The 57,671-nt window shown below is 49.4% G+C and carries 55 protein-coding genes, 1 tRNA gene and 1 pseudogene (1 of these 57 running past the window's edge); 21 read left to right on the top strand and 36 right to left on the bottom strand.

The window, feature by feature from the left end:
- The 9 genes from waaZ to rfaQ all read right to left on the bottom strand — a co-directional run.
- A partial coding sequence (gene waaZ, locus HEM79_RS14310) for a 3-deoxy-D-manno-oct-2-ulosonate III transferase WaaZ (RefSeq protein WP_183082704.1) occupies positions 1–773 on the bottom strand: 773 nt, incomplete at its 3' end.
- 73 nt (positions 774–846) lie between these two features.
- The gene (rfaY, locus tag HEM79_RS14315) at positions 847–1,545 is read right to left on the bottom strand and encodes a lipopolysaccharide core heptose(II) kinase RfaY (RefSeq protein WP_176241502.1); all 699 of its coding nucleotides are present in this window, start codon (positions 1,543–1,545) and stop codon (positions 847–849) included.
- Between the two features lie 17 nt (positions 1,546–1,562).
- Entirely contained in the window at positions 1,563–2,579 is a 1,017-nt protein-coding gene (gene rfaJ / locus HEM79_RS14320) for a lipopolysaccharide 1,2-glucosyltransferase RfaJ (RefSeq protein WP_176241501.1), read from the bottom strand.
- Positions 2,580–2,617: 38 nt separating this feature from the next.
- Positions 2,618–3,637, bottom strand: a complete 1,020-nt coding sequence (gene waaO, locus HEM79_RS14325) for a lipopolysaccharide 3-alpha-galactosyltransferase (protein WP_176241506.1) — start codon at positions 3,635–3,637, stop codon at positions 2,618–2,620.
- On the bottom strand, positions 3,637–4,716 hold the full coding sequence (gene waaB / locus HEM79_RS14330) for a lipopolysaccharide 1,6-galactosyltransferase (protein WP_176241500.1): 1,080 nt from the start codon (positions 4,714–4,716) through the stop codon (positions 3,637–3,639). Before waaB ends, waaO begins: the two co-directional genes overlap by 1 nt.
- A 19-nt stretch (positions 4,717–4,735) precedes the next feature.
- Positions 4,736–5,716: a glycosyltransferase family 8 protein gene (locus HEM79_RS14335; RefSeq protein ID WP_183082705.1), complete on the bottom strand. Its 981-nt coding sequence runs from the start codon at positions 5,714–5,716 to the stop codon at positions 4,736–4,738.
- A gap of 31 nt (positions 5,717–5,747) precedes the next feature.
- Positions 5,748–6,545, bottom strand: a complete 798-nt coding sequence (gene rfaP / locus HEM79_RS14340; protein ID WP_176241508.1) for a lipopolysaccharide core heptose(I) kinase RfaP — start codon at positions 6,543–6,545, stop codon at positions 5,748–5,750.
- Entirely contained in the window at positions 6,538–7,662 is a 1,125-nt protein-coding gene (gene rfaG, locus HEM79_RS14345) for a lipopolysaccharide glucosyltransferase I (RefSeq protein WP_176241509.1), read from the bottom strand. Before rfaG ends, rfaP begins: the two co-directional genes overlap by 8 nt.
- A 2-nt stretch (positions 7,663–7,664) precedes the next feature.
- Positions 7,665–8,729, bottom strand: a complete 1,065-nt coding sequence (gene rfaQ / locus HEM79_RS14350) for a lipopolysaccharide core heptosyltransferase RfaQ (protein ID WP_176241510.1) — start codon at positions 8,727–8,729, stop codon at positions 7,665–7,667.
- A 412-nt stretch (positions 8,730–9,141) separates the two neighbouring features.
- On the opposite strand from rfaQ, the gene waaA reads away from it, so the two are divergent.
- Entirely contained in the window at positions 9,142–10,419 is a 1,278-nt protein-coding gene (waaA, locus tag HEM79_RS14355; protein WP_000891555.1) for a lipid IV(A) 3-deoxy-D-manno-octulosonic acid transferase, read from the top strand.
- A gap of 7 nt (positions 10,420–10,426) precedes the next feature.
- Entirely contained in the window at positions 10,427–10,906 is a 480-nt protein-coding gene (coaD, locus tag HEM79_RS14360; protein ID WP_001171866.1) for a pantetheine-phosphate adenylyltransferase, read from the top strand.
- 38 nt (positions 10,907–10,944) lie between these two features.
- Here the strand turns inward: coaD and mutM are convergent, their stop codons facing one another.
- The 4 genes from mutM to radC all read right to left on the bottom strand — a co-directional run bounded on the left by mutM (position 10,945) and on the right by radC (position 13,161).
- Positions 10,945–11,754, bottom strand: coding sequence for a bifunctional DNA-formamidopyrimidine glycosylase/DNA-(apurinic or apyrimidinic site) lyase (gene mutM, locus HEM79_RS14365; protein ID WP_016159945.1), 810 nt, complete (start codon positions 11,752–11,754; stop codon positions 10,945–10,947).
- Positions 11,755–11,851: 97 nt separating this feature from the next.
- On the bottom strand, positions 11,852–12,019 hold the full coding sequence (rpmG, locus tag HEM79_RS14370; protein WP_001051798.1) for a 50S ribosomal protein L33: 168 nt from the start codon (positions 12,017–12,019) through the stop codon (positions 11,852–11,854).
- 20 nt (positions 12,020–12,039) lie between these two features.
- A complete protein-coding gene (rpmB, locus tag HEM79_RS14375) occupies positions 12,040–12,276 on the bottom strand; it encodes a 50S ribosomal protein L28 (protein WP_000091955.1) in 237 nt (78 codons plus the stop codon).
- A gap of 216 nt (positions 12,277–12,492) precedes the next feature.
- Positions 12,493–13,161: a RadC family protein gene (gene radC / locus HEM79_RS14380; protein ID WP_176241511.1), complete on the bottom strand. Its 669-nt coding sequence runs from the start codon at positions 13,159–13,161 to the stop codon at positions 12,493–12,495.
- Positions 13,162–13,332: 171 nt separating this feature from the next.
- On the opposite strand from radC, the gene coaBC reads away from it, so the two are divergent.
- The 3 genes from coaBC (at position 13,333) to slmA (ending at position 15,692) form a co-directional block, all read left to right on the top strand.
- Positions 13,333–14,553 carry a bifunctional phosphopantothenoylcysteine decarboxylase/phosphopantothenate--cysteine ligase CoaBC gene (gene coaBC, locus HEM79_RS14385; protein ID WP_176241512.1) on the top strand — a complete coding sequence of 407 codons (1,221 nt, stop codon included), beginning with the start codon at positions 13,333–13,335 and terminating at the stop codon, positions 14,551–14,553.
- Entirely contained in the window at positions 14,531–14,989 is a 459-nt protein-coding gene (gene dut, locus HEM79_RS14390; RefSeq protein WP_000976068.1) for a dUTP diphosphatase, read from the top strand. The genes coaBC and dut overlap by 23 nt, the downstream gene beginning before the upstream one ends.
- Positions 14,990–15,095: 106 nt before the next feature.
- Entirely contained in the window at positions 15,096–15,692 is a 597-nt protein-coding gene (slmA, locus tag HEM79_RS14395; RefSeq protein WP_135144778.1) for a nucleoid occlusion factor SlmA, read from the top strand.
- Positions 15,693–15,728: 36 nt separating this feature from the next.
- On the opposite strand, the gene pyrE is transcribed toward slmA, so the two are convergent.
- Together pyrE and rph are read right to left on the bottom strand one after the other, a co-directional pair.
- The gene (gene pyrE, locus HEM79_RS14400; RefSeq protein WP_000806178.1) at positions 15,729–16,370 is read right to left on the bottom strand and encodes an orotate phosphoribosyltransferase; all 642 of its coding nucleotides are present in this window, start codon (positions 16,368–16,370) and stop codon (positions 15,729–15,731) included.
- A gap of 65 nt (positions 16,371–16,435) precedes the next feature.
- Positions 16,436–17,152 carry a ribonuclease PH gene (rph, locus tag HEM79_RS14405; RefSeq protein WP_001247086.1) on the bottom strand — a complete coding sequence of 239 codons (717 nt, stop codon included), beginning with the start codon at positions 17,150–17,152 and terminating at the stop codon, positions 16,436–16,438.
- A gap of 126 nt (positions 17,153–17,278) precedes the next feature.
- On the opposite strand from rph, the gene HEM79_RS14410 reads away from it, so the two are divergent.
- Both HEM79_RS14410 and HEM79_RS14415 read left to right on the top strand, forming a co-directional pair.
- A complete protein-coding gene (locus tag HEM79_RS14410; RefSeq protein WP_000621334.1) occupies positions 17,279–18,142 on the top strand; it encodes a YicC/YloC family endoribonuclease in 864 nt (287 codons plus the stop codon).
- Between the two features lie 249 nt (positions 18,143–18,391).
- The gene (locus tag HEM79_RS14415) at positions 18,392–19,009 is read left to right on the top strand and encodes a trimeric intracellular cation channel family protein (RefSeq protein WP_000924289.1); all 618 of its coding nucleotides are present in this window, start codon (positions 18,392–18,394) and stop codon (positions 19,007–19,009) included.
- On the opposite strand, the gene ligB is transcribed toward HEM79_RS14415, so the two are convergent.
- Complete coding sequence (gene ligB, locus HEM79_RS14420; protein ID WP_176241539.1) at positions 19,006–20,688, bottom strand: NAD-dependent DNA ligase LigB; 1,683 nt, start codon at positions 20,686–20,688, stop codon at positions 19,006–19,008. The two genes, HEM79_RS14415 and ligB, sit on opposite strands and share 4 nt — an antisense overlap.
- Before the next feature lie 257 nt (positions 20,689–20,945).
- On the opposite strand from ligB, the gene gmk reads away from it, so the two are divergent.
- The 5 genes from gmk to recG are packed head-to-tail and all read left to right on the top strand — an operon-like array spanning position 20,946 to position 26,809.
- Entirely contained in the window at positions 20,946–21,569 is a 624-nt protein-coding gene (gene gmk, locus HEM79_RS14425) for a guanylate kinase (RefSeq protein ID WP_010356049.1), read from the top strand.
- Positions 21,570–21,623: 54 nt separating this feature from the next.
- Positions 21,624–21,899, top strand: coding sequence for a DNA-directed RNA polymerase subunit omega (rpoZ, locus tag HEM79_RS14430; protein ID WP_000135057.1), 276 nt, complete (start codon positions 21,624–21,626; stop codon positions 21,897–21,899).
- A gap of 18 nt (positions 21,900–21,917) precedes the next feature.
- Positions 21,918–24,026: a bifunctional GTP diphosphokinase/guanosine-3',5'-bis pyrophosphate 3'-pyrophosphohydrolase gene (spoT, locus tag HEM79_RS14435; protein WP_000280472.1), complete on the top strand. Its 2,109-nt coding sequence runs from the start codon at positions 21,918–21,920 to the stop codon at positions 24,024–24,026.
- 6 nt (positions 24,027–24,032) lie between these two features.
- A complete protein-coding gene (trmH, locus tag HEM79_RS14440) occupies positions 24,033–24,722 on the top strand; it encodes a tRNA (guanosine(18)-2'-O)-methyltransferase TrmH (protein ID WP_001070180.1) in 690 nt (229 codons plus the stop codon).
- A 5-nt stretch (positions 24,723–24,727) separates the two neighbouring features.
- Complete coding sequence (gene recG, locus HEM79_RS14445; protein ID WP_176241513.1) at positions 24,728–26,809, top strand: ATP-dependent DNA helicase RecG; 2,082 nt, start codon at positions 24,728–24,730, stop codon at positions 26,807–26,809.
- A 187-nt stretch (positions 26,810–26,996) separates the two neighbouring features.
- On the opposite strand, the gene gltS is transcribed toward recG, so the two are convergent.
- Positions 26,997–28,202, bottom strand: coding sequence for a sodium/glutamate symporter (gltS, locus tag HEM79_RS14450; RefSeq protein ID WP_000468835.1), 1,206 nt, complete (start codon positions 28,200–28,202; stop codon positions 26,997–26,999).
- A 279-nt stretch (positions 28,203–28,481) separates the two neighbouring features.
- On the opposite strand from gltS, the gene xanP reads away from it, so the two are divergent.
- Positions 28,482–29,873, top strand: a complete 1,392-nt coding sequence (xanP, locus tag HEM79_RS14455) for a xanthine/proton symporter XanP (RefSeq protein WP_010352595.1) — start codon at positions 28,482–28,484, stop codon at positions 29,871–29,873.
- A gap of 120 nt (positions 29,874–29,993) precedes the next feature.
- Positions 29,994–31,703, top strand: coding sequence for an AsmA family protein (locus HEM79_RS14460; protein WP_176241514.1), 1,710 nt, complete (start codon positions 29,994–29,996; stop codon positions 31,701–31,703).
- A 52-nt stretch (positions 31,704–31,755) separates the two neighbouring features.
- On the opposite strand, the gene yicI is transcribed toward HEM79_RS14460, so the two are convergent.
- On the bottom strand, positions 31,756–34,074 hold the full coding sequence (gene yicI / locus HEM79_RS14465) for an alpha-xylosidase (protein ID WP_176241515.1): 2,319 nt from the start codon (positions 34,072–34,074) through the stop codon (positions 31,756–31,758).
- Positions 34,075–34,379: 305 nt separating this feature from the next.
- On the opposite strand from yicI, the gene HEM79_RS14470 reads away from it, so the two are divergent.
- Positions 34,380–34,474 (top strand) — tRNA-Sec (locus HEM79_RS14470).
- 162 nt (positions 34,475–34,636) lie between these two features.
- On the opposite strand, the gene fliB is transcribed toward HEM79_RS14470, so the two are convergent.
- Entirely contained in the window at positions 34,637–35,854 is a 1,218-nt protein-coding gene (fliB, locus tag HEM79_RS14475) for a flagellin lysine-N-methylase (RefSeq protein WP_176241516.1), read from the bottom strand.
- A gap of 484 nt (positions 35,855–36,338) precedes the next feature.
- Here fliB and HEM79_RS14480 point away from each other — a divergent pair.
- Positions 36,339–37,263 (top strand): annotated as a pseudogene (locus HEM79_RS14480) (carboxylate/amino acid/amine transporter).
- 3 nt (positions 37,264–37,266) lie between these two features.
- Here HEM79_RS14480 and nlpA read toward each other — a convergent pair.
- A complete protein-coding gene (gene nlpA, locus HEM79_RS14485) occupies positions 37,267–38,085 on the bottom strand; it encodes a lipoprotein NlpA (RefSeq protein WP_000779442.1) in 819 nt (272 codons plus the stop codon).
- A gap of 219 nt (positions 38,086–38,304) precedes the next feature.
- Here nlpA and yicS point away from each other — a divergent pair, with 219 nt between their 5' ends.
- A complete protein-coding gene (gene yicS, locus HEM79_RS14490) occupies positions 38,305–38,598 on the top strand; it encodes a protein YicS (protein ID WP_010350505.1) in 294 nt (97 codons plus the stop codon).
- 41 nt (positions 38,599–38,639) lie between these two features.
- On the opposite strand, the gene nepI is transcribed toward yicS, so the two are convergent.
- The 3 genes from nepI to adeQ form a co-directional block, all read right to left on the bottom strand.
- Positions 38,640–39,830, bottom strand: a complete 1,191-nt coding sequence (gene nepI, locus HEM79_RS14495; RefSeq protein ID WP_176241517.1) for a purine ribonucleoside efflux pump NepI — start codon at positions 39,828–39,830, stop codon at positions 38,640–38,642.
- A 210-nt stretch (positions 39,831–40,040) separates the two neighbouring features.
- Positions 40,041–40,493 (bottom strand): DUF1198 domain-containing protein, encoded by a 453-nt coding sequence (locus tag HEM79_RS14500; protein WP_176241518.1) that lies wholly within the window; start codon positions 40,491–40,493, stop codon positions 40,041–40,043.
- 52 nt (positions 40,494–40,545) lie between these two features.
- Positions 40,546–41,880 (bottom strand): adenine permease AdeQ, encoded by a 1,335-nt coding sequence (gene adeQ / locus HEM79_RS14505; RefSeq protein ID WP_016159934.1) that lies wholly within the window; start codon positions 41,878–41,880, stop codon positions 40,546–40,548.
- A gap of 174 nt (positions 41,881–42,054) precedes the next feature.
- On the opposite strand from adeQ, the gene adeD reads away from it, so the two are divergent.
- Positions 42,055–43,821, top strand: coding sequence for an adenine deaminase (adeD, locus tag HEM79_RS14510; RefSeq protein WP_176241519.1), 1,767 nt, complete (start codon positions 42,055–42,057; stop codon positions 43,819–43,821).
- A gap of 43 nt (positions 43,822–43,864) precedes the next feature.
- Here the strand turns inward: adeD and uhpT are convergent, their stop codons facing one another.
- From uhpT to ivbL, 7 genes are all read right to left on the bottom strand, one after another.
- Positions 43,865–45,256: a hexose-6-phosphate:phosphate antiporter gene (uhpT, locus tag HEM79_RS14515; protein ID WP_000879190.1), complete on the bottom strand. Its 1,392-nt coding sequence runs from the start codon at positions 45,254–45,256 to the stop codon at positions 43,865–43,867.
- 202 nt (positions 45,257–45,458) lie between these two features.
- Positions 45,459–46,778, bottom strand: a complete 1,320-nt coding sequence (gene uhpC / locus HEM79_RS14520) for an MFS transporter family glucose-6-phosphate receptor UhpC (RefSeq protein ID WP_176241520.1) — start codon at positions 46,776–46,778, stop codon at positions 45,459–45,461.
- 9 nt (positions 46,779–46,787) lie between these two features.
- Positions 46,788–48,296, bottom strand: coding sequence for a signal transduction histidine-protein kinase/phosphatase UhpB (gene uhpB, locus HEM79_RS14525; RefSeq protein WP_010350494.1), 1,509 nt, complete (start codon positions 48,294–48,296; stop codon positions 46,788–46,790).
- Entirely contained in the window at positions 48,296–48,886 is a 591-nt protein-coding gene (gene uhpA / locus HEM79_RS14530) for a transcriptional regulator UhpA (RefSeq protein WP_000633666.1), read from the bottom strand. The genes uhpB and uhpA overlap by 1 nt, the downstream gene beginning before the upstream one ends.
- Before the next feature lie 73 nt (positions 48,887–48,959).
- On the bottom strand, positions 48,960–49,250 hold the full coding sequence (gene ilvN / locus HEM79_RS14535; RefSeq protein WP_001181709.1) for an acetolactate synthase small subunit: 291 nt from the start codon (positions 49,248–49,250) through the stop codon (positions 48,960–48,962).
- 3 nt (positions 49,251–49,253) lie between these two features.
- Positions 49,254–50,942, bottom strand: coding sequence for an acetolactate synthase large subunit (gene ilvB, locus HEM79_RS14540; RefSeq protein WP_000168415.1), 1,689 nt, complete (start codon positions 50,940–50,942; stop codon positions 49,254–49,256).
- 104 nt (positions 50,943–51,046) lie between these two features.
- A complete protein-coding gene (gene ivbL / locus HEM79_RS14545) occupies positions 51,047–51,145 on the bottom strand; it encodes an ilvB operon leader peptide IvbL (protein WP_016159932.1) in 99 nt (32 codons plus the stop codon).
- A 564-nt stretch (positions 51,146–51,709) separates the two neighbouring features.
- Between ivbL and tisB the strand changes: the two genes are divergently transcribed.
- Positions 51,710–51,799, top strand: a complete 90-nt coding sequence (gene tisB / locus HEM79_RS14550; RefSeq protein WP_000060506.1) for a type I toxin-antitoxin system toxin TisB — start codon at positions 51,710–51,712, stop codon at positions 51,797–51,799.
- A 297-nt stretch (positions 51,800–52,096) separates the two neighbouring features.
- Entirely contained in the window at positions 52,097–53,281 is a 1,185-nt protein-coding gene (emrD, locus tag HEM79_RS14555) for a multidrug efflux MFS transporter EmrD (RefSeq protein ID WP_176241521.1), read from the top strand.
- 6 nt (positions 53,282–53,287) lie between these two features.
- On the opposite strand, the gene HEM79_RS14560 is transcribed toward emrD, so the two are convergent.
- Genes HEM79_RS14560 through HEM79_RS14570 form a run of 3 tightly spaced genes read right to left on the bottom strand, consistent with a single transcriptional unit; the run spans position 53,288 to position 54,481 of the window.
- Positions 53,288–53,785, bottom strand: coding sequence for a radical SAM protein (locus tag HEM79_RS14560; protein ID WP_176241522.1), 498 nt, complete (start codon positions 53,783–53,785; stop codon positions 53,288–53,290).
- Positions 53,782–54,144 (bottom strand): DUF202 domain-containing protein, encoded by a 363-nt coding sequence (locus tag HEM79_RS14565; protein ID WP_001113439.1) that lies wholly within the window; start codon positions 54,142–54,144, stop codon positions 53,782–53,784. The genes HEM79_RS14560 and HEM79_RS14565 overlap by 4 nt, the downstream gene beginning before the upstream one ends.
- Entirely contained in the window at positions 54,134–54,481 is a 348-nt protein-coding gene (locus HEM79_RS14570; protein ID WP_000703955.1) for a YidH family protein, read from the bottom strand. Before HEM79_RS14570 ends, HEM79_RS14565 begins: the two co-directional genes overlap by 11 nt.
- A 107-nt stretch (positions 54,482–54,588) precedes the next feature.
- Here HEM79_RS14570 and yidI point away from each other — a divergent pair, with 107 nt between their 5' ends.
- Positions 54,589–55,038, top strand: coding sequence for a protein YidI (gene yidI, locus HEM79_RS14575; RefSeq protein ID WP_176241523.1), 450 nt, complete (start codon positions 54,589–54,591; stop codon positions 55,036–55,038).
- A gap of 66 nt (positions 55,039–55,104) precedes the next feature.
- Here yidI and HEM79_RS14580 read toward each other — a convergent pair whose 3' ends face one another.
- The 3 genes from HEM79_RS14580 to ibpA all read right to left on the bottom strand — a co-directional run.
- Complete coding sequence (locus tag HEM79_RS14580; protein ID WP_176241524.1) at positions 55,105–56,766, bottom strand: putative transporter; 1,662 nt, start codon at positions 56,764–56,766, stop codon at positions 55,105–55,107.
- A gap of 195 nt (positions 56,767–56,961) precedes the next feature.
- A complete protein-coding gene (ibpB, locus tag HEM79_RS14585; RefSeq protein WP_001243431.1) occupies positions 56,962–57,390 on the bottom strand; it encodes a small heat shock chaperone IbpB in 429 nt (142 codons plus the stop codon).
- 111 nt (positions 57,391–57,501) lie between these two features.
- Positions 57,502–57,671 carry the end of a small heat shock chaperone IbpA gene (ibpA, locus tag HEM79_RS14590; RefSeq protein WP_001243437.1) on the bottom strand. 244 nt of this gene lie beyond the right edge of the window, so only the last 170 of its 414 coding nucleotides appear in the window; the start codon falls outside the window, past its right edge — the gene reads right to left on this strand; the stop codon is at positions 57,502–57,504.

A 57,671-nucleotide genomic window follows, 5' to 3' on the forward strand; every position in this document is an offset into this window, starting at 1 on the left:
TCTTGAAGTTTAATAAATGGAATTACATCGTAAGAAATAGCCGTATCATCAGACAAATTATAAATATTAATATCTTTTACATTATCATGCATAAAACGGAAAAATGGCAAGATTTTAAATAAATCCCTACTCAATTCCGAGGGCATAGGATTCTTATTTTCATCATAGAAACGCGAACAGCTACCCGTCAAATCCAGACCTGAACAAATAATCCGCGCATACTTCAGGGAATACGCGATTTGGATTGCAGCAAAGGCAATAGTATGGCATGAGCAATAACCAAGACTAATGTCCTTGCAAAATCCAACCAGACGACCTTTTTTAGACAACGGTACAGAGATTAGCAGTTCTTTGTGAATTTGGCTCAAAATATTAAATTTAATCTTCTTTATAAAACCACCTTTTTCCCGGCGATAAAAAGACCGTAATATAAGACAGTTCTGGAGGATATAAAGTTTATCTGCTTCGGAGGCGTGTTCATAAACGTCAACGTTTACGATAGTATAACGGCTTCTTTGGCTAAAATTGTAAAAATCATCACGGCGCTGATGTAAAAAGCGAACATCTGTAAGTACATAAATAAAGGGGATAATATTATGACTTAACAGATATTGTGCTGAACCATTGACAGCAATAATATCCTGTGCCCGTAATACCGACAAAGGCGTCTTTTGCGATGTGGGACCAGATAGAAAAATAATAACATCATCAGATGTTTTATTTTCAATCAGGTTTTCAACATCCGTTTTGTCAATGTATCGAATATTCTTCATGATAAACCTGTGAAATAAATAACTCCGTATAAAAATGCCTAACGAAGACGCGTAATTGTGGGATATTTCTGCTTTAGCGTGCTGGTTTTCCTTTCAAACGCCGTATAATATTGCGCATTTTTTTACGATAAACTAAAAGATAATAACCAAGATCCTTAATCTCATTTTTAATACCGTAATGACGCTCTAAATCAAGACGGTCTTTCGCTTTCCGCTGCGCTGAAGCACGTTTCCCGGAGAGATCAATAATTCGAACTTCACCATTTTTTATAATGAAGTTACCACGATGAGGATCACCAGAAACCATGCCATGTTGATGCAAGGCATTAATTGATTGCTGAATTTTATTTTTTAGCACATCATCAATATCGGGCATATCACACAACTCTATGCCATCGATATACTCGATAAGCATGATATATGTATGGACAAATCGTAAGGTTTTTCTCTCTGCTAATAAATAAAAATCGTTGAGAGTATGTAAGCCTTCATTTCGCACTTTTTGGGTTTGTTCAAAAAGGCGTTCGTAATAATCACCTTTTAATAGAGATTTAAAAAACCGCTCGTTGCGTTTAATTTTTGGAGAAAATACCTTAAGCACCAACTTACCGTAATCGGTGTCAATAAGCATGACTTTTGTATCATCAATAGAACGAAACACTTTGATGATCTTAATATTATAAGATAAAAAGTCATTTAATACATTGAGGTACTTTGAATTGTTGTCATCAGTAAAAACAACAAAATCTTTAATCTTATTTTTCTGAATCATGATAAGCCAATTAAAGGTTATTTACTGTAATATTTTCGGTAAAGATAACGGACCCCTGCTATAACACCGGTTACGTAATGATGCTGGACTAACAAATGCTTATATCTTTTCTTAAATTCGATAACTGATTTTGCATCTCTGGGAGAATCATTTTTCCATGGCGAATTATCTAACGCTATTTTAAAATATTTTACCGATGGATAAATTGCCCATTTATGCCACGGTTTAGTTGCTCCTGTATAATGGATGAGAAGCGTGTTTTCTGTAATCAACTTTTTATAGTTTTGATGTGTTTTATCTTTTAATTCGCTTTTAATGGTATAAATAGTATTGAATTCACGAGGCAAAAATATTGTCATCCCTTTCAATAAAACATTCATAACATCTTGATCAGGATATTTATAAACATTATCTTTACTCATAAGAATAGATAATGCTTTCTCTGTTAGTTTTGCATTAGCCCATTTCTTTAAGTCTAAATAAACTACTCCTGAATTAAAGTAGTGTCCCCGTAGTTCAGGATCAGACAACCTGGATACCGCTTTTTCCTGCATTGGCTCAACATCTTTAACAACAGCAGCCACCGCTCCGTTTAAATCCAGATGCAGTAGTTGGCTAATATCACCCTTACAAACAACATCCGCATCAAGATAAAGTAAACGATCAAGCGTCAGGCCCAATAATTGAAACGCAAACAAACGAAAGTACATTGCTCTTGACCAGACCTGTGTACAAGGTAAGCACTGAAGCTTATCAGTATTAATTCTATAAAGCGAGATTCTTAATTGGTACTGCCTTGCAAGTTTTTCGACCTTTTGAAAAAAATCATCATTATAAACATCAGCAACAATATAAAAATCAAGATTAATATGTCGATTATTTAGGACAATTGATGTGATAGAAACACCTACACCATCAAGATAATTAGCATCGACACCATAGGCAACATTTAAACATTCAGAAGTATTTTTATTAGTTAGCCTAAAATCCCAGGCTTTAACTTTATCTATCTCTATGGCAGGAAATGAGTCCACAAGGCTACCCTTATATCATTACTTTATAGATTCCCAGTTTAATGCTTTATCTTTTTAATAAAATACAAAAGATAATTGCTAAATCCTTTTAGATATCTATGCTTTTTCAGCATATGTTTTGCGCTATACCTTAATTGATTGCTATTGTTTGGTTTCAGCAACGCCGTATTCTTCCATGGCGAAGCATTTTTTGCCTCCATAAAGGCTTGTGATACAGGATAATCCCAGGCCCAATCATGCCAGGGCTTGGTCGGACCAATATAATGGATAAAAATAGTATCGCTGGTTACTGGATTTTTAAAACTTTCTTTGAGCTGATAATTTAAACTAAACTGGGTATTGTATTTTATATCAGCAAAAATAAGTTTATCTGCCAGTAGCATATTTAATACATCCTGATCAGGATGTGTTATTTTTTTTACTATTTCCGGATCATTTAACATTGCAATGGCTCGTGCAGAAACCTGCTCAACTGCCCATTGGTTAGTATTGATCAATAAAAAACCGGAGTTAAAATAACCTTTAGCAATCCCCACAACACCTAACGAGTGTGCACGTTTTTCCCACCAGTCATTTTGTCCTTCGGTAACAACCATTGCGACTGTATGATCAGGAAACGTGAAATTAATAAGTGGTTCTATAGTTCCCTGACAAATGATATCTGCATCCAGATATAGAACTTTAGGTGTTTTATTGATAAAGTAATCTGCAATAACAAAACGAAAATAAATTGCATGAGTCCAGTTCTTGGTACTTGGCAATGAACGGAGCCGATCGCCATTAATTAAATATACCTTAATCCTGGTTTTATATTGCTGAGCCAGAGCAGCAAAATATTTCTGTTCATCTTCACAAAAATAATCAGTGAAAATATGGAAACATAATCGATTTCCTTCATTATATTTTAATATTGAAGCAATCGAAATTCCGCAACCAAAAAGAAAATTTTTGTCAGTTCCATAAGCAATATCCAGACAAAGATTTTCTGTTTCCACTTTATAATTGTAATCAATAACTGAATTGAGAAACTCAGTCTCCTGGAAAAAAACCTGCTGCATCATTCCCTCCGGGAAATAACAGAAATAATTATATTTTGTAATCTGTCGTAATATTTCTGCTGGTAAAACTTATCAATCGATGCCGGAATTTTTTCATGTGCGATGTGAATTTCGCCGGCTATGTATTTATTGAGAAGAGCGACAAAACCGGTTATATCCCCCGGTTGATACAAATGACCATTAATATCAGGCTGGATGATGTCAGCAGGCCCGGAGATACAATCTGCACTGATACAAGGAATCCCCCACGATAAGGCTTCAAGTAGAGTCATAGGGAAACCTTCAAAAGATGACGTGAGTAATAACGCACTCACTTTTTTAATATCTTGCTGAACTAATTCCCAGGGATGTTGTTGCCAACCATACCAGACAATTCGATCATCAATATTTAACTCTCTACCATAAGCCTGGCATTTTTCGAAATCGGAACCATCTCCCAATACATGAAGTTTCCAGTCACCTTGCACTTGTGATAAGCCATCAAGCAGATCTTTTACGCGCTTTTGACCTTCGAATTTCATGCGCCCGACATAAATGAAGGTTGCCGTTTCACCTTCCTCGGGTGCGGGAATGACGGAATCTTTCGCTTCGACAGGGTTAAAAATAACGTTTATCGTCGAATCTGGTACACCCCGGTTAATCATTTGTTGTTTAATACCGGAGCTGATTGCTAAATGATAGTCGGCACAGGTGATATATTCAGCATGTTTTTTATGATCTAAAGAAAAATGCGGCCATGAAAATACAGGTACATCAACTCCAGATTTTTTACGAGCTTTTGCCGCATACAAACATGAGATCACATCAATACAAATAACAACATCTGGCTGATAATCCTGAAGCCATTTGCTTAAAGCATGAATATGCTTCGCCCGGCGTAAAAAACCTAAGCGAATGTTGGAAAATGAACACGAGTACTTAATACCTTCCAGCCATCCCTTATCCATTTTGTCGTTACGGCAAAAGAAAAACATTTCACTTTGGATATTTTGTTGTCTGAAGGTGGTAATAACATCTCGAATGACTGTTTCCATACCGCCAAATCCTGAAACAGCTTCGCCGATAAACGCTATTTTCATAATTATATTAATTTTCCATCTAAATTTTCACACCGAATAATTTAGCGCGAAGATAATGGTAATAGTAAGAAATGGCTTTGCTATATTTCCCTTCGGCCCAATATACTTTAGCTTTTAACCTAATATCACTTGATGATGGTGCTAACATCCTTTTATGATATTTCCACGGTGAATTATAAAAATAATGTTCAAAGTTTTTGGCTCTAAATATTTTATACCATGGTTTATTTTGAGTGACATAATGCATTATGATTGTGTTGGATAAGTTTTTTTGTTCTTGATCACATATTACTGATAATGTTGTTTTATTATTATATTTTTTATCGATGTAATATAAGCGTTTATTGAGCAAAATATTTAACACATCCTGGTCTGCGTACCTATATACCTTCCCATTGTTGATCATCTCCAGCGCCTTTTGTGTTATATTTTCTTTTTTCCACGCGCTGATATTAATAAGCATAACTCCAGCATTAAAATAATTTATAAAATCAATACCATAGTCTAATTTTTTCACACGATCTTGCATATCTGGTGAGTCAGAGATGACACATGCTATATAATCTTTTAAATCGTAATCAACGAGTTCATATAAAGAACCATTACATATAATATCACAATCAAGGTAAAGTATATTTGTTATTTTATCATCAACAACTTCTGGAATTAAAAAACGCAAACATGTTGATAAAGGAATTCCCAGAATCAGAGTGTCCGGATTAATATCAAATTTATCTGTCACATGATATATTGATATTGCCGTATTTGGTCCCTCTAGCTCTGAAAATATTGAGCATTCGCTTTCGCTTATTCCTGAAACAAGAAGGTGAAAATGAAGATTAATATTAGTATTATTTGAAATAATTGAATATAATGCAACGCCCGCCGGCATTATGAAACCATAGTCAAAGCATAATGCGATATGCAAATGTTTAACATTCGATATTTCGTGTCGAAATAAATCTTGTTTCTTAGCAACGAAGCTTCTAAGATTTAACAATTTTTAAACCCTTATTATAAGCAATGAATATTTAAAGCTTTTTCCTTAATGTTCTTTCTTTTATTTTTTGTGCCTTAACTTCTGCTTTTTTAATCAAGTTAACTTCCTGTAATAAAACTTCGCGTAAAGGCATCCCAAAATACACCTTCATAAATCGCCATATATCTCTTTGCGTCAGGCCAATATTCATCGATGAAAAATATAGACCAATCAAATCTTTATCCCGCCAACGACGTGGTACTTTTGCCCGTATCTGCGCACGATGCAGGTCTATTACTGAAATTTTTAATTCATCTTCCCGGCCAGTGAACGGTAAATGAAGCAAAAAGTGGCAGATATAACAATCACGGTGATTTATTCCTGCTGCATGCATTTTACGCACCATGGTTGCCACTCGTGTAATCAGCATACGCTTAACACGTATATCAGGAGGATTAATTGCCCAATCTGCACAATAATCTTCAAGGCTAATCGTAGGAGTGAGATCTTCGGTAATAATAAATGATGTGCGGGTTAATGGATTTAACCCTTTTTCACCAAACCCTATGCCGTGCATCGTATCAACACCGACATCATGCAGTCGATGAATAGCGTACCACTCTCTGTCTGCGCCTAAAACGGGCATACGCAATGAGAGCAGGTTTTTTATAATTTCTTTTAAGGTCGTACCTTTGTGCCATTTAAGGAAATAGCTTTTCCCAGCCAGTTCAAAGCGTAATGTTCGACGTGTCTCGAGTTCGCGAAAGACTTCGCCATTCAGTTTTTTAACTTCTGTAAAAGCATCTTTACCACGCCAAAGTGTGGCAAGCGGCTCTTTTAATTCAACCATCTAAACCACCTGTAATGATATCTGCGGCTTTCTCTGGCAGGCTGTACAAATCCTGAGTATCTGCATAATGGCGAGCATTCTCCGCCCAGGCCATTCGTAGCGAATACTGTGTTAACGCTTTGCGTAAGATCGCATTTAATTCTTCCTGACGGAATGGTTCCGCGATAACTGCTCCACAATTAGCATCTGCAATATAATGCGCGTATCCACATACTGCGGTTGTCAAAACAGGTAATCCAGCGGTGATCGCTTCAAGGAGAACAATACCTGCAGCTTCCTGGTAAGCGGGATGTAGTAAGAGATCTGCCGCTGCCATTAATTCAGACACGTCATTCCTCCCGGAAAAGAAATGCACGTTGCTACGTACCCCAAGTTTTTCTGCCAGCACTTCAAATTTGCGTGGTTTATCCTGACCAACGACAAACAAAAGCGTATTGTGGCGTAATGATTCCGGTAACGATGCCAAAGCCTTAATTGAGCGATCCACACCTTTACGACCGAAATCTGACCCAACCTGTAGCAATAAGTTTTGTTGTTCGGTTATGCCATTTTTCTGACGATATATTTCACGACTGTTTGGGATTTGCTCGCTGTATTTCCTGTCCGGATAGATGCCCGGCGGAAGAATTTGAAAACGTTCTGGTTCAGTCTGGTAATGCTTCTGGAAATCAGCGATTTGCTTATCGGTCAGCATCATGAGTTTCGTCGATTTACCATGTTCGAAAGTCGCTCGCTCAAATGCAGCATAATGGCGATAGCGTGATGTTAAACGATAGAAAAATCCCTTTTCTTGCGCCACTTTCTCGGCATAACAGACATCGGCGGCAAAATAGACATCCAGCCCAGGCATCTTATTAAACCCAACGACACGATCAGCAGGATGTACCTTCAGATGGTTTTGAACCCAGGCATAATATTCTGCATTACGTCCATGGTTAGTATGGGATTTAACCGGTACGCGAATAAGCTCAAATGCTTCCGGGCAATCGCCTTCCCACGACTGTGTATATACCCGAACATGGTGGCCCCGTGCGGCAACTGTTGACGCAATACGCATAAAGTCACGCTGTAGACCACCAAATGGAAAATATTTATATAAACAAAACGCCACGATCATAATTATGCATTCCTGTTAGCTGAAGGAGCATCTTCTGGCAACAGCTTTTCCGTAGCGGCAATGACATCTTCCGCTGGAATAACAGAAAGATATTTTTTGTTGCGGTCAAGTTCGTGCCGGGTAGGCATTTGTTGATAATTACCCGCCCAGAATTGAATAATATTATCGGTCCATGGACGCCAGAATACATGATCAGTGGCCCCAAATAGGCTAATAACTGGCGTCTTCACCGCCGCCGCAATATGCCCTGGCGCAGAATCCACACCAATAAAGAGTACGGCATGATCAATTAACGCACCCAGTTCAGGAAACTGTGTTTTACCTGCAAGGCCAGTGATAGGTTTTGTTTGGCAGCCTTGCGCTATTTCATCTACACAGGCGAGATCATCTGCCGAAGGCCCACAGGTCAGCACAACCTGATAACCGCGCCGTTGCAAAGCATCGATAACCATAGAAAACTTATCGTTATCCCAGCACTTAAATATCTGACGAGCTGTCGGTTGGATGACGACATAATGATCTTTCACGCCCAGAGCATCTAATTCCTGCCGCATTTTCTTCCAGCAATCCTCGGCGTAACTCATTGTTGTGTCGGTGTAGAAATCGGTAATACCTAATGGCTCAAGGACCGATAAATTACGCTCAACAATATGTGTACCGTGTATTGGCGCTAAGTGTGTAAAGCTTTTTTTCCAAATACTATGCTGCCGATGACCATAAAGTTGCGATATTTTCATACATGCAGGTAAACAACGTACCAGCAGTGCTACCATCCATTGATCCGTAAGATTAATGACCAGGTCATAATTATTCGCACGCAGAGTTTTTATCAACGAAAGCACATTTTTAATTTTATCGAATGTTCCCGCACCTTTATTGCTTATACCGTAGAGTGCATTAATTTCTGGGTTTTCAGATAAAATCGGAATTGTATCCTGGTAAAGCAGCATATCGATTTTTGCAGCGGGATAATTCTGCTTGAGTGTACTGATTACAGGAGTAGTTAATAACATATCTCCGTGATATCGCATCTTTATGACCAGGATATTTCGAAATGGCTTTTCCACTAGCGACTCTTTTGTATGATTGTCTGGTTAAGTTAAGCAGAAAAAAAGCACGCTACCGCCCCAGGCTCAACAGCTACCTGAATACTGATAACGCACTTACTTTGGCGTGCTAGTGTATCATTTCTTTCGCAGCAATCCGACCCGAATGTTTTTTATACACAAAATAGTTTTTAATCATAAAAATCATACAGATAAAAAACAATATACAGATAATTCTTGTACGAACGATGCCTATATAGAGTTGCAAATTGGGTCGAGTTTCAATGAATCGCATAAAAATACAAAAAAACTGAAGATGTCGCGGCAGATCAGACCAAACAGAAGCTATTTAAGTCAAAAACGGGAAAAGTAATGGTAAAGCCCCAGCTAAATACATAGAATCCCCAGCACATCCATAAGTCAGCTATTTATTATGCTCGAATTGCTTTACACCGCCCTTCTCTACCTTATTCAGCCGTTGATCTGGATACGGCTCTGGGTGCGCGGACGTAAGGCTCCGGCCTATCGAAAACGCTGGGGTGAACGTTACGGTTTTTACCGCCATCCGCTGAAACCAGGCGGCATTATGCTGCACTCCGTCTCCGTCGGTGAAACCCTGGCGGCGATCCCGTTGGTGCGCGCGCTGCGTCATCGCTACCCTGATTTGCCGATTACTGTTACAACCATGACGCCAACCGGTTCGGAGCGCGTACAATCGGCGTTTGGGAAGGATGTTCAGCACGTTTATCTGCCTTACGATCTGCCCGATGCGCTTAACCGTTTCCTCAATAAAGTCGACCCTAAACTGGTGTTGATTATGGAAACCGAGCTATGGCCTAACCTGATTGCGGCGCTACATAAACGTAAAATTCCGCTGGTTATCGCCAACGCGCGACTTTCTGCGCGCTCTGCGGCAGGTTACGCAAAGCTAGGCAAATTCGTTCGTCGCTTACTGCGTCGTATTACGCTGATTGCCGCCCAAAATGAAGAAGATGGCGCGCGTTTTGTGGCGCTGGGCGCAAAAAACAATCAGGTTACCGTTACCGGTAGCCTGAAATTCGATATCTCTGTAACGCCACAACTGGCTGCTAAAGCAGTAACGCTGCGCCGCCAGTGGGCACCGCATCGCCCGGTATGGATTGCCACCAGTACTCATGATGGTGAAGAAAGCGTGGTGATTGCTGCACATCAGGCGCTGTTAAAGCAGTTCCCGAATTTATTGCTCATTCTTGTTCCACGCCATCCGGAACGCTTCCCGGATGCGATTAACCTGGTCCGCCAGGCTGGACTAAGCTATATCACACGCTCTTCCGGAGAAATCCCTTCCGCCAGTACACAAGTGGTAGTTGGCGATACGATGGGCGAGTTGATGTTGCTGTATGGCATTGCCGATCTCGCTTTTGTTGGCGGTTCATTGGTCGAACGCGGTGGGCATAATCCGCTGGAAGCCGCTGCACACGCCATTCCGGTACTGATGGGGCCGCATACCTTTAACTTTAAAGACATTTGCGCACGGCTGGAGCAGGCAAGCGGGCTGATTACCGTCACTGATGCCGCGTCGCTGGAAAAAGAGATTTCCTCTTTACTCACCGACGCCGATTACCGTAGTTTTTATGGCCGTCATGCCGTTGAAGTGCTGTATCAAAACCAGGGCGCGCTGCAGCGTCTGCTTCAACTGCTGGAACCTTACCTGCCACCGAAAACGCATTGAGGTTGTTATGCAAAAACGGGCGATTTATCCGGGTACTTTCGATCCCATTACTAATGGTCATATCGATATCGTGACGCGCGCCACGCAGATGTTCGATCACGTTATTCTGGCGATTGCCGCCAGCCCCAGTAAAAAACCGATGTTTACCCTGGAAGAGCGCGTGGCGCTGGCACAGCAGGCAACCGCGCATTTGGGAAACGTTGAAGTGGTCGGGTTTAGTGATTTGATGGCCAACTTCGCGCGTAATCAACACGCTACGGTGCTAATTCGTGGCCTGCGCGCAGTTGCAGATTTTGAATATGAAATGCAGCTGGCGCATATGAATCGCCACTTAATGCCGGAACTGGAAAGTGTCTTTTTGATGCCTTCAAAAGAGTGGTCGTTTATCTCTTCATCCCTGGTTAAAGAGGTGGCGCGCCATCAGGGCGATGTCACCCATTTCCTGCCGGAGAATGTCCATCAGGCATTGATGGCAAAATTAGCGTAACTTTTATGCCGGATGGTATACCATCCGGCTCGCATGAATTACTTCTGGCACTGCCGGCAATAAAACGTCGCCCGTTGCGCATGTTTAGTCGCCACAATCGGCGTGCCACACACCCGACACGCCTCGCCTTTTCGCCCGTAAACCTGCAATTCCTGAGCGAAATAACCCGGTTTACCGTCACTTTGTAGAAAATCTTTCAGAGTTGTACCGCCCTGCTCAATCGAACGCAGCAACACCGCTTTAATCACCCGAGCTAACAATTCGCACTCCGCCAACGACAGTGATGACGCCAGCCGATCCGGATGGATCCCCGCCGCAAACAGTGATTCGCTGGCATAGATATTCCCCACGCCCACCACCAGCTTGTTATCCATCAGCCAGGGCTTAATCGCCGTTTTTTTCTTCGCGCACTTCTGATGCAGGTACTCACCGTTGAAATCGTCGCTAAGCGGCTCAGGCCCAAGATGGGCCAGCACATTGTGCCCCTCCAGCTCTTTGGTCCACAGCCAGGCACCAAAGCGGCGCGGATCGGTATAGCGCAGCACTTTGCCGTTGCTCATCACCAAATCAACATGGTCATGCTTTTCAGGGGGAAGTTCTTCTGGAAGGATACGCAGGCTGCCAGACATACCCAGATGAATGATAATCCAGCCCTCTGGCAGCTCCAGCAGCAGATATTTAGCCCGGCGCTGCACGCTAAGCACTGGTTGGTCGCTTAAACGGTAGATTTCTTCCGAAACCGGCCAGCGCAAGCGTCCGTTGCGCACCACCGCATGAAGAATAGTCGCACCAACGAGATGCGGTTCGATGCCGCGTCGGCTGGTTTCAACTTCTGGTAATTCAGGCATAGCATCTCCGGGAATGAACAGATGCAGTCAATATGGGGGCAAACAGATAACAAAAAACCCCGCCGGAGCGAGGTTTTTCGTTACATTAAAGCAAGAATTATTTAATTTTCGCTTCTTTGTAGATCACGTGCTGGCGAACAACTGGATCGAATTTCTTCAGTTCCAGTTTTTCCGGCTTAGTACGTTTGTTCTTCGTAGTGGTATAGAAGTGACCAGTACCAGCAGAAGAAACCAGCTTGATTTTCTCACGAATACCTTTAGCCATGATTTATTTCCTCTAAGTACTTAGTACTTTTCGCCACGGGCACGCAGTTCAGCCAGAACTGTATCGATGCCTTTTTTATCGATTACACGCATACCTTTAGCAGATACGCGCAGGGTGACAAAACGCTTTTCGCTCTCAACCCAGAAACGGTGAGAGTGCAGGTTCGGCAGGAAACGGCGTTTAGTCGCGTTCAGTGCGTGGGAACGGTTGTTACCGGTCACCGGACGCTTGCCAGTAACTTGGCAGACTCGGGACATGTCTATTCTCCAAAAATCAAATTAGCTCGAGCTTCGTATGGGGTATTGGCGCCTCGTCAGGCTTTACAGCCCGGTCATCGCAGTTCTATGTGAACTCTCGATTGCCAGGCCCAAATGCCAAACCCGAGATTCTCAAAGGTGGCGTAGTATACGCTGACTCGGCGATGTGCTCAAGTCCCGAACAGACAAAGATCCCGAAGGATCGCGCATAGCGGGTTAAATCCAGCCGCGTTCGGCAAAAGAAACATATTCTCCACGCCCAATCACGATATGGTCGAGCACGCGTAATTCCATGAACTGACAACTTTTTATTATCCGTTCGGTGATGAGTTTATCCGCTTTACTGGGTTCAGCACAACCCGAAGGGTGATTATGGGCAAGGATCAGTGCCGACGCGTTTATTTTTATCGCTTCGCGAACAATCTCACGCGGATGGACTTCTACATGGTTTAGTGTGCCGGAGAACAATCTGCTGTGGGTAAGTACCCTGTGTTGTGAGTCGAGAAAGATCACCATAAAGATCTCACGCTCCTCGCCCGTAAGCTGGCTTTGTAAAAATTCCCTCGTCATCTCTGGGCTGAGTAACGGGCTTTCTTCGCGCATCCTCACGTTGTAGTAACGTCGCGCCAGTTCGGCAATTCCCTTTAACTGGGCGAATTTCGCCACACCAATTCCATGAACGCCACTAAATTGTTCGTATTCGGAGGATAACAATCCGTAAAGAGAACCGAAATTCTCCAGCATCTCTTTCGCCAGGGTTAACACATCTTTACCGCGCGTTCCTGTACGCAGAAATAGCGCCAGCAGTTCAACATCCGTTAACGAGCCAATGCCCAACTTCAGCATTTTTTCGCGTGGCATCAACAATTCTGCATTGCTTTTCACCTTCACCTCCTTTGTGGAGAGCGCATCCTGTCATGGTCGACCGGTTAAATCGACGGTCAGTTTTCAGTACTGGAAAGCGCCTCGCAAAGTGATTCTCAGGTGAAAGCACGACAACAAAAGTATTGTGATAAAATCGCCAACTTATGGTGTCACCCAACAGGAAAAATCATCATGAGTCTGGCCGGTAAAAAAATCGTTCTCGGCGTCAGCGGCGGTATTGCTGCCTATAAAACCCCTGAACTGGTGCGTCGTTTGCGCGATCGCGGGGCCGACGTCCGTGTGGTAATGACCGAAGCGGCAAAAGCCTTTATCACTCCACTTAGTTTGCAGGCGGTTTCTGGGTATCCCGTTTCCGACAGTCTGTTGGATCCGGCAGCCGAAGCGGCAATGGGCCACATTGAGTTGGGTAAATGGGCTGATTTAGTGATTCTTGCCCCAGCCACGGCAGATTTGATTGCCCGCGTTGCTGCCGGTATGGCGAATGATTTGGTATCGACGATTTGCCTTGCGACTCCTGCGCCTGTTGCCGTGCTGCCAGCGATGAACCAGCAGATGTATCGTGCTGCTGCCACCCAGCATAATTTAGAGGTGCTTGCCTCGCGCGGTTTGCTGATCTGGGGGCCAGATAGCGGCAGCCAGGCCTGTGGTGATGTCGGCCCAGGGCGAATGCTCGATCCGTTAACCATTGTTGATATGGCGGTCGCCCATTTTTCACCCATCAACGACCTGAAACATCTGAACATTATGATTACCGCAGGTCCGACGCGTGAACCGCTCGATCCGGTGCGTTACATCTCCAATCACAGCTCCGGCAAGATGGGATTCGCCATTGCCGCAGCCGCTGCACGTCGTGGAGCAAACGTCACGCTGATTTCTGGCCCGGTTTCGCTACCGACTCCACCGTTTGTTAAACGTGTTGATGTGGTAACCGCACTGGAGATGGAAGCCGCCGTGAAGGCATCCGTGCAACAGCAAAATATATTTATCGGTTGTGCTGCCGTCGCGGATTACCGCGCAGCCACCGTTGCCAGCGAAAAAATCAAAAAGCAGGCGACGCCGGGTGATGAATTAACAATAAAAATGGTTAAAAACCCCGATATTGTCGCCGGTGTTGCCGCATTAAAAGACCATAGGCCTTATGTTGTTGGATTTGCCGCCGAAACAAATAATGTGGAAGAATACGCCCGGCAAAAACGTATCCGCAAAAACCTTGATCTGATCTGCGCTAACGATGTTTCCAGAAAAAATCAGGGATTTAATAGCGACAAAAACGCACTACACCTTTTCTGGCAGGATGGCGATAAAATCTTACCGCTTGAGCGAAAAGAGCTCCTTGGCCAATTATTACTCGACGAGATTGTGACCCGTTATGATGAAGAAAATCGACGTTAAGATTCTGGACCCGCGCGTTGGAAAGGAATTTCCACTCCCGACTTATGCCACTTCTGGTTCTGCCGGACTTGACCTGCGCGCCTGTCTCGACGACGCCGTAGAACTGGCACCGGGCGACACTACACTAGTGCCGACCGGACTGGCGATTCATATTGCCGACCCTTCACTGGCGGCGATGATGCTGCCGCGCTCCGGGCTGGGCCATAAGCACGGTATCGTGCTCGGTAACCTGGTGGGATTGATCGATTCCGACTATCAGGGTCAGCTGATGATCTCCGTGTGGAACCGTGGTCAGGACAGTTTCACCATTCAACCTGGCGAACGTATCGCGCAGATGATTTTTGTTCCGGTGGTACAGGCCGATTTTAATCTGGTGGAAGATTTTGACGCCACCGACCGGGGTGAAGGCGGTTTTGGTCACTCTGGTCGTCAGTAACGCATACGCATCCAAATAACGTCATAACATCGCCGCAAACATTTCGTTTGCGGTCATAGCGTGGGTGCCGCCTGGCAAGTGCTTATTTTCAGGGGTATTTTGTAACATGGCAGAAAAACAAACTGCGAAAAGGAACCGTCGCGAAGAAATACTTCAGTCTCTGGCGTTGATGTTAGAATCCAGCGATGGAAGCCAGCGTATCACGACGGCGAAACTGGCCGCCTCTGTCGGCGTTTCCGAAGCGGCTCTGTATCGCCACTTCCCCAGTAAAACTCGCATGTTCGATAGCCTGATTGAGTTTATCGAAGATAGCCTGATTACTCGTATTAACCTGATTCTGAAAGATGAAAAGGACACTACCGCGCGCCTGCGCCTGATTGTGTTGCTGCTTCTCGGTTTCGGCGAACGTAATCCAGGCCTGACCCGCATCCTCACTGGCCATGCGCTAATGTTCGAACAGGATCGTCTGCAAGGACGCATCAACCAACTGTTCGAGCGTATTGAAGCGCAGCTGCGTCAGGTATTGCGTGAAAAGAGAATGCGTGAGGGTGAAAGTTACACCACCGATGAAACGTTGCTGGCAAGCCAACTTCTGGCGTTCTGCGAAGGTATGCTGTCTCGTTTTGTCCGCAGCGAGTTTAAATACCGCCCGACGGATGACTTTGACGCCCGCTGGCCGCTGATTGCTGCGCAGTTGCAGTAATATGACGCCGGATGACTTACCATCCGGCGTTTCTTATCAAACCCCGTACTCTTCGCGATAAGCCTTAACCGCCGCCAGATGTTCCGCCATTTCCGGCTTCTCTTCGAGGTAAGCAATAAGATCTTTCAGAGTGATGATAGAAATCACTTTGCAGTTGTAATCACGCTCAACTTCCTGAATCGCGGAAATCTCACCGCGACCACGTTCCTGACGATCGAGTGAAATCAACACGCCAGCAAGCGTCGCGCCATTGGCCTGAATAATTTCCATCGACTCACGAATCGCCGTCCCGGCGGTGATCACATCATCCACCAGCATTACGCGTCCTTGTAACGCGCTACCGACCAGATTGCCGCCCTCGCCGTGGTCTTTTGCTTCTTTGCGGTTAAAGCAGTATGGCAGGTCAAGGTCATGATGCTCCGCCAGTGCCACAGCGGTAGTGGTGGCAATCGGAATCCCTTTGTAAGCAGGGCCAAACAGCAGATCGAACTCAATGCCAGAATCCACCAACGCTTCAGCGTAAAAACGGCCTAACAGTGCCAGGTCGCGCCCGGTATTAAACAGCCCGGCGTTGAAGAAATAGGGGCTTTTGCGCCCGGATTTCAGCGTAAACTCGCCAAACTTTAATACCTGTTTGCTAAGCGCAAATTCAATAAACTGGCGCTGATATGGTTTCATGCCTTCGCTCCTCATCTTACTTTTCTACAGACAAAAAAAAGGCGACTCATCAGTCGCCTTAAAAATCAGTTTGCCAGCGCCGCCTTCTGCGTCGCTACAATGGATTCGATTCCCCCTCGGGCCAGCGCCAACAAGGTGAGGAGTTCTTCGTGAGTGAACGGCTCGCCTTCCGCCGTTCCCTGAACTTCAATGATGCGCCCATCTTCGGTCATCACCACGTTCATATCCGTTTCTGCGGCAGAGTCTTCGACGTATTCCAGATCGCAAATCGCTTCGCCGTTAACGATACCCACCGAAACCGCTGCTACCATGCCTTTCATCGGGTTGGTTTTCAGTTTGCCATTCTCAACCAGCTTATTCAGTGCATCTGCCAGCGCCACGCAGGCACCAGTGATTGAAGCAGTGCGCGTGCCGCCATCGGCCTGAAGTACGTCGCAATCCAGCGTAATGGTGAACTCACCCAACGCTTTCAAATCAACCGCCGCACGCAATGCACGGGCAATCAGACGCTGGATTTCCATCGTGCGTCCGCCCTGCTTACCTTTCGCCGCTTCACGGGCGTTACGAGTGTGGGTAGAGCGCGGCAGCATACCGTATTCTGCGGTGATCCAGCCTTGCCCCTGCCCTTTCAGGAAGCGCGGCACACCTTCTTCAATAGAGGCGGTACACAACACTTTGGTATCGCCAAATTCGACCAGCACCGAGCCTTCTGCATGTTTTGTATAGTTACGAGTCAGGGTAACGGGACGCACCTGATTATTGCTACGGCCTGCTGGACGCATATTGAAATCTCCGGCTTGAAACAAATGTGGCTGCGCATTATACGGACTTCCGGCGGTTATTCCTATCCTGACAAGGCATCGATGGCTATAATCCTTCCACCTCTCCTTTTATAAACAGGAACGTCTATGATCCGCAGTATGACCGCCTACGCCCGGCGTGAAATCAAGGGTGAATGGGGGAGCGCAACCTGGGAAATGCGCTCGGTAAACCAGCGTTATCTGGAAACTTACTTTCGTCTGCCGGAGCAGTTCCGTAGCCTGGAACCTGTCGTTCGCGAGCGTATTCGTTCTCGCCTGACGCGTGGTAAAGTGGAATGTACCCTGCGCTATGAGCCAGATGTCAGCGCGCAAGGTGAGCTGATCCTCAACGAAAAACTGGCTAAACAGCTGGTAACTGCTGCGAATTGGGTAAAGATGCAGAGCGACGAAGGGGAAATCAACCCCGTTGATATCCTGCGCTGGCCGGGCGTAATGGCAGCCCAGGAACAGGATCTCGACGCTATTGCCGCTGAAATTCTTGCTGCTCTTGATGGTACGCTGGACGACTTTATCGTCGCGCGCGAAACCGAAGGTCAGGCGCTGAAAGCGTTGATCGAGCAGCGTCTGGAAGGCGTCACCGCCGAAGTGGCTAAAGTGCGCGCCCATATGCCGGAAATCCTGCAATGGCAGCGTGAACGTCTGGTCGCGAAGCTGGAAGATGCTCAGGTTCAGCTGGAGAACAATCGTCTGGAGCAAGAGCTGGTGCTGCTGGCGCAACGAATTGATGTTGCTGAAGAGCTGGATCGCCTCGAAGCGCATGTCAAAGAGACCTACAACATTCTCAAGAAAAAAGAAGCCGTTGGTCGTCGTCTGGACTTTATGATGCAAGAGTTCAACCGAGAATCGAACACTCTTGCTTCGAAATCTATCAATGCCGAAGTGACGAACTCCGCGATTGAGTTGAAGGTGTTGATTGAGCAGATGCGCGAACAGATTCAGAATATCGAGTAAGCGGCATCGCATTGTAGGCCATTGTTAATTTCAGCGGCTCTACGTACATCTACCCAAAAAACGTCAAAAACCCCATACTTTTTCTAATGCATTTTTCTTAACACAACATCAGAAAAATGCATTAGCTTTGCAGAAAGTACCAATTTCACATAACTATAAATTATCAATCCAAACTCACCTTAAAAAATCTCAATCGTGACAATGTGCACAAATCGCTACCCTGCCAGACAGATTTTTAGGGAGAGAACCATGCTTTTACACATTTTGTATTTGGTTGGTATTACCGCCGAAGCCATGACGGGGGCGCTGGCGGCTGGGCGACGCCGAATGGATACATTTGGCGTAATTATCATTGCGACCGCCACCGCAATCGGTGGTGGCTCAGTGCGGGATATTCTTTTGGGCCACTATCCGCTCGGTTGGGTCAAGCATCCGGAATATGTGATTATTGTCGCCACAGCCGCCGTACTGACCACTATTGTTGCTCCGGTGATGCCTTATCTGCGCAAAGTCTTTCTGGTGCTTGATGCGCTTGGGCTGGTAGTTTTTTCTATTATTGGTGCACAAGTCGCGCTGGATATGGGGCACGGTCCGATCATTGCCGTTGTCGCGGCGGTGACGACCGGTGTGTTTGGCGGCGTTTTGCGCGATATGTTCTGTAAACGCATCCCGCTGGTCTTTCAGAAAGAGCTGTATGCTGGGGTTTCATTTGCCTCCGCCGTACTCTATATCGCGTTGCAACACTACGTCTCTAACCATGATGTGGTGATTATTTCCACTCTGGTGTTTGGCTTTTTCGCTCGCTTGCTGGCGCTGCGTCTTAAGCTGGGTTTACCCGTCTTTTACTACAGCCACGAAGGTCACTAAGGTGCAAAACCTGTGATCTGCTGGGCAGCCAGCCAGTTGCCCAGCATCTTGATTTGCCCATTATCTTTCCATTCAATAAGTTGGCTGGTACGACGGGGGCCTGTCTCTGGCAGTTGCCGCCAATGCTGTTCGCTTCTCTGCAAAACTTGCTCCCAGGTGCTGGAATCGCTGGCGTTAAGCGCCGCCTGGGTCAAAGGTATTCCCATTGCCATCACCCAGCGGGTAAAAGGCTGCTTACGTGCCAGATTAAACTGATGCCATAACTGCTCGCTTTTGCTTTTCGCTATCCCCGGCGTGTTCTGCAATTGCTCTGGTGTTAACTGAAGCCATGAAAAGATATGCTCAAAACGATGAATCTGATGCAGCGCACGCCAGCCAGCCTCACCAATGCCGTCCAGCCCCAAAACCTGTTTTGACCCCAGCCAGACTAGCCGTGAAATGAATTGCTCCTGACAAACATCAGAAGCAAAGTAGCAGGTCAACGAATTAAAGCGGTTTTCTGGCGGCATTGGTTTAGTACGTTCCGTTCCGCGCCAGACCACATCATCAATGCGTGGAATACCCTGACCGGCGAGACTAACGAGAATTTGATCGCCAGGCGCAATATCCCATTCCTGCCAGCGCCTGACGGAACCAATATTCACCCGCTGAACTTTTTTATCATCCAGCATGACAGGCGCGAGTGACGCCACCACCGATATTTTGCCGCTCTTACCCACCGCAAACTGAATCGCATTCACTTCGGCAACCTGTGCCACTGGTTGATATTTCCACGCCACCAACCAGTTCGCCTGACCCGGTAGCCAATGGATGGATTCGGGTTCTTTCGCCGCTCGCACAACGACACCATCGGTAACAAAGGGTAACGCTGTTTTCCACCACTCATTACGTATCCGCTCAACCTCATCAGCATTTTTGACTGCGCGAGTGTACATCTGCGTCAGACTAAACCCTGCGGTTGCAAGCTGTTGCAATCGCTCGGCCATTAACTGCGGTCCATCCGGCCACGCCCAGATAAACACGCCAAGTGAATTTAGCGCGTCAGTACTGTTCTGCCGCATCATCATGCCCGCGACTTTCGAGCGCGCATTCATTCCACCCATTTGTTGTTGGATATGCCCCTCACGCTGGAGAAATATTTCGCCCTGCAGCGTACTGTTGGCTAAAGGTCCGCTGACGGATTGTGGTACAGAAGGAATTGAACGTACTTTCTGCGTCCAGTCTTCGCCTTTCAGACCATTACCACGACTGATCGCTTTAATCAGTTTTCCCTCACGGTAGACCAGAGTTACCGCAACACCATCAACTTTTGGTTGCACCCAAAGATCGCTGCGTTCACGCATCCACAGACTTAATGCGTTTTTATCCGCCATTTTGCGTACACCCGTATGGGCAACCGGATGCATAACCGCACCGTTTAAAGGCGGCATCATCACGTCGCGGGTCTCGTTCCCAAAACAGCGTTGCCACTGCGTAAGACGGGCGCTTAACTGATCGTAAACACCGTCTTCAACCTCACTTTTCCCTTCCTTCCAGTAGTCATCATCCCACTGTTTTATTTGCTGTTGCAGGCGGGAAATTTCTTCCTGTGATCTGGCTGGCGACCAGGCCGGACAGACCGCCCACGCCGATGATTGCCAGCACAAGATACTTATTAATATCGCCATCCATACTTTCATCATCACCTCCGCTGTAGATAGTCAGGCAGATATACAACGTGATGAAAGCAAAGCCGAGTGGCAAAAACGGAGTCTGCGAGGACGCTTCCTGAGAATCGTCTTTATTGCAGTGAATCACTGGCAAATGCGGAAGCAGCTACGCAAAACGCAACAACTTTGCGCAAAAAGTGTGAGCAAGGGCTACGTCACATGGCCGCGCCGTGTATAATAAGCTCGTATGTAGGTTTTATTTCGCTAATCACATACGAAAGATACTCATGGCTCAAGGCACGCTTTATATTGTTTCTGCCCCCAGTGGCGCGGGTAAATCCAGCCTGATTCAGGCTTTATTAAAAACCCAACCGTTGTATGACACCCAGGTTTCTGTTTCACACACCACACGCCAACCGCGTCCTGGTGAAGTCCACGGTGAACATTATTTCTTTGTTAATCATGATGAATTTAAAGAAATGATTAGCAGAGATGCGTTCCTCGAACACGCAGAAGTTTTTGGTAATTACTATGGCACTTCGCGTGAGGCCATTGAGCAAGTCCTGGCGACCGGTGTCGATGTTTTTCTCGATATCGACTGGCAGGGTGCGCAGCAAATTCGCCAGAAGATGCCGCACGCGCGGAGTATCTTTATTTTACCGCCGTCCAAAATCGAGCTGGATCGCCGTCTACGCGGTCGCGGTCAGGACAGCGAAGAGGTCATTGCAAAGCGTATGGCGCAAGCAGTTGCAGAAATGAGCCATTACGCCGAATATGATTATTTGATTGTGAATGATGATTTTGACACCGCACTGGGTGATCTGAAGACCATTATTCGCGCCGAACGCTTGCGCATGAGTCGCCAAAAGCAACGTCATGACGCTTTAATCAGCAAATTGTTGGCAGACTGAACCTTCTTTCAGTATCATGCCCAGTCATTTCTTCACCTGTGGAGCTTTTTAAGTATGGCACGCGTAACTGTTCAGGACGCTGTAGAGAAAATTGGTAACCGTTTTGACCTGGTACTGGTCGCCGCGCGTCGCGCTCGTCAGATGCAGGTAGGCGGAAAGGATCCGCTAGTACCGGAAGAAAACGATAAAACCACAGTAATCGCGCTGCGCGAAATCGAAGAAGGTCTGATCAACAACCAGATCCTCGACGTTCGCGAACGCCAGGAACAGCAAGAGCAGGAAGCCGCTGAAATTCAAGCCGTTACCGCTATTGCTGAAGGTCGTCGTTAATCACAAAGCGGGTCGCCCTTGTATCTGTTTGAAAGCCTGAATCAACTGATTCAAAACTACCTGCCAGAAGACCAAATTAAGCGTCTGCGGCAGGCGTATCTCGTTGCACGTGATGCTCACGAGGGGCAAACACGTTCAAGCGGTGAACCCTATATCACGCACCCGGTAGCGGTTGCCTGCATTCTGGCCGAGATGAAACTCGACTATGAAACGCTGATGGCTGCCCTGCTGCATGACGTGATTGAAGATACTCCCGCCACCTACCAGGACATGGAACAGCTTTTTGGTAAAAGCGTCGCCGAACTGGTAGAGGGGGTATCAAAGCTTGATAAACTCAAGTTCCGCGATAAGAAAGAGGCGCAGGCCGAAAACTTTCGCAAGATGATTATGGCGATGGTGCAGGATATCCGCGTTATCCTCATCAAACTCGCAGACCGTACCCACAATATGCGCACGCTGGGCTCACTTCGCCCAGACAAACGTCGCCGCATCGCCCGTGAAACTCTCGAAATCTACAGCCCGCTGGCACACCGTTTAGGTATCCACCATATTAAAACCGAACTCGAAGAGTTGGGTTTTGAGGCGCTGTATCCCAACCGTTACCGCGTAATTAAAGAAGTGGTGAAAGCCGCGCGCGGTAACCGTAAAGAGATGATCCAAAAAATCCTCTCAGAAATCGAAGGGCGCTTGCAGGAAGCGGGAATACCGTGCCGCGTCAGTGGTCGCGAGAAACATCTTTATTCGATTTACTGCAAAATGGTGCTCAAAGAGCAGCGTTTTCACTCAATCATGGATATCTACGCCTTCCGCGTGATCGTCAATGATTCCGATACCTGTTATCGCGTGCTCGGCCAGATGCACAGCCTGTATAAGCCGCGTCCAGGTCGCGTGAAAGACTATATCGCCATTCCAAAAGCGAACGGCTATCAGTCTTTGCACACCTCGATGATTGGCCCCCACGGCGTGCCGGTTGAAGTCCAGATCCGTACCGAAGATATGGATCAAATGGCGGAGATGGGTGTTGCCGCACACTGGGCTTATAAAGAGCACGGCGAGACCAGCACCACTGCGCAAATCCGCGCCCAGCGTTGGATGCAGAGCCTGCTGGAGCTTCAGCAGAGCGCCGGTAGCTCGTTTGAATTTATCGAGAGCGTTAAATCCGATCTCTTCCCGGATGAGATTTACGTTTTCACACCGGAAGGGCGCATTGTCGAACTGCCTGCCGGTGCCACGCCTGTCGACTTCGCGTATGCAGTGCATACCGATATCGGTCATGCCTGCGTCGGTGCGCGAGTTGATCGTCAGCCTTACCCGCTGTCGCAGCCACTCTCCAGCGGACAAACCGTTGAAATCATTACCGCGCCGGGCGCTCGCCCGAATGCCGCCTGGCTGAACTTTGTCGTCAGCTCGAAAGCACGCGCCAAAATCCGCCAGTTGCTGAAAAACCTCAAGCGTGATGATTCCGTCAGCCTGGGTCGTCGCCTGCTCAACCACGCGTTGGGTGGCAGCCGTAAGCTGAATGAAATCCCGCAGGAAAATATTCAGCGCGAGCTGGATCGCATGAAACTGGCGACGCTTGACGATTTGCTGGCAGAAATCGGTCTTGGCAATGCAATGAGTGTAGTGGTAGCGAAGAATCTCCAGCAAGGAGACGGTTCCATTCCACCAGCAACCCAAAGCCACGGGCATCTGCCGATTAAAGGTGCTGATGGCGTGTTGATCACTTTTGCGAAATGCTGCCGCCCTATTCCCGGCGACCCGATCATCGCCCATGTTAGCCCCGGTAAAGGTCTGGTGATCCACCATGAGTCCTGCCGTAACATCCGTGGCTACCAGAAAGAGCCAGAGAAGTTTATGGCTGTGGAATGGGATAAAGAGACGGCGCAGGAGTTCATTACTGAAATCAAGGTGGAAATGTTCAACCATCAGGGTGCGCTGGCAAACCTGACAGCGGCGATCAACACCACCAATTCCAATATTCAAAGTTTGAATACGGAAGAGAAAGATGGTCGCGTCTACAGTGCCTTTATTCGCCTGACCGCCCGGGATCGCGTACATCTGGCAAATATCATGCGCAAAATCCGTGTGATGCCAGACGTGATTAAAGTCACCCGAAACAGAAATTAATGTTTTATGAACCCAACACGTTATGCACGCATCTGTGAAATGCTCGCCAGGCGGCAGCCTGATCTGACCGTCTGCATGGAACAGGTTCACAAACCCCATAACGTTTCTGCGATCATTCGTACCGCAGATGCCGTTGGCGTACATGAAGTTCATGCCGTCTGGCCTGGCAGCCGGATGCGCACTATGGCCTCGGCTGCGGCTGGCAGCAACAGTTGGGTACAGGTGAAAACGCACCGCACCATTGGCGATGCTGTCGCCCATCTGAAAGGCCAGGGAATGCAGATTCTGGCTACACATCTTTCTGATAACGCCGTCGATTTTCGCGAAATTGATTATACCCGCCCGACCTGTATTTTGATGGGTCAGGAGAAAACGGGCATCACGCAGGAAGCGTTAGCACTGGCGGATCAGGACATCATCATTCCGATGATCGGCATGGTGCAGTCGCTGAACGTCTCCGTCGCATCGGCACTCATTCTTTACGAAGCCCAGCGTCAGCGGCAAAACGCTGGCATGTATCTGCGTGAAAACAGCATGTTACCGGAAGCAGAACAACAACGCCTGCTGTTTGAAGGCGGCTATCCGGTACTGGCGAAAGTCGCAAAACGCAAAGGTCTGCCCTACCCCCACGTCAATCAGCAAGGTGAAATCGAAGCCGATGCTAACTGGTGGGCCACCATGCAGGCCGCAGGGTAAGCGCCATGAAAGGTCGCCTGTTAGATGCTGTCCCGCTCAGTTCCCTAACGGGCGTTGGCGCGGCGCAAAGTAACAAGCTGGCGAAAATCAACCTGCATACCGTGCAGGACTTACTGTTACACCTTCCTCTGCGCTACGAAGATCGCACCCATCTCTACCCCATCGGTGAGCTACTGCCGGGCGTTTATGCCACGGTGGAAGGCGAAGTGCTGAACTGTAATATCTCCTTCGGCGGTCGACGGATGATGACCTGCCAGATTAGCGACGGCTCTGGCATTCTCACCATGCGTTTTTTCAACTTCAGCGCGGCGATGAAAAATAGCCTGGCGACGGGCCGACGTGTACTGGCCTACGGCGAAGCAAAGCGCGGCAAATATGGCGCGGAGATGATCCATCCGGAATATCGCGTACAGGGTGATCTCAGTACCCCGGAGCTACAGGAAACGCTTACGCCGGTTTACCCAACGACTGAAGGCGTTAAACAGGCAACGCTGCGTAAATTAACCGACCAGGCGCTGGATCTGCTCGACACCTGCGCTATTGAAGAACTGTTGCCGCCGGAACTGTCACAAGGGATGATGACGCTGCCGGAAGCCTTGAGAACTCTGCATCGCCCGCCGCCGACGCTGCAACTTAGCGATCTGGAAAGCGGGCAGCATCCGGCACAACGTCGTCTGATTCTGGAAGAACTACTGGCGCACAACCTCAGTATGCTGGCGTTACGCGCTGGAGCCCAACGTTTTCATGCCCAACCGCTTAGCGCCAATGACTCGCTGAAAAATAAACTCCTTGCCGCCTTACCGTTCAAACCAACGGGCGCTCAGGCACGTGTGGTAGCGGAGATCGAGCGCGATATGGCGCTGGATGTTCCCATGATGCGTCTGGTACAAGGCGATGTAGGTTCCGGTAAAACGCTGGTTGCTGCCCTCGCCGCGCTGCGTGCAATTGCTCACGGGAAACAGGTGGCGCTGATGGCACCAACCGAGTTGCTCGCCGAACAGCACGCCAATAACTTTCGCAACTGGTTTGAGCCGCTGGGTATTGAAGTGGGCTGGCTGGCTGGCAAGCAGAAAGGTAAAGCGCGACTGGCGCAGCAGGAAGCCATCGCCAACGGTCAGGTGCAGATGATTGTCGGCACTCACGCTATCTTCCAGGAACAGGTACAGTTTAACGGTCTGGCGCTGGTGATCATCGACGAACAGCACCGTTTTGGTGTGCATCAGCGTCTGGCACTGTGGGAAAAAGGTCAGCAGCAAGGCTTCCATCCGCATCAGTTGATCATGACCGCGACGCCGATCCCCCGCACGCTGGCAATGACCGCCTATGCCGATCTCGATACCTCGGTCATTGATGAACTGCCGCCAGGGCGTACCCCGGTGACGACAGTGGCGATCCCGGATACGCGTCGTAACGACATCATTGACCGCGTGCGTCACGCCTGCATGACTGAAGGACGTCAGGCTTACTGGGTTTGTACGTTGATTGAAGAGTCAGAGTTACTGGAAGCGCAGGCAGCAGAAGCCACGTGGGAAGAGTTGAAACTGGCACTACCAGAGTTGAATGTTGGCCTGGTACATGGGCGTATGAAACCTGCCGAGAAACAGGCGGTGATGGCGTCGTTTAAACAAGGCGAGTTACACCTGTTGGTTGCCACTACCGTCATTGAAGTCGGCGTTGATGTGCCTAACGCCAGCCTGATGATTATCGAAAACCCGGAGCGCCTGGGTCTGGCGCAGTTACACCAGCTTCGCGGGCGCGTGGGGCGTGGCGCGGTGGCATCTCACTGTGTGTTGCTCTACAAAACACCACTTTCCAAAACGGCGCAAATTCGCCTGCAAGTGCTGCGTGACAGCAGCGACGGGTTTGTGATTGCACAAAAAGATTTGGAGATTCGCGGCCCTGGTGAATTGTTAGGTACGCGTCAGACGGGTAATGCCGAATTTAAAGTGGCAGATTTATTGCGCGATCAGGCCATGATCCCAGAAGTTCAGCGCCTGGCACGACATATTCACGAACGTTATCCGCAGCAGGCAAAAGCCCTGATAGAACGCTGGATGCCGGAGACGGAACGCTACTCGAACGCATAAAGACGGCGGAGAGAAGACCGCCGTTTCAGATTGATTACCTTCCTGCCGGATGCGGCGTGAGCGCCTTATCCGGCCTACAAAAAACTCACAAAATCAATAAATTGAGAATCATTACGCAGGCCAGATAAGCGAAGCGTATCAGGCATTTGTCTTTGTTGCGGCGGCACGCATACCGCCGCTTCATCGGTTACCCCGCAAAAATCGGCAACATCAAATACAGTTTAATCACCAGGGCGTTAACGATATCGATAAAGAACGCACCGACCATCGGCACCACCAGGAAGGCCATGTGCGACGGGCCAAAGCGTTCGGTAATCGCCTGCATGTTGGCGATTGCCGTTGGCGTTGCACCAAGGCCAAAACCACAGTGACCCGCAGCCAGCACCGCCGCATCGTAGTTTTTGCCCATCATGCGCCAGGTGACAAAGATAGCGTACAACGCCATGAAGATAGTCTGTGCGACCAGAATCGCCAGCATCGGCAGCGCCAGCGAAGCCAGCTCCCACAGCTTCAGCCCCATCAACGCCATCGCCAGGAACAACGACAGACTTACGTTACCCAACACCGATACAGCACGCTCAAAGACACGGTAAAAGCCCATCATGGACAAACCGTTGCTCAGAATCACGCCCACAAACAGCACGCAAACGAAGGTTGGCAATTCAAAAGCTGTGCCAGCCAAAAGTTGCGCAACAATTTTCCCCACCGTCAGACAGATAGCAATCAGCGCGATGGTTTCAATTAGTACCAGCGAAGTGATCATGCGCCCCACGTCCGGCTTTTCAAATGCGGTGGGGACTTCCTGGTCATCCGGAATACCGTTTGGCGTGGTGGAGTGTTTCACCAGATACCGCGCCACCGGCCCCCCAATCAAGCCGCCCAGCACCAGACCAAACGTTGCACAGGCCATCGCCACTTCCGTCGCGTTGGTGAAGCCATAACGTTCAATGAACAATTTACTCCACGCAGCTCCCGTACCGTGTCCGCCGGAAAGCGTAATAGAGCCAGCCAGCAGCCCCATCAGTGGATCAAGCCCTAACAGGCTAGCCATCCCAATGCCGATGGCATTTTGCATCACCAACAGGCCAACAACCACGATGAGGAAAATCCCCACCACACGCCCACCAGCACGCAGGCTGGCAATATTGGCATTCAGACCAATGGTTGCGAAGAATGCCAGCATCAACGGATCGCGCAGGGACATATCAAAATTGACTTCCCAGCCCATACTTTTTTTCAGCACCAGCAGCGCCAGTGCCACCAGCAACCCTCCGGCAACCGGTTCAGGTATGGTGTATTTCTTCAGAAAGGAGACGGAATGGACCAACTTGCGCCCGAGCAGCAACGTCAGGGTTGCTGCAACAAGCGTTGCTAAAGTATCGAGATGAAACATAGTTACTCCTTTGTGTCCGCACCACTCTTTCACACTCGTCATACTTCATCGCGCATGTGCAGTAGGGCGAAATATGACGAGTATCGAGTCATGCTATCCCGGTTCGAATTCTCAGCTGAAAATAAAAAAATGGCATGGATTTTAAGCAGAAAACAACCAAAAGTTATATAAAAAAGTGCATTTATCGCATTTAAATATTTAGAAGAATGCATGGCAAACGTTTGCTTTTACCTTTCGGTCAGCTAAAATGCCCGCTTTGCCACCACGGGATTGTTTTCGATGTCTGTTTCCACCCTAGAGTCAGAAAATGCGCAACCGGTTGCGCAGACTCAAAACAGCGAACTGATTTATCGTCTTGAAGATCGTCCGCCGCTTGCTCAAACTCTGTTTGCCGCCTGTCAGCATCTGCTGGCGATGTTTGTCGCGGTAATCACGCCAGCATTGTTAATTTGCCAGGCGCTGGGTTTACCAGCACAGGACACGCAACACATTATTAGTATGTCGCTGTTTGCTTCCGGTGTGGCGTCGATTATTCAGATTAAAGCCTGGGGGCCGGTTGGTTCCGGGTTATTGTCTATTCAGGGCACCAGCTTTAACTTCGTTGCCCCGCTGATTATGGGCGGAACGGCACTGAAGACCGGTGGCGCCGATGTTCCAACCATGATGGCGGCGCTCTTCGGCACACTGATGCTGGCAAGTTGCACCGAAATGGTAATCTCCCGCGTTTTGCACCTGGCGCGCCGCATTATTACGCCTCTGGTTTCTGGCGTTGTAGTAATGATTATCGGCCTGTCGCTAATACAGGTTGGGTTAACGTCCATTGGCGGCGGTTATGCGGCCATGAACGATAACACCTTTGGCGCGCCGAAAAATTTGCTGCTGGCGGGCGTGGTCTTAGCTTTAATCATTCTGCTTAACCGTCAACGTAACCCTTACTTACGCGTGGCCTCGCTGGTGATTGCGATGGCAGCCGGATATGCGCTGGCGTGGTTTATGGGCATGTTGCCAGAAAGCAACGAGCCGATGACGCAAGAACTGATTATGGTGCCAACACCGCTCTATTACGGGCTTGGTATTGAATGGAGTTTGCTGTTGCCGCTGATGCTGGTCTTTATGATCACCTCGCTGGAAACTATTGGCGATATCACCGCCACCTCCGACGTTTCCGAACAACCGGTTTCTGGTCCGCTGTACATGAAACGTCTGAAAGGCGGCGTACTGGCAAACGGCCTGAACTCGTTTGTGTCGGCGGTGTTTAACACCTTCCCGAACTCCTGTTTCGGGCAGAACAACGGTGTGATCCAGTTGACCGGTGTTGCCAGCCGTTATGTCGGTTTTGTCGTCGCACTGATGCTGATTGTGCTCGGCCTGTTCCCGGCTGTGAGCGGTTTTGTGCAGCATATTCCGGAGCCGGTACTTGGCGGCGCTACGCTGGTGATGTTTGGTACTATCGCCGCATCAGGTGTGCGTATTGTTTCTCGTGAGCCGCTGAACCGTCGGGCCATTCTGATTATCGCGCTGTCGCTGGCGGTCGGTCTGGGCGTTTCTCAGCAGCCGCTGATTTTGCAGTTTGCCCCTGACTGGCTGAAAAACCTGCTCTCCTCCGGGATTGCCGCTGGCGGTATCACTGCCATTGTGCTGAATCTGATTTTCCCGCCGGAAAAACAGTAATCCACTCGCGGCGGTAAAATTCTTTACCGCCGTAGCCACTCGCTTTCTCCATTCCCGCCTTGAGGAATGCGCGTAAATCGTGCATAACTCCCTTATGTGCATTTCACGGGATGGAAGACCATGAAATTTATTGGGAAGCTGCTTCTCTACATTTTCATCGCGCTATTCGTGGCGATCGCTGGCCTCTATTTCCTGCTGCAAACCCGCTGGGGAGCAGAGCATATCAGCGCATGGATATCCAGGAATAGCGACTATCATTTGACCTTCGGGGCGATGGATCACCGCTTTTCCGCGCCATCTCATATCGTGCTGGAGAACGTCACATTCGGTCGCGATGGTCAACCCGCCACTCTGGTGGCGAAAAGTGTCGATATTGCGCTAAGTAGTCGACAACTGAGCGAACCACGCCATGTTGATACTATCCTGCTGGAAAACGGGACGCTGAATCTCACCGGCCAGACCGCGCCACTACCGTTCAAAGCGGATCGTCTGCAACTGCGTGATATGGCGTTTAACAGCCCCAATAGCGAGTGGAATCTCAGCGCACAGCGAGTAAATGGCGGCGTCGTTCCGTGGTCGCCGGAAGCCGGTAAAGTCCTGGGCACGAAGGCTCAAATTCAGTTCAGTGCCGGCTCTCTGTCGCTCAACGATGTTGCTGCTACCAATGTACTGATTGAAGGCACTATTGATAACGATCGCGTCACGCTTACGAATCTGGGCGCCGATATCGCCCGTGGCTCATTAACCGGTAATGCGCAGCGTAATGCCGATGGTAGCTGGCAGGTGGAAAATCTGCGCCTGGCTGATATCCGTCTGCAAAGCGAAAAATCTCTGACCGATTTCTTTGCACCTTTGCGCTCTGTCCCGTCGTTGCAGATTGGTCGCCTTGAAGTGATCGACGCTCGCCTGCAAGGTCCGGACTGGGCGGTGACCGACCTCGATCTCAGCTTGCGCAACATGAACTTCATTAAAGATGACTGGCAGACGCAGGAAGGCAAGCTGTCAATGAACGCCAGCGAGTTTATTTATGGTTCGCTGCATTTATTTGACCCGATTATGAACGCGGAGTTTTCCCCACAGGGCGTGGCGCTTCGCCAGTTCACCAGCCGCTGGGAAGGCGGAATGCTCCGAACGTCAGGGAACTGGCAACGCGACGGGAAAACGCTGATCCTCGACGATGCAGCGATTGTCGGGCTGGAATATACCTTGCCGAAAAACTGGCAACAGTTGTGGATGGAAACGACCCCAGGCTGGTTAAACCGCCTGCTACTGAAGAGATTTAGCGCCAGCCGCAACCTGATCATTGATATCGATCCGAACTTCCCGTGGCAGCTCACTGCGCTGGATGGTTATGGCGCGAATCTGACGCTGGTTGCCGATCATAAGTGGGGCGTCTGGAGTGGCACGGCGAACCTGAATGCCGCCGCCGCAACGTTCAATCGTGTCGACGTTCGTCGCCCGTCGCTGGCGCTAACCGCCAATAGCAGCACGGTGAATATCAGCGAACTTAGCGCGTTTACCGAGAAAGGCATTCTTGAAGCTACTGCCAGCGTCTCACAAACGCCGCAGCGCCAGACCCATATCAGCCTGAACGGACGCGGTGTGCCGATGAACATTTTGCAACAGTGGGGATGGCCAGAGTTACCGATTACGGGCGATGGCAATATTCAGCTCACCGCCAGCGGCGATATTCAGACCGATGTACCGCTAAAACCTACGGTTAACGGACAACTCCATGCTGTGAACGCAGAAAAGCAGCAGGTAACCCAAACCATGAATGCTGGCGTAGTTTCCAGTGGCGAAGTCACGTCAACGGAGCCAGTGCAGTAAAAATCAATCTCGCCGGGCACGACATAGCCGTACCCGGCATTCCTTCAATAAATTACAACGTAATTGTCAGCGCATTCCCTTGAGGCGTCACCACCACGCCCAAATCACTTTCAGCCTGTAAACCGCCTTGCAAACCATTTACTTTCGCAATATTACGCAAGCACAGTGTCCAGTTCTTCGCCTCGCCCGCGCCTGTCACGGTAATCGTATTGCCAGTACGCGTCGCTTTCAGGGTGAAGATCACCGAACCGTCGGCGGCGGGCACTTCACAGACAGCTTCACGCCCGTCTTGCAGATTAAAGAGTTGGAAAGCCGTGCCTTCATGCCATGCGTAGTCGGGGCGTTGATCATTGTTCCCCAGCGCCAGTAAGGTGTTGTCACGCACGTAAACCGGCAAACTAAGAAAATCATGCTGCTGTTTATGCCAACGACTGCCTTCTGTTTCATCGTTATGCCACAGATGCGTCCAGCGACCTTCTGGCAGGTAAAACTGTACATCGCCCGCTTCAGAGAACACTGGCGCAACCATCACGCTGTCGCCCAACATATATTGACGGTCAAGATAATCACAGGCTGGATCGTCCGGGAACTCCATCACCATTGCGCGCATCATCGGCGTACCCAGCGCGTTAGCACGAGCGGCTTCGCGGTACAGATACGGCATCATGCGGCATTTAAGCTGTGTGAAATGGCGCACGACATCGCAGGATTCATCATCATAGGCCCACGGCACACGATAAGATTTGCTGCCATGCAAACGGCTATGGCTGGAGAGCAAACCAAATGCGCACCAGCGTTTGTAAACGTGTGCCGGAGCGGTATTCTCAAAGCCACCGATATCGTGGCTCCAGAAACCAAAACCGGAAAGGCCAATAGATAACCCGCCGCGCAGGCTTTCCGCCATCGATTCGTAATTGGCGTAGCAGTCTCCGCCCCAGTGCACGGGAAATTGCTGTGCGCCCACGGAAGCGGAACGGGCAAACAGGACAGCCTCTTCCTCACCGACAGTGTCTTTCAGGACGTTCCATACCAGTTCGTTGTAGATGTACGCATAATGGTTATGCATTTTCTGCGGATCGGAACCGTCAAACCACTGAACGTCTGTTGGAATACGTTCGCCAAAGTCGGTCTTAAAGCAATCGACACCCATCGCTACCAGGCCTTTCAGTTTATCGGCGTACCATTTGCAGGCATCTGGGTTGGTAAAATCATAAATCGCCAGACCTGGCTGCCATTTATCCCATTGCCATAACGAGCCGTCCGGGCGTTTGAGTAAATATCCTTTCTCTTGCAACTCTTTAAATACCGGCGATTTTTGCCCTATATAGGGGTTAATCCAGACGCAGATTTTCAGCCCTTTCGCTTTCAGGCGGCGAATCATCCCTTCCGGGTCAGGGAAAGTGACCGGATCCCACTCAAAATCGCACCACTGGAAGGCTTTCATCCAGAAACAGTCGAAGTGGAAAACATGTAGCGGCAGATTACGTTCCGCCATGCCGTCGATAAAGCTGTTTACCGTAGCTTCGTCATAATTAGTGGTAAATGAAGTCGTTAACCACAAACCAAAGGACCATGCTGGCGGCAGTGCCGGACGCCCGGTAAAACGGGTATAACGATCGAGCACCGCTTTCGGCGTCGGGCCATCGATAACAAAGTATTCGAGATATTCACCCTCGACGCTGAACTGCACTTTGGAGACTTTCTCCGATCCCACTTCAAACGAGACGCACTGCGGATGATTAACCAGCACGCCGTAGCCACGGTTGGTGATATAGAACGGGATGTTTTTGTACGCCTGTTCGGTGCTGGTTCCGCCGTCACGGTTCCAGGTTTCCACCATCTGACCGTTACGCACCAGCGCGGTGAAGCGTTCCCCCAGACCGTATACTGTTTCACCGACACCGAGATCCAGGCGCTCAAATATGTAGCTACGGTTGGTGTTGGTGTCCTGTATATAGCCGTTATTTTTCAACTGGCTACCGGTAATACGCACACCATTGCGCAGAAAATCGAGCGACCAGAATTCACCTTTGGTAACACGAACACTCAAATTACCGCTCTTCAGCTCGGCATATTCAATTGTGTTTTGCATCTCCACCGGAACGTCATGCAACACATTAAGCGGGTAGTGCGGACCGTTATCCAGCGCCCCTTGAAAATGCTCAATCCGCACGCCAACCACACCTTCCTGAGGTGAAAAAAAGCGTAGCGTAAACAGTGGCGTATCCAACTGCCAGGTACGCTCCCGCACATCACGCGGCGCGGCGTAAACCACCATCTCCTTTCCCTGTTGCTCAACATCAAAAACCTGGATGGGGTGAATCAAATTAAGACCAGGTTGAATAAGCCAGTTTCCATCGCTGATTTTCATAATCCGTTCCTTTCGTTCTGAAATTTTTGTTAGCGCAAGCATGACAAGTGAAGAAGGCGCCAGTCAGACAGCCCGAAAGTAAACCATCCTTAAGAGTGCGGATATTGCTATTTTTTGTTATCAACTTACGTTTCTTGTTTTCTGTGATCGCGGTAGCGCCAAAATGTAACTTATGGATTTGCTGAAGGTTTCTGTGAAAGGGATCATGGCAAGACGAAACGATACGGAAAAAAGTGTGATGGGGGATGTGATAAGGCGAGGAAGTAGCTATAATGCGCCCCGCCTCCATGTAGCAATCGAGGCGCGGAAGATCGTCGTCTCCGGTGAGGCGGCTGGACTTCAAATCCAGTTGGGGCCGCCAGCGGTCCCGGGCAGGTTCGACTCCTGTGATCTTCCGCCAAAATGCCTCTTCTGACGTTCACCAATCCCTTGTAATACGATTAAAACCAGACATTTTCTTCTGTTCATGATTCAATCGGCTTAACCGAGTTCTTTCTTAACATTTATTGCAATGGCGGCGACATGTCAGACAAAGACTTAACCCAGTTTCCGGCAGACGAATTTAACAAATCAACAGCAGGCAGGAGAGATCGTCCCCGGCATTGATCATGTCAATCGCTTTATCCATCCGCTCATTGATAATTGGCGAATGCAAGGTTTTCTCGGCAAGGCTCGCCACAATCTTCAGCACCGTTGCCTCATCTGGTGTTACTTCCAGCGATGTCACACTCAACAAATGCTTAATATAGAAATAATCGAGGATTAAACGGTAAACCTGGCGCATGATCGTTGAGAAATCAGCATCCGGAAAATGACAGTGGTAAATTTTGTAGGTCAGTAAATTGCGCAATACATGCGGGGCGCTAAGGATAGAATCCTGGCAAAGCTGCTGCCATTGCTTATCCAGAACTGCAAACTTGTCGACCAGATCCTGCTTATCCGTACTGGCTGTAATGTTTAAATACGCCGCCATCTTCCGATGCACCCCAGCGATAATGTTATCCCTGGCGCCTTCATTCGCGATAAGTGAACCCAATGCCGACAGCGCGCGCACCTTCAATCCAACCGACTCCGTTGACGTTGAGCGATGAATCAAACTTATACCTGCCGCCAGCTCGCTTAATAGTTCCTGATGATACTGTTCGGCCTGCGCAAAATGGCGATGCAGATCGAACTCAATGCGTTGCAAGTAAACCATAAACTGTGCCAGCGCCATCAGGTTCTCTTCAACGTTCAACGATGGCGCCTGTAGAAGGTGCCAGGCAAAGAGATGCACAATCTGTTGGATCTGATTAACCGGCTGCTGCCGGGCGATGATATTGTTTTTCGCCTTCGCCAGCAGCTCATCTTGTTCATGCACTAACATGCTGTCGGCATCGAACAATACCAGCCGGGCTACTTCTGGACATGAAAGCGTCATCGAATAACGAGTTGTATCCGCGTAGTGCTTTTTACAACGTGGATAAGTAGAACAGGTAACTGAAAGCGCGTTGCCTCCCAGCTCGCGATGAACCAGGCAGAGTTTATTTTCGTCGAGAAACGGACACTGTCCCTGCGCGTCCAGCTTAATTCTCGAATATCTTTGTTTACCTTTTCGCACCAGCATCAAATTCTCTTTCGCCAGGCTGGAGATTTCCGGATGGTGTGCGTTGAGGTAATCATGATGAGTTTTCTTGTCGATATCTATTTGCCATCCCTGACAACAGGAAATCAGGCAGTCAGAACCGACACAGGAAAACTTCTTCACAAACTCGGGTTTAATCACTTTATGGATTTGCATAGCATTCTTCGCGTTTAAAAAGCGAACAGTAGCATGTTGTCAGAAAAAAATGATAACGCCATAACATGACGGTTTAATAAGCATTTCACGCGTTTCATAAAGATAAAGAATAATGCTCGACCTCATCAAATTACCCACGCTATTTGTCAGCGACGCTAATGCAAAATATTTCATTGCGACGTGATAAAAAATTTCGATGCTTTTGAATAACGACCTACGCAAACCATGAAGGATACTTATGAGAAGAATATTCATGGTTCCGACGAGAATAATATAAAAGCCTCACGGTCGATTTTATTTTTAGATTGCTTCTGGCTGGCGATAATAATGTCAGACGTATCAACGGCCTGCCTGTTATTGATAAAGATGCGTAACTATTGCTGAAAGGCAACATAAATATGCTTTATATGAACAGAGCCATCCTTGCCATTTTTGCTATCATGCCTGCATACATAAACGACAAAACCGTATGCAGAGGGGAAAAATGGGTTCCACCAGAAAGGGGATGCTGAACGTTCTAATTGCCGCCGTATTGTGGGGAAGTTCAGGTGTCTGCGCACAATACATCATGGAGCAAAGCCAGATGTCATCGCAGTTTCTTACCATGACGCGACTGATATTTGCCGGTTTTATTCTGCTAACGCTCTCCTTTGTCCACGGCGATAAAGTCTTCTCAATCATTAAAAATCATAAAGATGCCATCAGCCTGCTGATTTTTTCCGTTGTTGGCGCACTGACCGTCCAGCTTACTTTTTTACTGACAATTGAAAAATCCAATGCCGCTACAGCAACGGTGCTGCAATTTTTATCACCAACGATTATCGTGGCATGGTTCTCACTGGTACGTAAATCACGCCCCGGCATCCTGGTTTTTTGCGCCATTCTGACATCGCTGATTGGTACGTTTTTATTGGTGACACACGGTAATCCGACGTCATTATCGATCTCTCCTGCTGCGTTATTCTGGGGTATCGCCTCGGCATTTGCTGCCGCATTCTATACGACATACCCCTCAACGCTCATTGCCCGTTACGGCACGCTGCCCGTGGTTGGCTGGAGTATGCTCATTGGTGGTCTGATCCTGCTGCCCTTTTATGCCGGACAAGGAACAAATTTTGTGGTTAATGGCAGTCTGATTCTGGCGTTTTTCTATCTGGTGGTAATTGGAACTTCGCTGACTTTTAGTCTGTATCTGAAAGGCGCACAGTTAATTGGCGGGCCAAAAGCCAGCATTTTGAGCTGTGCAGAACCATTAAGTAGCGCGCTGCTCTCTTTACTGCTGCTGGGGATCACTTTCACATTACCTGACTGGCTGGGAACGCTGCTGATTCTGTCATCGGTCATTTTGATTTCAATGGATTCCCGCCGCCGCGCCAGAAAAATGTAATCGTCCGGCGCGGCGCGGTTGATAATTACCAGCCCGGCACCGCGCCACCGTTAAAGATAGTTTCTGCCGCTTTAGCAACTTCCGGTGATTGATAAGATTGCAAAAATTCCTTCACGTTTTCTGCATCCTTGTTATCTTCCCGCGCCACCAGAATGTTCACATACGGCGAATTTTTATCTTCAATAAATACGCTGTCATGCACCGGGGAAAGCCCGGTTTGTTGAATATAAGTCGTACTGATAATCGCCACATCCACTTTCGGGTCGTCCAGTACGCGCGGCAACTGTGCCCCTTCCAGTTCCATAATCTGTAAATGACGCGGGTTATCGGTAATATCCAACGCCGTTGGCAGTAAACCTTTCCCCTCTTGCAACGTAATCAGTTTCTCTTTTTGCAACAGTAACAGCGCCCGCCCAAGGTTGGTCGGATCATTCGGAATCGCCACTGTCGCCCCATCTTCTAGCTGATCGACCGTTTTGATTTTTTTCGAATAGCCCGCCATGGGGAAGACAAAGGTATTCCCCACCGCCACCAGTTTATAACCGTGCGCCTGATTATCCTGTTCAAGGAAAGGGCGATGCTGGAATACATTGGCATCCAGTTCACCATGATTTGTTGCATCGTTCGGCAGCAATGAACCGCTAAATCCAATCAGTTCAACCTCAAGGCCATACTTCTCTTTAGCCACTTTTTTAGCGACTTCCGCCACATCCTGTTCGGCACCGTTTATGACCCCAACTTTAATGTGTTTTGTATCGCTACTTTGCTGGTCGCAGCCTGCCAGTAGTATTCCTGCCAGTAATAACGCTACTCCTGTTCGTAGATGATGTGTTGTCAGTTTCATTTTTTATCCTTTTATTAATGATTACCTGACTATAGCGGTAAGGTCGCTGCGGTTAAAAAACGAAATGCTATCGATAAGAAGAAAAAGGAATAAAAGAGGAATATAAGGTCTGGCACTTCTTACTGAATACTAAAACGCGTTTCGTACAGCATGATTAGAGCGATGAAAACAAACTACACTTATGCTTCATTCGATGCCATTTGTAAAAAGGTAGAACTCATGAAACCAACGACGCTGCTTCTTATTTTCGCTGTTTTCGCGATGCCGGGTATCGTATATGCCGAGTCGCCTTTTAGCTCGTTACAATCGGCGAAAGAGAAAAATACGGTATTACAAGATTTGCGAAAAATTTGTACCCCGCAGGCATCGTTATCAGATGAAGCGTGGGAAAAGTTAATGTTGTCTGATGAAAGCAATAAACAACACATACGCGAAGCCATCGTGGCGATGGAGCGTAATAATCAGAGTAACTACTGGGAAGCGTTGGGCAGGGTAGAATGCCCGGATATGTAAGAGCGGCAACAGCCGCTGACCAACACTTCTTTAGCCTGATATCAGGATTTCTTCATTTTCACTTTTGCAGTAACCAACAGCGCGGTAAGCAACATCAACGTGCCGGACAATATTAACGGCGAAGTCAGGCCAATGTTATCCAGTGCATAACCGCCAATTGCCGCGCCGCAGGTATTGGCAAGCTGAATAACAGCCACCTGAATAGATCCCGCCTTTTCTGCCTGGTCGGCTAATGAGCGGGTGATCCACGTTGACCAGCCCACGGGAATTAAAGCAAAGGTCAGCCCCCAGATAATCGCCACGCCGGTAGCAACAATTTTATCGCTTCCCCACAACGTCAGTACCAGCGCACTAAGAGCAAGCACTAACGGTGCTCCCGCTAAGGCCAGTTTTACTGAACGTTTAAGAATGATCGACGAAAGCGACGTACCGACAAAACTGGCGATACCAAAACTCAGCAGTACCAGTGTTAAGCCATCCACGCCGAATCCCGCCAGATTCATATACACAGGACGAATATACGTGAAGAAAGCGAACTGCCCCGCAAAGGACATAAAGATAGCAATCATCCCGGCCATCACCCCCGGACGCTGCAACAGGCGGAAGGTATTTTGTTTCTGATGCGAGGGTTCGCCAGGCAGCGAAGGCAATGATTTGATAATCCAGATAATACACAGCACGCCCATCACCGCTGCCGCATTAAAGACATTGCGCCAGCCGATAAGCTCACCTAAAAAGCTGCCTAACGGCGCGGCAATCACCAGCGCAATAGAAACCGCGCCGAAGATCACCGACAGCGCCTTCGGCACCGTACGAGGTGGCACCAGACGCATAGTCAGCGACGCTGACATCGCCCAGAATCCGCCCAGCGCCAGCCCGAGACAGGCTCGACCGATTAATAACATTCTGAACGAGCTGGCAAAGGAAACCAGCAAGCAAGAGAGCGTCAGCAAGACGGCGAACAGAATGACAACGTAGCGGCGGTCAGTGGCCTGAATTGTCTGGGTAATAAACAAACTGGCAAACATCGCCACAAAGGCGGTCACAGTCACCGATTGCCCGGCAAGCCCTTCCGAAATCCCTAAATCCTGCGCCATCGGCGTCAGCAAACTGACAGGTAAAAACTCAACGATAATCAGGCAGGCGACGCAAAACGCCACCGAGAAAACGGCAGACCAGTTCGGTCGGGTGATGGCATCCGCGCCACAGTTTTCTTCGATATGTTCACTCATGGTGTTACCCGTGGCATGTTTCAGGGGAAAAGCCGGTCAGTTTAGCATTGAAATGTGTGACGCATTTAACGTTTTTGCAACCTTTACGGTGTTGCTTGAGCTGGAGTTAAGATCGAAACGGAACAGGGCAAAGATTACCGAATGCGGCATGAACGCCTTATCCCCCCTACAGGTCAGGCGCGGTCTGTAGGCTGATAAGACGAAGCGGTTTTAATACAGCCAGTGAACGCCCTCGGCAGGCTGAAAGAATGCGTTATAGCGCATCTGGAAAGCGTTAATCTCCTGCATTTCAGGTTCTGTTTCGCGCAGAAAACCCAGCGCCAGCCTGACCTGAGCGTCGGTAATGGGAGCTGCGAGGCGGGCTTTTTGTAAAATCCGATGCCATTGCAACAGATTCTGTTCGCTGCCATCGACAATGACAATTTGCCAGATGAGCAACACCTGCGCAGCATTTTGCAGGTGCGACTCATCCGGGCGATGCAGATAACGTAAAAATTCGTCACCCGCTGACTTTCCCATCTGATCGACCATCGATTCGATGGGTACGACATCAATATTCAGCCGATCGCTCAGGCGGCGAATCGCCTTTCTGGCTCCGGATGTCAGCACCCGAAAACCAACCACAAACACCACCGCCAGCGTAGCGAGCATTATCCAGATCATGAGTTCTCCTGCGTAACCGGCACTCATGATATCTGGAAACACTTATCAGATACTAATCCACCAGGATGATTTTCAGCGCAAACAGCGCCGCTACAACCACCACACACAGGTTCAGATCGCGCCATCGTCCGGTACAGACTTTCATAATGCAGTACGACATAAAGCCCAGCGCGATACCTTCGGTGATCGAGAAAGTAAAGGGCATCATCACCGTAGTAATAAATGCGGGCACCGATTCGGTAAAATCATCCCAGTTAACACGCGCCAGACTTGAGGTCATTAACACGCCCACGAAGATGAGCGCCCCGGCAGTCGCATAGGGGGGAACCATTGCCACCAGCGGTGAGAAGAACATAACCAACAGGAACATAACGCCGACCACAACCGCAGTCAGCCCCGTGCGACCACCGACCGCCACACCAGAAGTACTTTCAATATAGGCGGTAACAGACGAGGTGCCGATAAACGCACCCGCCACCGAACTGACGCTATCGACATACAGCGCCTTATTCATATTGGGGAATTTACCGTTACTATCTATTAAGCCAGCTTTATCAGTTACACCAATTAATGTTCCTGATGAATCAAATAGGTTGATCAGCATAAAGGAGAAAATGATACCGGCAAGTTCAAGCGACAACGCGCCGCTCAAATCGACTTCACCAATGACACCGCTAATATCGGGTGGAATGGAATAGATGCCGCTAAAATGAACATCACCGAAAAATAATCCACAGCAGGAAGTAACAACAATAGAAACCAACACCGCCGCATGAAAATTACGTGATGACAACACGGTTATAATAAAAAAACCTAAAATACCTAACAACACGCCGTGAGAACTTAAATCGCCAATCATAACCAGCGTATCTTTATTGGCGACAATAACACCGGTATTTTTTAATCCCATCAAGGCAATAAATAACCCGATACCACTGGTGATACCAATACGTAAACTTAACGGAATGTTGGAAATCATCCAGTAACGGATACGAAAGAGCGTGAGCAAAAACAGTCCGATTGCGCCCCAAAATATGGCTCCCATCCCGGTCTGCCAGGAGATGCCCATCGCACCCACGACCACGAATGCGAAGAAGGCGTTCAGCCCCATCGCCGGTGCCAGCGCCACGGGTAAGTTAGCAAATATCCCCATCGCAATGCTGCCAATACCGGCAATTAAACAGGTTGTGACAAATACCACTTTCGGATCCATTTGTGCCGCGCCAAGGATTTGCGGGTTAACAAAAACGATGTACACCATGGTTAAAAAAGTGGTCATCCCCGCAATCAATTCTGTGCGGACGGTGGTTCCATGTTGAGGAAGTTTAAATAATCGCGAAAGCGTCCCTGATTCATTACTCACGTAATCGGTATTGTCATTATTCATTTTTTTGTCCATTGAAGGAATTTTAAATCCTTGCTTTTGTAAAACAAATGACAACACTGGTTCAGTGATAATTATCACATTTCAATTGCACATTAATGGATATTCTTTAATAATCTCGCGACGTTTCTTTATGATAAATAATAATCAATTTGATAAAATCAAAATGAGAAAAACATGAATAATTCTATTAGCCATAAATTTCATTACATTAGTCGGAGCGAATACCAGGAATTGTTAGCCGTTTCCCGTGGCGAAGCCGTTGCCGATTATATTATTGATAATGTCTCTATTCTGGATCTGATCAATGGCGGAGAAATTTCCGGCCCGATTGTGATTAAAGGGCGTTACATTGCCGGTGTTGGTGCAGAATACGTCAACGCTCCGGCTTTACACCGAATTGATGCTAACGGCGCAACGGCAGTACCAGGATTTATTGATGCTCACCTGCATATTGAATCCAGCATGATGACGCCGGTCACCTTTGAAACCGCCACCCTGCCACGCGGCCTGACAACTGTTATTTGCGATCCCCATGAAATCGTCAATGTCATGGGCGAAGCCGGATTCGCCTGGTTTGCCCGCTGCGCCGAACAGGCAAAGCAGAATCAGTATTTGCAAGTCAGCTCTTGCGTACCCGCACTGGAAGGCTGCGATGTAAACGGTGCCAGTTTTACTCTCGAACAGATGCTCGCCTGGCGAGATCACCCGCAGGTTACTGGCCTCGCGGAGATGATGGACTACCCAGGCGTAATTCGCGGGCAGGATGCGCTGCTCGATAAACTGGACGCATTTCGTCATCTGACGCTGGACGGTCACTGCCCCGGTTTAGGCGGTAAAGAACTTAACGCCTATATTGCTGCCGGTATTGAAAACTGCCATGAGAGCTATTTGCTGGAAGAAGGCCGTCGGAAATTACAACTCGGCATGTCGTTGATGATCCGCGAAGGGTCTGCTGCCCGCAACCTCAACGCGCTGGCACCGTTGATCAACGAATTTAACAGCCCGCAATGTATGCTCTGTACCGATGACCGTAACCCGTGGGAAATCGCCCATGAAGGGCATATCGATGCCTTAATTCGCCGCCTGATCGAACAGCACAATGTGCCGCTGCATGTGGCATATCGCGTAGCCAGTTGGTCAACAGCGCGCCATTTTGGTCTTAATCATCTCGGTTTACTGGCGCCCGGCAAGCAGGCCGATATCGTCCTGTTAAGTGATGCGCGAAAGGTCACGGTGCAGCAGGTGTTGGTGAAAGGCGAACCGATTGACGCGCAAACTTTGCAGGCACAAGAGTCGGCGAGACTGGCGCAATCCGCCCCACCGTATGGCAATACTATTGCTCGCCAGCCGGTTTCCGCCAGCGACTTTGCCCTGCAATTTACGCCCGGAAAACGCTACCGGGTGATTGACGTTATCCATAATGAGCTGATTACGCACTCCCGCTCCAGCGTCTATAGCGAAAATGGTTTTGATCGCGATGATGTGTGCTTTATCGCCGTGCTTGAGCGTTACGGGCAACGGCTGGCTCCGGCCTGTGGCTTGCTCGGCGGCTTTGGTTTGAATGAAGGCGCGCTGGCTGCGACGGTCAGCCATGACAGCCATAATATTGTGGTGATCGGTCGCAGCGCAGAAGAGATGGCGCTGGCGGTCAATCAGGTGATTCAGGATGGCGGCGGGCTGTGTGTTGTACGTGACGGTCAGGTGCAGAGCCATCTACCGTTGCCCATTGCCGGGCTGATGAGCACCGACACGGCGCAGTCGCTGGCGGAGCAAATTGACGCCCTGAAAGTCGCCGCCCGCGAATGTGGTCCGTTACCGGATGAACCGTTTATTCAGATGGCGTTTCTTTCCCTGCCAGTGATCCCCGCGTTGAAACTGACCAGCCAGGGGTTGTTTGATGGCGAGAAGTTTGCCTTCACTACGCTGGAAATTGCAGAATAAAAAAATGCCCGGCGTCATGCCGGGCAAAAGTCACCAGTTACGTTTATGCCACTGTCAACTGCTGAATTTTTTTCTCGCGGCGGATTTTGCGTTCTTCCATTACCGCGACTATCGCCATCAGGCAGATACAGCCAATTGCGGCGATATCCAGCGCGGCGAAGGTTCCAGCCCAGCCGGTGAGGCCGAATACCGGAGTACCATCGGCAATCATCCCCAGACCTAGCTTGGCAAAGCTGTCACCAATCAGGTAGGCGAAGGTGCCTTTAATCCCGTCGGCTGCGCCGATCGCTTTTTTCGGTACAAAGCCAACAGCCGCCACGCCAATCAACAGTTGCGGACCAAATACCAGGAAACCTAATGCAAAGAGAGAAGCCAGGTAGATATATTGATTGCTGGCGTGCTGATACACACCGAGTGTCGCGATAATCAGCGCCAGCGCGATGCAGGCGACCAGGCCACGGCGACCGTTCGCCAGGTCAGAGAGCCAGCCCCACAGCAGCGTACCGACCAGTGCGCCTGCTTCAAACAGCGTAAAGCCCTGAATCGCCACCGCTTTAGAGAGTTTCAGTTCCTGGAACGCGTACACGGTTGACCACTGGTCGATACCAATACGTACCACGTACAGGAAGATGTTGGCGAAGCACAGCAGCCAGATCACTTTGTTTTTCAGCACATACTCAACAAAGATCTGCCACTTGGTCATATCCGTGGACTCAGTCTCTTTGTCCTCTTCGCTGATCTCTTCACCAAACAGTTCTTCGGCTTTACCGAGGCCATAAGCTTCAGGGGAGTCACTGCCGTAACGCAGGCCGATAAAACCGACAATCAGCGCGATAATCGACGGGAAGATAAACATGCCGATCACATGACCGTCGAACAGGTAATTTGCACCGAACAACGCCACACCCGCCGCACCCGCGCCACCGAGGTTGTGGGAAATGTTCCAGAAACCGAGGAACGTCCCGCGCTTACGACGTGGCGTCCATTTGGTGATGGTGGAGTAACTGCATGAGCCGCCGGTACTCTGGAAAAAGCCGCTTAAGGCGTAAAAAGCAATCATCAGGAACAGGCTAACCGAGCCGCTGCCCATGCTGGCGCTGAAGCCCAGCATACAAATGGCGGAGAGAATCAGCATGAACGGCAGGAACTGTTTAGTGTTTTTGCCGTCGGCATAGTAGGAAACCAGCGTTTTACCCACGCCGTAAGTGATGGAGAAACCCAGGCCAATCATCCCCAGCTGCGTCATGCTCAACCCGTAAGTGGAGATCATGTCGTTCTGCGCAATGTTAAAGTTCTTGCGAATCAGATACATCGTCAGGTAGCCAATAAAGACCACCAGGTAGGATTGCATGAACGGTTTGAACCACATTTTGCGCCGCACTTCGAGCGGAAGATCCAGAGTCGGCTTGCGAACCTGGTTGAGGAAAGCCAGCATGGGTTACTCCTGATTCCCCATCGTTCTTCAAGCCGCAGATGCTTTAGCTGCATGTATTCCTGCGACTTGAATTAATTGGGGAAAGAATTAATGAATGATGGCATTGTAAAAATCAGCAGCCAATCAGGCCTGAGATAGTGTCCAGGCAAAACCTGGAAAATTTCTTAGTTTTGCCGGATATGAGGTAAAAAGGTGAGATGTATCACGCTTCGCGCGGTGCCTGAGCATTCAAAAAGGGCAGTAATAGCAAGGCCGAAATCCCGGCGGCAATAGAGATAACCACAAAAAAACCGCTCCAGTGCCAGGTATCGAGCACTTTCGCCAGCGGCCAACCAGCAAGCGACGCCCCCAGGTAAGCAAACAAGCCGACAAACCCCGTCGCCGCCCCTGCCGCTTCTTTGTGGGAACACTCTGCCGCCGCCATACCGATTAACATCTGCGGGCCAAAAACAAAAAAACCAATGGTGAAGAAGCAAGTCGCCTGCATCACGTAGCTGGCAAATGGCATCAGCCACAGCGAACCGACTGAAAGCAAAATCCCGGCGGCGAAAATCAAATTCATCGGCCCACGGTTACCATTAAATAGTTTGTCCGAACCCCAACCGGCAACCAGTGCACCGATAAATCCGCCCAGTTCAAACATCGTCACCGCCGTATTCGCCGTGACCAGATCGACGCCCAGCGTCTCGGACATGTACAAATTGCCCCAGTCGTTGATCGCTGCGCGAACCACGTAGACCAGCACGTAGCAGAACGAAAGCAACCAGATATACGGATTCAGCAACACATATTTGGTGAGGATCTCTTTACGCGTCAGCCCTGCTCCTTCTTGCTGCTGGGCGACCTCCAGCGCGTCGTGCCGCCATTCGCCGACCGCCGGTAAACCTAATGCCTGCGGGCGATCGCGCAGTCGCCAGCAAAGAAAAATCCCCACGACTATCGCCATACAACCGGCAACCATCATCCCGATACGCCAACTGTAATGCAGCGCGACTGCCGCCATCACAATGGGGATCAACGCGCCGCCAACGTTGTGCGCCGTGTTCCATAACGCCCACCAACCGCCGCGCTCGGTACGTGAATACCAGGCGGTTAACAGCCGCGCACAAACCGGCGAACCCCAGCCCTGGAAAAAAGCGTTCAACACCCAGAGCACGGCAAACACCCATAGCGAAGTGGAAAATCCAAACAGAATGTTGATGATGCCTGTCGCAATAAGCCCCATCCCCATAAAATAACGCGCATTTGAGCGGTCGCTGACAATGCCGGAAACAAACTTCGACAAACCGTAGGTGATGTAAAACAGGGTTGCTAACAGGCCGATATCGCTACGACTTAGCACGCCAGTGGCAAGGATTTCTGGCATAGCGGCGTTAAAACTCTTACGCGTGAAATAAAACAGCGCATAGCCCAACCAGATTGTCAGCAAAATATGCCGACGCCAGTAGCGATAGCGGGCATCAATTTCACGTTTATCGCTTATCAGCGGCGCGTCGGCAGGCGCTTTCAGGAACTGCAACATCATCAAGCCTTACACATAACGTTGGGGTAGAGAGACACTGACGCGCGTGCCGTGCAGACAAGATATGGTCAAGGTGCCGCCCAACGCCGTTACGCGCTCGCGCATTCCGGTGAGACCAAAACCGTGTTGACCTGAATCTGGCGGCAAACCGCTACCATCGTCGTCAATCACCAGCATCAATCGCTCATCCTGCTGCCAGCCTTGCAGCGTGACCGCACTGGCATCGGCATGTTTCACAATGTTGTTCAGCCCTTCCTGGCAGACTCGAAACAGCGTCACACGCTGGTTTTCACTTAATGCTGATTCATCTATCCGCCATTCGAGATGACTGACAATGCCGCGACCTTCCAGCTCCATTTCTCGCATCAGTGAACGGATAGCCTGCTCCAGGGTGAGGTCATCCAACTGGCGCGGACGTAACCGCCCTAACAAGCGGCGCACCGCGTCGTAAACCCCCAGCGACAGTTGTTCGATTAACTGCCCGCTCTGCTTCACGCTGGCGTTATCTGCCGCCAGCCGCTGAACAATGCCCGCCTGAGTACGAATGGCGGTGATGGTCTGACCGATATCGTCGTGCAGTTCACGCGCCACATCGCGGCGCACGCTCTCTTCGGTTTCCAGCAAACGTTCGGCAAGATGCTGATTGCGTGCCAGCTCCTTCTGTAGCGACTGGTTAAGCTCACGCAGTCGCTGAATACCTGCGCCAAGTAACAGCCCCGTCAAACTTTGCACCAGAAGCGAGAGCAATAAATCTACCGGATGATCGCGCCATGTCTGGCTGGCAATCAGCGCAATGGCATTCATCAGCGTCGCAATCAGCGCCCCTTGCCAACCATAGTGCCAGGCCAGAGCGATAATCGGCAGCGCCAGGCAGAATGGCGTAAAACGCGACAGTTCGTTCGGCAGTCCCAGTTGCAGCCAGAGGCTGATAACAAACAGCAGCAAGTACCAAATCAGATGCCGCCCGCGCCAGTTTATCGGCTGAGAAACCAGCGACGGTCCCAGCGGCAGCCAGGTGTTATTCGCCAGGTAGTGCCAGAACACAAGGCAAACAGGAGCCAGCGTCAGACCACCAGTTAAGGTTAATAACAACGCGTTCCACGATTCGTTACCATACCCGTGCCAAAGCCAGGGCAGCGACTGTAACAACGCTGCCGCCGTCAACGCAGCCCCCTGTAACAACAATGTGCGCCAGTCGCGCTGATGCCGAAAGCGGGAAATCAACGCCACGGGCAGTAACGTCAATAAACTACCGATCATCAATAACGGAAAATGCGTTAACCCGACAGCCTGCGTCAGCCAGTAAATCAGCAGCCATTCCGCGCCCAGCAACACGGGCCAGTATCCGCGCGGGCATTGCAACATCAGCCCCAGTCGCAGACCAAACGGAAACAGCAATACCGCCAGATCCGGTCGTTCAACCAGATGCAGGCTAATACTCCACAGGCAAAACCATGCGGCAGAGAAGATAAAAAAGCAGGAAATTACAGTATTTAAGCGGGAGAAAAATGTCTTCATCACCAGCCATCAAACATGCGGCGAGCCAGTTCAACATCGTTACTGACGCCCAGTTTGTCCATCAGATTAGCGCGATGTACGTGCACAGTTTTCGGCGACAAGCCCAGTTCAGCGGCAATCTCTTTCACCGCCATCCCTTGCGCCAGCTTTTCCGCCACCTGACGTTCGCGTTTGGTCAGCGGATCCTGGCGACCGGATGCCAGTTTAATGGCGATATCTGGCGTCAGATAACAGCCGCCCGTGGCAACGGTATGCACCGCAGCGATCAGTTCGTCCGGGCTACAGCGTTTGGAGAGAAAGCCACGCGCGCCCGCATTGAGCGCCTGTTCAACCAGCGCCGGGCTGTCATGAACGGAGAGCATAATCGTCGCCATACCTTTTGGAAGCTGGCTTAATAATTCCAGTCCGGAAATATCCGGCATAGAAATGTCGCAAATACACACCTGCACACCGCGCCCTGGCAACCCGGCCAGCGCCTCGCGCCCCGAACCAAACTCGGCAACTACCTGCAAATCAGGTTCCAGCCCCAGCAACTGCGCAAAGCCGGAGCGGACGATAAGGTGATCGTCTATAAGGGCAACGGTTATCATGGTCTTGTCCTGGCGGGTAAAAAAAACGCGCTTACCTTAACGATAAGCGCGCCGCTGTTCAAGCCTTGAGCGGTTACTGAAAGAACACAGCAATCTTGTTAAACATGGTTGGGTCGGACTGATTACGCTGCACTTTTACCACATCTTCCAGTTTGTCGATCTGGCTTATCATCTGCTCCAGCCGCTGATCATCATTCACCAGTAGCCAGATATGGCTTTTGTCGCTGTCCTGAACAGGCAGACAGAGAATGCCTTCAACGTTAAAGGCGCGGCGGGCAAAAAGCCCACAAACGTGGGTCATTACACCCGGATGGTTGCGAACGGTGAGTTCCAGAATCACGTTGTCATGAGTTGTATTTTGCATGGTTTATTCCCCCACCATTTCAGTATTCGCCGCACCTGGCGGCACCATCGGGTAAACTTTTTCTTCCGCATCAATCCGTACATGAATCAGTGCCGGACCAGGGCGATTAATAATTTCTTGCAACGCGGCCTGCGGATCGGCTTCGTTATTCAAATCACACGTTTCGAGGCCGAATCCGGCGGCAATCTGCATAAAATTGATTTTGCCCGGATAGGTAGCGGCAAAAACGCCCTGCTTGTAGAACAGACTTTGTTGCTGATGCACCAGCCCCAGTGCTTCGTTGTTCATCAGAATGATTTTGACATCAAGCTGGTTTTCGCTGGCGGTGGCCATCTCCTGAATATTCATCATCAGACTGCCGTCACCGGAAAAACACAACACTTTGCGATCAGGGTTCGCCAGCGCCGCGCCAATCGCCGCAGGCAGACCAAAGCCCATCGTTCCCAGCCCGCCAGAGGTCAGCCACTGACGTGGACGATTGAGCGGATAAGCCTGCGCCGTCCACATCTGATGTTGACCAACATCGGTGGTAATAATCGCGTTGTCATCCACGCAGGCGGCAACGGCATTAATCAGGCCGTAATGTGTTAAGGGATCGCACGCTTTTGGAATTGGACATGGGTATTCGCGCTGTAAATCAGCCACCAGTTGATGCCACTCTTCTCGCGGCTGGGCTTCCACCTGCGGGATCAGTTGCGCCAGCACGTCATCGACATCCGCCTGAATCGCTACATGCGGTTGCTTCACTTTACCCAGCTCTGCGCGGTCGATATCCACATGGATGATTTTGGCGTTCGGACAGAACTCCTCAGTTTTGCCAATCGCCCGGTCATCAAAACGAGCTCCGAGAACAATCAGCAGATCCGCCTCCTGCAAGATATAGTTGGTGCTGCGCACGCCGTGCATCCCCAGCATACCCAGCGACAGTGGATGCGCTTTTGGCAACATGCCCAGCGCCATTAAGGTCATGGTGGTGGGCAATTGCGCTTTCTCTGCCAGTTCACGCACCCGCTCAGGTGCGTTGATCACACCGCCGCCCAGATAAAGTATCGGACGTTTGGCAGCGTTAATCATCGCTGCCGCATCACAAATACTCTCTTCGCTAAAGGCGGGTGCGGCGGCTTTTTCTGCCATAGCCGGCTGTTCTTCAATCTCAAAAACCGCTGTTTGCACATCCTTAGGAATGTCTATCCACACCGGGCCAGGGCGGCCTGATTGCGCAATGCGGAAGGCATCGCTCATGACCTGCGGGAGTTCTTCGATATGCCTGACCAGATAGTTATGTTTGGTGATGGGGATAGAGATGCCGTAGGTATCGACTTCCTGGAAGGCGTCGGTGCCAATCATCGAGGCCGGAACCTGACCGGTGATGCAAATCAGCGGGATGGAGTCCAGCCGCGCATCGGCAATGGCGGTCACCAGGTTAGTCGCCCCCGGCCCACTACAGGCCATGCAAACCGCTGGTTTGCCGTCGGTACGCGCCATCCCCTGGGCGATAAATCCCGCGCCCTGTTCGTGACGAGCCAGAATATGGCGGATTTGCGTGCTTTGGCTTAAGGCGTCATAAACAGGGAGAATCGAGCCGCCCGGTATCCCCGTCACAATCTTAATGCCCTGCTGTTCCAGAAAATGAACGATAAATTCTGCGCCGGTAAAACGCTTGCGTGTCGATGTTATGCCCGAACTTGCCATGCTCCAGTCCTTTTCTTTTGAGCCGACTTTCCGGGGGCGCTTAAACGAAAAACCCCGCCCGGTTTGCGCCGACGGGGTTTTGGAATCGTGTGTTGTTCCAGTCCCTACGGCGCATTGCCGACGACCACCACCACACGCACGACGACCACTGCGGCGGATGGCGCAGTTGGTAGTAGTTTTGCGTTGAGCATGGAAATAGTCATTGGGGACCTTGTTGGTTTTGTGTTTAACAATATTTATACAAGCACAGGTTTACAGGGGAGACAATGGAAAATTTTTCATCAAGGGAAAATTGAGGGATTGATCACGTTTTGTACTGAAATCGCGGGTAACAAAAAACCCCGCCGGAGCGAGGTTTCGTCAGCCGCTCGCGGCTGGTAACCGCAAAGCACACTGTATTATGTCAACACTGAAAGTATACGTGTTCCGCGTAGAACACGCAATTTCGGCACGAATTTTGACTTATTTAGCGCATAGTTGAGTATCGATCACAGTTTGCGTTTTGTCTAAAAATTACTGTTTATTTATACAGTACAATTCTATAATATCACTGTACGCAATGTGTTATGCGGGGCCGCATCGTTACCCGGCGCACTAAGTCCTGGCTGAAACGGGTGGTGCCGTCAGCGCCTTAACCCCGCGTGAGCACACTGTGTTATGTCAACAGCACAACGTTTCTCCTTGAGATACCGCGTGCACAACAGCCGACCACAGGCAGCGGAAAGGTACGTCGGCTGGTAAGTGCTCCTGAACCACAGGAGACGCGTATGAGCCTGGTGGATATCGCCATTCTTATCCTCAAACTCATTGTTGCAGCACTGCAACTGCTTGATGCTGTTCTGAAATACCTTAAGTAATTCAGATTCAAGCCGCACTAAAGGGGAGCGGGAAACCGCTCCCCTTTCATATTCTGCTTGCGAATGAGTGTCGGATGCGATGCTGATGCATCTTTTCCGACCTACAGAATTTATTTAAGTCAAAGTCCCTTCCGGCAACATTTATTGCCGCTTTTGTTTATATATTCTGCCGTTTTTCTTATTACTATTCCTCATATATATCTGGCTAACATTTATCAATGTGATAGATTTCTCTCCCGCATTTATTCGAATGCGTAGTAACTTATTCTAAATATATTTTTATAAGCGTCTGTGATAATGAAAAGGCATAGAAACGTCAATTTATTATTGATGTTGGTATTACTCGTGGCCGTCGGTCAGATGGCGCAAACTATTTATATTCCTGCTATTGCCGATATGGCGCGCGATCTCAACGTCCGTGAAGGGGCGGTGCAGAGCGTAATGGGCGCTTATCTGCTGACCTACGGTGTCTCACAACTATTTTATGGCCCAATTTCCGACAGGGTTGGTCGTCGCCCGGTGATCCTCGTCGGAATGTCCATTTTTATGTTAGCGACGCTGGTTGCGGTCACCACCTCCAGCCTGACGGTATTGATTACTGCCAGCGCAATGCAGGGGATGGGAACCGGTGTCGGTGGTGTGATGGCGCGTACATTGCCGCGTGATTTGTATGAACGGACACAGCTACGTCACGCTAATAGCATGTTAAATATGGGTATTCTCGTCAGCCCTTTGCTCGCACCATTAATTGGCGGCCTGCTGGATACCATGTGGAACTGGCGAGCCTGTTACCTGTTTTTATTGGTGCTTTGTGCTGGTGTGACCTTCAGTATGGCGCGCTGGATGCCAGAAACGCGCCCTGTCGATGCGCCGCGTACGCGTCTGCTCACCAGCTACAAAACACTCTTTGGAAATGGCGGTTTTAACTGCTATTTACTGATGCTGATTGGCGGTCTGGCAGGGATCGCCGCCTTCGAAGCCTGTTCTGGTGTGCTGATGGGCGCAGTATTAGGGCTGAGCAGTATGACGGTCAGTATTTTGTTTATTCTGCCAATTCCGGCGGCATTTTTCGGTGCATGGTTTGCCGGACGCCCGAATAAGCGGTTCTCTTCGTTGATGTGGCAGTCCGTTATCTGTTGCCTGCTGGCAGGACTGATGATGTGGATCCCCAGCTGGTTTGGCGTAATGAGTGTCTGGACGCTGCTCGTTCCCGCAGCACTGTTCTTTTTCGGTGCCGGGATGCTGTTTCCGCTGGCAACCAGCGGCGCGATGGAGCCTTTCCCCTTCCTGGCGGGCACGGCTGGCGCACTGGTCGGCGGTCTGCAAAACATTGGTTCCGGCGTGCTGGCGTCGCTCTCTGCGATGTTGCCGCAAACCGGTCAGGGCAGCCTGGGGTTATTGATGACCTTAATGGGATTGTTGATCGTGCTGTGTTGGCTGCCGCTGGCGACGCGGATGTCGCAGCAGGGACAGCCCGTTTAACTCACGTCACCACAGCATCGTCATCAACTCCACTGGAGAACGATGCTGCTTTATCAAGTCGCGCATTACCCGCATGTGCGGCGCGGAGTGGGAATAAAAAGCCTGATAGCCTGCACAAAGTACCTTACCCGGCTGACCATCCCGGGCATGAGGGCAAAGGAGATACCAGTCACACTCCTGACAGCCCCGCCGTGGTTGTTGGCTTTCGTTCCCGCACCATTTTTGCAGCGTGACATCAAAAAGCTCGATTGATATACGACTGATATCTGTCCGCACCCAACAATCGAACAGGGCGATTAAAAATTGTCCCCATAACTCGGTTGTCACCGACGCTGCCGTCAGCTCGCCCCGGTCATCAAATTCTATATGGGGAATGAGTTGCACGGCGCGGATGCCCCTCTGTTTGAAATTCTGATAAAAATCACCTGGTTGTAATGCATCTTTATACTCTACAACCAGTTTATGCCTGTCCTCTTTAGCATTTATAACCTGACTTCCTGTCATGTGATTCTCTCAATTAATACGATAAGTTGGTGTATATGCGTAACAGCAAACAGTATTGCGAGAGATAACACCGCGAGGGAGATCATAAATTTGTCACGGATTACGCAAATTTGGGAAAAATCGCTATTAGCCACATCCATTAAATTACGATTTCGTGTATAGCGCCAGAGGATTAGTGCCACAAAGGCGAGGATGCCAATAGAAATCCAGAACAATATGCCTGACTGATGCCAGTTGTGTTTGATGGCCAGCGCCATCAACGCGCCGTAGCCCAGCATGGTGCGAAACCATGCCAGCGATGTGCGTTCCGGCTGAAGGCCAGGGTCGGCAATCCGTCTGGCTTTGCGGCTATCCGGCATACAATACCAGTCCCATAACGATCACCGCCACGATCATCAATATTAAGCTGATGATTAATAAGCTGTTGGTGTAGGGTAAATCTTCTTTCAGACGCATCGCTTTTTCATTGCGTAACCAGCGCAGGTAACCATACATTGCCAGTCCGCCAGAAAATAAGCATAGCAATAACGCCAGCAGCTCGCGAATGACTGGCGTGGCGAAATCCGGCGCAAGCTGATCAAGCCCCACACCTGCTGCCAGAAACCCTAATGCAGTACGGATCCACGCCAAAAATGTACGCTCATTAGCCAACGAGAAGCGGTAATCGGGTGCTTCACCGAGGCGGGATATTTTCATTGTGGCTCCTTTGCAATTTCACAATAGCGGTGTTTTATCCGTCTATTTTTAGGAATTTCGGTCGATGTTTTCTTGATATGCTTTGCCATCCGCTACAAGGAGGTCAGATGGATATCTTAGCGCAAAATAAAATCAGTTCACTGGGTATGCTGTTCGGTGCCATCGCTTTAATGATGGGCATTATCCACTTTTCCTTCGGCCCTTTTTCCGCACCGCCGCCAACGCTTGAAAGCATCGTGGCGGACAAAACGGCTGAAATTAAAAGAGGTCTTCTCGCTGGAATAAAAGGTGAAAAAATTACGACAGTGGAGAAAAAAGAGACGCCTGATATCGATAAAATCCTCGATCAAGGCGGCATCGCACTGGCCATTGCCGCACTACTTTGCGCATTTGTTGGCGGTATGCGTAAGGAAAATCGCTGGAGCATTCGCGGCGCTCTGGTATTTGGCGGCGGGACGCTGGCTTTCCATACCTTGCTTTTTGGTATCGGCATCATCTGCGGTCTTCTGCTGATATTCCTGATCTTTTCCTTCCTGACCGGCGGCTCACTGGTTTAAGCGGCTCGGTGGTGTTCTTAAATACCAGGTGGAGTGCCGTTTACGGCGACTCCACCCGCAAAAGAATTAACCGATACTCCAGAAAAGCACCGCAAGTAACTGTGGTGTGATAATGCGCAGGAACATGACTAACGGATACACCGTGGCGTAAGAGAGTGCCGCTGCACCGCTGGTAGGATGAAGATTATTGGCAAACGCCAGCGCCGGAGGATCGGTCATAGAGCCAGCCAACATCCCGCACATGGTCAGGTAATTCATTTTGGCTAACATCCGCGCCAGAATGCCGACTGTAATCAGCGGAATTGCGGTGATCAGGGCACCATAACCAATCCAGCTTAGCCCCTCGCCATTGACCAGGGTATCGACAAAATTCCCACCGGATTTCAGACCCACTACCGAGAGGAACAGTACGATCCCCAGCTCCCGCAGCGCGAGGTTGGCGCTTGGTGGCATAAACCAGTAAAGCTTGCCGATACTGCCGATACGCCCAAGGATCAGCGCCATAATCAGCGGCCCCCCCGCCAGCCCCAGCTTCAATGCCGCCGGGAATCCAGGCACAAACACGGGAATAGAACCTAACAATACGCCAAGTCCGATGCCAATAAACACCGGTAACATCTGAACCTGTTGCAGTTTTTGCTGCGCATTACCTAATACATTAGCAACGGCATCAATAGCAGAAGGCCGCCCCACCAGGTTGAGGATATCGCCAAATTGCAGGCTAATATCGCCACTGGCGACCAGTTCAACCCCGGCACGGTTCAGGCGCGAGATAACTACGTCATAGCGTTCTTTAAAGTGCAGATCGCGAATACGTTTACCGAGCACATTTTCATTGGTGACCACCACGCGTTCAACGCGCAAATCGGTGCCTTTCGTTGATAGCGAAGTATCCACTTCCTGCCCAATCACCAATTGTGCATTATGCAAATCCGCAGGCTGTCCCACCAGATGCAGCAAATCGCCAAGTTGAATAACGGTCTCTGGCGAAGGCACTTTTAGGGTTTCTTCTCGTTTCAATCGTGAGCAGATAACTTTATCGCCATTAAGAATCGGCACATCTTTAATGGCTAAATTATGCAAATTAGGGTTCTCAACACGGATGTTAATCGTCCTGATTAGCGCACCGCCGTTGGTTCGCGTGGACTCGTGCTGCTGGGCCTCAGTCTCAACATTGACGCGGAAAATAACCCGCAGCATCCACATGGTGAACAAAATCCCACAAATGCCGAATGGATACGCCATCGCGTAACTCATCCCCATCTGATCGACCATCTCCATCGGTGTGCCGAGGTCGCGTAAGATTTGCTGACCTGCCCCCAATGCTGGCGTATTGGTGACCGCGCCAGAGAAAATCCCCAGCACCACAGGCAGTGGAATATCGAAAAGTTTATGCAGGATAGCGGTAACCAGACCGCCGATAATGACTATCAGAACAGCAAACAAGTTGAGGCGTAACCCGGAGACGCGCAATGAGGCAAAGAAGCCCGGCCCCACCTGAATCCCGATGGTATAAACAAACAGGATCAGGCCAAATTCCTGGATAACATGCAGCATATCGCTACTTAATGTCATCCCAGCCTGAGAAACGAAATGGCCGACGATGATCCCACCAAACAGCACGCCGCCAATGCCTAATCCTATGCCGCGAAACTTGACGTTGCCGATAAACAAACCGACAACCGCCACCAAAGCCAGAATACTGACTATTAATGCTATATCACTCATCGTCCATTTCTCTTGAAATAACATTTTAATTACCAGGGATTATGGCTGAATCGGTGAAGCAGATTTGCCTTATGGCGCACATTATCACGGGAAAGAGAGTGCCGGAACATCTTAACCTGGCGAAAATTAATACAGAGATGAAGATGGTAGATAAAAAAAGCCCCACCAGACTGGCGGGGCAAAAAGAATAGCTAATTAGCTATTTAACGCGGGACGTTCGCTGATAGCGATACGCTGCGCAGCGATGGGTTCAGGCTCATTACGAATTAAATCAATATGCAGTAAACCATTAACGAAGGTTGCGCCAGAGACTTCCATATTTTCAGCCAGCGTAAAACTCAGACTAAATGGCTGATTCATAAGCCCTTGATGCAACCATTTTTTCTCTTCTTTCGGCTGCTCAGGCGTGCCTTTTACGCTCAGGCGCGTACCTTCCAGTTGAATTTCTAAATCTTCCTGACGGAAACCAGCCAACGCCAGAGTAATGCGGTAGTGGTTATCGTCGCTTTTCTCAATGTTGTACGGCGGGAAGCTCTGGCTTTCACCGGCGTTTTGCAATGCGTTGGCCAGTTTGTCAAAACCGATCCATTGACGCATCAGTGGGGATAAATCGAAGTTACGCATAGTCATTTCTCCTTCTAAGAAGCGAGTAAGTACCTGCAAATCCGAAGATTCGCATATGCTCCCTGACGGCGAGCATGGAAATGTCAGGCCGCGCCTGGCGGCCTTAGGGAATTAGTTGATTTCGATACGGCGCGGTTTTTTCGCTTCCGGGATCACACGTTCGAGATCGATATACAGCAGACCATTTACCAGGTTAGCACCACGAACATGAATGTTCTCGGCTAACTGGAATTTGCGTTCAAAGTTGCGTTCAGCGATGCCCTGGTACAGATAGGTGCGCT

It is taken from the genome of Escherichia sp. 93.0816, assembly GCF_013368855.2.
In the GTDB taxonomy this organism is placed as follows: Bacteria; Pseudomonadota; Gammaproteobacteria; order Enterobacterales; family Enterobacteriaceae; genus Escherichia; species Escherichia ruysiae.

Bases quoted from the DNA above. Each gene is read 5' to 3' on its own strand.
- slmA (WP_135144778.1), top strand. From the start codon at position 15,096: ATGGCAGAAAAACAAACTGCGAAAAGGAACCGTCGCGAAGAAATACTT.
- rpmB (WP_000091955.1), bottom strand. From the start codon at position 12,276: ATGTCCCGAGTCTGCCAAGTTACTGGCAAGCGTCCGGTGACCGGTAAC.
- HEM79_RS14565 (WP_001113439.1), bottom strand. From the start codon at position 54,144: ATGCCGGATAGCCGCAAAGCCAGACGGATTGCCGACCCTGGCCTTCAG.
- uhpC (WP_176241520.1), bottom strand. From the start codon at position 46,778: ATGTTGCAGTTCCTGAAAGCGCCTGCCGACGCGCCGCTGATAAGCGAT.
- pyrE (WP_000806178.1), bottom strand. From the start codon at position 16,370: ATGAAACCATATCAGCGCCAGTTTATTGAATTTGCGCTTAGCAAACAG.
- fliB (WP_176241516.1), bottom strand. From the start codon at position 35,854: ATGCAAATCCATAAAGTGATTAAACCCGAGTTTGTGAAGAAGTTTTCC.
- HEM79_RS14560 (WP_176241522.1), bottom strand. From the start codon at position 53,785: ATGACAGGAAGTCAGGTTATAAATGCTAAAGAGGACAGGCATAAACTG.
- HEM79_RS14570 (WP_000703955.1), bottom strand. From the start codon at position 54,481: ATGAAAATATCCCGCCTCGGTGAAGCACCCGATTACCGCTTCTCGTTG.
- tisB (WP_000060506.1), top strand. From the start codon at position 51,710: ATGAGCCTGGTGGATATCGCCATTCTTATCCTCAAACTCATTGTTGCA.
- coaBC (WP_176241512.1), top strand. From the start codon at position 13,333: ATGAGTCTGGCCGGTAAAAAAATCGTTCTCGGCGTCAGCGGCGGTATT.
- xanP (WP_010352595.1), top strand. From the start codon at position 28,482: ATGTCTGTTTCCACCCTAGAGTCAGAAAATGCGCAACCGGTTGCGCAG.
- adeQ (WP_016159934.1), bottom strand. From the start codon at position 41,880: ATGAATAATGACAATACCGATTACGTGAGTAATGAATCAGGGACGCTT.
- rpmG (WP_001051798.1), bottom strand. From the start codon at position 12,019: ATGGCTAAAGGTATTCGTGAGAAAATCAAGCTGGTTTCTTCTGCTGGT.
- yidI (WP_176241523.1), top strand. From the start codon at position 54,589: ATGGATATCTTAGCGCAAAATAAAATCAGTTCACTGGGTATGCTGTTC.
- adeD (WP_176241519.1), top strand. From the start codon at position 42,055: ATGAATAATTCTATTAGCCATAAATTTCATTACATTAGTCGGAGCGAA.
- ligB (WP_176241539.1), bottom strand. From the start codon at position 20,688: ATGAAAGTATGGATGGCGATATTAATAAGTATCTTGTGCTGGCAATCA.
- uhpB (WP_010350494.1), bottom strand. From the start codon at position 48,296: ATGAAGACATTTTTCTCCCGCTTAAATACTGTAATTTCCTGCTTTTTT.
- waaO (WP_176241506.1), bottom strand. From the start codon at position 3,637: ATGCAGCAGGTTTTTTTCCAGGAGACTGAGTTTCTCAATTCAGTTATT.
- rfaP (WP_176241508.1), bottom strand. From the start codon at position 6,545: ATGGTTGAATTAAAAGAGCCGCTTGCCACACTTTGGCGTGGTAAAGAT.
- emrD (WP_176241521.1), top strand. From the start codon at position 52,097: ATGAAAAGGCATAGAAACGTCAATTTATTATTGATGTTGGTATTACTC.
- yicI (WP_176241515.1), bottom strand. From the start codon at position 34,074: ATGAAAATCAGCGATGGAAACTGGCTTATTCAACCTGGTCTTAATTTG.
- HEM79_RS14415 (WP_000924289.1), top strand. From the start codon at position 18,392: ATGCTTTTACACATTTTGTATTTGGTTGGTATTACCGCCGAAGCCATG.
- nlpA (WP_000779442.1), bottom strand. From the start codon at position 38,085: ATGAAACTGACAACACATCATCTACGAACAGGAGTAGCGTTATTACTG.
- ivbL (WP_016159932.1), bottom strand. From the start codon at position 51,145: ATGACTATTTCCATGCTCAACGCAAAACTACTACCAACTGCGCCATCC.
- uhpT (WP_000879190.1), bottom strand. From the start codon at position 45,256: ATGCTGGCTTTCCTCAACCAGGTTCGCAAGCCGACTCTGGATCTTCCG.
- nepI (WP_176241517.1), bottom strand. From the start codon at position 39,830: ATGAGTGAACATATCGAAGAAAACTGTGGCGCGGATGCCATCACCCGA.
- ilvB (WP_000168415.1), bottom strand. From the start codon at position 50,942: ATGGCAAGTTCGGGCATAACATCGACACGCAAGCGTTTTACCGGCGCA.
- waaA (WP_000891555.1), top strand. From the start codon at position 9,142: ATGCTCGAATTGCTTTACACCGCCCTTCTCTACCTTATTCAGCCGTTG.
- uhpA (WP_000633666.1), bottom strand. From the start codon at position 48,886: ATGATAACCGTTGCCCTTATAGACGATCACCTTATCGTCCGCTCCGGC.
- rfaY (WP_176241502.1), bottom strand. From the start codon at position 1,545: ATGATTCAGAAAAATAAGATTAAAGATTTTGTTGTTTTTACTGATGAC.
- waaB (WP_176241500.1), bottom strand. From the start codon at position 4,716: ATGAAAATAGCGTTTATCGGCGAAGCTGTTTCAGGATTTGGCGGTATG.
- HEM79_RS14460 (WP_176241514.1), top strand. From the start codon at position 29,994: ATGAAATTTATTGGGAAGCTGCTTCTCTACATTTTCATCGCGCTATTC.
- gmk (WP_010356049.1), top strand. From the start codon at position 20,946: ATGGCTCAAGGCACGCTTTATATTGTTTCTGCCCCCAGTGGCGCGGGT.
- trmH (WP_001070180.1), top strand. From the start codon at position 24,033: ATGAACCCAACACGTTATGCACGCATCTGTGAAATGCTCGCCAGGCGG.
- HEM79_RS14500 (WP_176241518.1), bottom strand. From the start codon at position 40,493: ATGATCTGGATAATGCTCGCTACGCTGGCGGTGGTGTTTGTGGTTGGT.
- HEM79_RS14410 (WP_000621334.1), top strand. From the start codon at position 17,279: ATGATCCGCAGTATGACCGCCTACGCCCGGCGTGAAATCAAGGGTGAA.
- rph (WP_001247086.1), bottom strand. From the start codon at position 17,152: ATGCGTCCAGCAGGCCGTAGCAATAATCAGGTGCGTCCCGTTACCCTG.
- mutM (WP_016159945.1), bottom strand. From the start codon at position 11,754: ATGCCTGAATTACCAGAAGTTGAAACCAGCCGACGCGGCATCGAACCG.
- rfaG (WP_176241509.1), bottom strand. From the start codon at position 7,662: ATGATCGTGGCGTTTTGTTTATATAAATATTTTCCATTTGGTGGTCTA.
- dut (WP_000976068.1), top strand. From the start codon at position 14,531: ATGATGAAGAAAATCGACGTTAAGATTCTGGACCCGCGCGTTGGAAAG.
- yicS (WP_010350505.1), top strand. From the start codon at position 38,305: ATGAAACCAACGACGCTGCTTCTTATTTTCGCTGTTTTCGCGATGCCG.
- ibpB (WP_001243431.1), bottom strand. From the start codon at position 57,390: ATGCGTAACTTCGATTTATCCCCACTGATGCGTCAATGGATCGGTTTT.
- recG (WP_176241513.1), top strand. From the start codon at position 24,728: ATGAAAGGTCGCCTGTTAGATGCTGTCCCGCTCAGTTCCCTAACGGGC.
- HEM79_RS14580 (WP_176241524.1), bottom strand. From the start codon at position 56,766: ATGAGTGATATAGCATTAATAGTCAGTATTCTGGCTTTGGTGGCGGTT.
- ilvN (WP_001181709.1), bottom strand. From the start codon at position 49,250: ATGCAAAATACAACTCATGACAACGTGATTCTGGAACTCACCGTTCGC.
- rpoZ (WP_000135057.1), top strand. From the start codon at position 21,624: ATGGCACGCGTAACTGTTCAGGACGCTGTAGAGAAAATTGGTAACCGT.
- gltS (WP_000468835.1), bottom strand. From the start codon at position 28,202: ATGTTTCATCTCGATACTTTAGCAACGCTTGTTGCAGCAACCCTGACG.
- coaD (WP_001171866.1), top strand. From the start codon at position 10,427: ATGCAAAAACGGGCGATTTATCCGGGTACTTTCGATCCCATTACTAAT.